The organism is Citrobacter sp. wls829, assembly GCF_005280825.1.
Classification (GTDB): domain Bacteria; phylum Pseudomonadota; class Gammaproteobacteria; order Enterobacterales; family Enterobacteriaceae; genus Citrobacter; species Citrobacter gillenii.
Genome location: NZ_SZWP01000100.1, coordinates 57672 through 115342, shown reverse-complemented (window position 1 = coordinate 115342; position 57671 = coordinate 57672). Strand labels below are relative to the sequence as shown.

Here is a 57671-nt window from a genome sequence, read left to right as displayed (position 1 = left end):
AAAATTAGGGCGGTAGTCTAAGGCCTGCATGGCATTAAAGACTTTCTGGCGCGTGCTTTCTTTGACTTGACCCGTTCCGTTCAGCACACGCGAAACGGTCGCTTTTGATACGCCAGCATGACGAGAAACATCCAACATCGTTGTCATGACGCTATCCTGATTAATCCTTTGACGAAGAATTCCCTGATTCTGTCAGCGTCGAAACGGAATGTCGACGGACCAGCGTAGGGTTGAATACATGCGTTATTTCCGGTGCCGGAAGGTTGTCGGCCAACGCCAGCGCCAGTTCGGCGGCCTGGGTTGCCATCGTTACTATTGGGTAGCGTACCGTCGTCAGCCGTGGACGCACGTAGCGGGAAACCAGCACATCATCAAAACCGATCAGTGATATTTCGCCCGGTACATCGATGCCATTATCATTTAATACACCCATAGCACCTGCCGCCATTGAGTCGTTATAGCAGGCGACAGCGGTGAAGTTCTTGCCACGTCCCAGCAGTTCCGTCATCGCCTGTTCGCCGCCGCTTTCGTCCGGTTCACCGAAGGTCACCAGCCGTTCGTTGATCGGGATGTTGCTTTCTGCCAGCGCATCGTAATAGCCCTGCAGACGATCTTCTGCATCAGAAATACTGTGGTTAGAACACAGGTAGCCGATGCGCGTATGGCCCTGCTGGATGAGGTGGCGGGTTGCCAGCCATGCGCCGTAACGGTCATCAAGCGCAACGCAGCGCTGTTCGAAGCCAGGCAGGATGCGATTGATAAGCACCATGCCGGGGATTTGTTTCATTAATGACGCCAGCTCCGCGTCCGGGATAATTTTTGCGTGAACCACCAGAGCCGCGCAGCGGTGGCGAATAAGTTGCTCAATCGCCTGACGTTCTTTCTGCTCGTTATGGTAGCCGTTACCAATCAGTAAAAAATTACCCGTGTTATAGGCCACCTGCTCGACAGCTTTAACCATTGCCCCGAAGAATGGATCGGACACATCACCCACCACCAGACCGACGGTCTCGGTGGATTGCTGTGCCAGCGCACGCGCGTTGGCATTAGGGTGGTAGTTGAGTGATTCCATTGCACTCATCACAGCCAGGCGGGAGGCTTCGCTGGCTTTAGGGGAATGATTGATCACGCGAGAAACGGTGGCGACTGATACACCAGCGAGTTGGGCTACGTCCTTTATAGTCGCCATGATAGTACCTGTTGTGGGTAAACGCTTACATTCCGTCAGTGTTACGGAAAATGGCTGGTTGTTCAAGCAGATTGCCCATCAGGACTGCGCAAATGTGAGCGCACACGAGCGAAGTAAGACAGAAAGAGAGAATGAAAATCTTTGCTTACACTTTGCGATGACCTGTTGCGATTGTTCGCTGGCGAGGAGAAAGACAGGATTGCTAGAGTTGGGATCCCAGAGGTATTGATAGGTGAAATCAGCTTTCGGGTTGATCACAAGATTTACACCAACCTGCGCAGATGCGCAGGTTTTTTTTTTGCCTTTACGCGCATCTGTAACAGTAAGCGATAATTTACACAACTGGTTGCACTTGGGTTCATTCCTTTGCGTTTTCGGACTGGCGTATCGGCCCGGTGGCGACCACAATCAAGATCCCAGAGGTATTGATTGGTGAGATTATTCGGTACGCATTTCGTACCTGTCTCTTGCACCAACCTGCGCGGATGCGCAGGTTTTTTTTCGCCTCTTTTTTCGGATTCCATTTACCTGTCGCGCCTCCCCCACAACTCGTATAATCTGCCACCATTCATCTTTAGATAATTGATGGTACAGGGAGTTGAAATGCTATTAGGGTTTTTTCGCAATGTGTTTCGCGTGCTTTTCCGCGTTCGCCTTACGGGCGATGTCAGTGCACTACGGGGAGAGCGCGTCTTAATCACTCCCAATCATGTCTCTTTTATCGACGGTATGCTGCTGGCGCTGTTTTTGCCGATTCGCCCGGTCTTTGCGGTTTATACCTCGATCAGCCAGCAATGGTACATGCGCTGGCTCACCCCGCTGATTGATTTCGTGCCGCTAGACCCCACTAAACCGATGTCAATTAAGCATCTGGTTCGCCTAGTTGAGCAGGGACGTCCGGTGGTTATTTTCCCGGAAGGCCGTATTTCGACCACCGGCTCATTGATGAAAATTTATGACGGTGCCGGATTTGTCGCGGCGAAATCGGGCGCGACGGTGGTGCCAGTGCGCATTGAGGGCGCTGAGCTGAGCTACTTTAGCCGCCTGAAAGGTTTAGTTAAACGACGTTTCTTCCCACGCATTCAGCTACATATCCTGCCGCCTACGCAGTTACCGATGCCAGAAGCGCCGCGCGCGCGCGATCGCCGCAAGATGGCCGGTGAAATGCTGCACCAGATTATGATGGAAGCGCGCATGGCCGTACGACCGCGTGAAACGTTGTATGAGTCTCTGCTGGCGGCGAAGTACCGCTTTGGCGCAGGAAAAAACTGCATTGAAGACGTTAACTTTACCCCGGACAGCTATCGCAAACTGTTGACTAAAACGCTGTTTGTTGCCCGTATTCTGGAAAAATACAGCGTAGAAGGTGAGAAGATTGGTCTGATGCTCCCCAATGCGGGGATTAGCGCCGCTGTGATTTTTGGCGCTATTGCCCGTCGACGTATTCCGGCCATGATGAACTACACGGCGGGCGTAAAAGGGCTGACCAGCGCCATTACCGCCTCCGAAATCAAAACGATTTTTACCTCCCGTCAGTTTCTCGACAAAGGCAAACTCTGGCATCTGCCGGAACAGCTTACCCAGGTGCGCTGGGTGTACCTGGAAGATTTAAAAGCCGATGTTACCTTTAACGATAAAGTGTGGATTTTCTCTCATCTGCTGATGCCGCACCTGGCTCAGGTGAAGCAGCAGCCTGAAGAAGCTGCGGTGATCCTCTTTACCTCCGGCTCTGAGGGCCATCCGAAAGGTGTGGTGCACAGCCACAAAAGCATTCTGGCGAACGTCGAGCAAATTAAAACCATTGCCGACTTCACCGCCGACGATCGCTTTATGTCGGCGCTGCCGTTGTTCCACTCTTTTGGCCTGACGGTGGGGCTGTTTACGCCGCTCCTGACCGGTGCCGAAGTCTTTCTCTATCCCAGCCCGCTGCATTATCGCATTGTGCCGGAGCTGGTGTACGACCGAAACTGCACCGTGCTGTTTGGCACCTCGACGTTCCTCGGCAACTACGCGCGCTTTGCCCATCCTTATGATTTCCACCGCCTGCGCTACGTGGTAGCGGGGGCTGAAAAGCTGCAGGACACCACAAAGCAACTGTGGCAGGAGAAGTTTGGGTTGCGTGTGCTTGAAGGTTATGGCGTGACGGAATGTGCGCCGGTGGTGTCGATTAACGTGCCGATGGCGGCAAAATCAGGCACGGTAGGGCGTATTCTGCCCGGTATGGATGCCCGACTGCTGGCGGTTCCTGGCATTGAAGACGGCGGACGTTTGCAGTTGAAAGGTCCGAACATTATGAGCGGCTATTTGCGCGTTGAAAAACCGGGTGTGCTGGAAGTGCCGACGGCAGAAAACGCACAGGGTGAGGTTGAGCGCGGCTGGTATGACACCGGTGATATTGTGCGTTTTGACGAGAACGGCTTCGTGCAGATTCAGGGGCGCGCCAAGCGCTTTGCGAAAATTGCTGGTGAGATGGTATCGCTGGAAATGGTGGAGCAGCTGGCGCTGGCGGTCTCTGCTGACAAAATGCACGCCACGGCTATCAAGAGTGATGCCAGCAAAGGTGAGGCGCTGGTGTTGTTCACCACTGACAGCGAGCTGACGCGTGAAAAACTGCTGCAGCATGCGCGGGCCCACGGCATCCCTGAGCTCGCCGTGCCGCGTGATATTCGCCACCTGAAACAACTCCCTCTCCTCGGCAGCGGTAAGCCGGACTTTGTAACGCTGAAAAGCTGGGTTGATGAACCGGAACAACAACATGCGTGAGTCAGTACACACTAACACTTCAATCTGGTCCAAAGGGATGATGTCCGTTATCGCCGCGCAGTTTCTGTCGGCGTTTGGCGATAACGCACTGCTGTTTGCCACCCTGGCGTTGCTGAAAGAGCAATTCTATCCGGACTGGAGCCAGCCGATCCTGCAAATGGTGTTTGTGGGTGCTTACATTCTTTTTGCCCCTTTTGTCGGGCAGGTGGCGGACAGCTTTGCCAAAGGCAGAGTGATGATGTTCGCCAACGGTCTCAAACTGCTGGGGGCGGCAAGTATTTGCTTCGGTGTTAACCCTTTTCTGGGGTACACGCTAGTGGGAGTTGGCGCGGCGGCGTATTCACCGGCCAAGTATGGCATTCTCGGGGAACTGACCACCGGCGATAAACTGGTGAAAGCTAACGGTCTGATGGAAGCCTCAACCATCGCTGCTATTCTGCTGGGCTCGGTGGCTGGCGGTGTGCTGGCCGACTGGCATGTGATAGCCGCGCTCTCGGTTTGCGCGCTGGCCTATGCGGGTGCGGTGGTGGCTAACCTGTCTATCCCGAAACTGGCCGCTGCGCGTCCTGGTCAGTCGTGGCATCTGGGGAAAATGACGCGCAGCTTCTTCTGCGCGGCGTCTTCGCTGTGGCGCAACGGTGAAACGCGCTTCTCGTTGGTGGGAACCAGCCTGTTTTGGGGCGCGGGGGTGACGCTGCGTTTTCTGCTGGTACTGTGGGTGCCGGTAGCGTTGGGGATTACCGATAACGCCACACCGACCTATCTCAACGCGATGGTGGCAATTGGGATTGTTGTTGGCGCGGGTGCTGCGGCGAAGCTGGTCACGCTGGAGACAGTGTCTCGCTGTATGCCAGCGGGGATCCTGATTGGCGTCGGCGTACTGTTCTTATCTCTGCAGCATGCGCTGTTGCCGTCCTATGGGCTGCTGATGCTTATTGGTGTGCTGGGCGGTTTCTTTGTTGTGCCGCTGAATGCGCTCCTACAAGAGCGAGGCAAAAAAAGCGTCGGCGCGGGTAATGCCATCGCGGTGCAAAATCTGGGTGAAAACAGCGCCATGCTGCTGATGCTCGGTATTTACTCGCTGGCGGTGCTGGTGGGCATTCCGGCAGTTGCTATCGGAATTGGCTTTGGCGGGCTGTTCGCGCTGGCGATTACGGCGCTGTGGATCTGGCAACGTCGCCATTAGCCTGTTACGTGCTGTTGCCGGATGGCGGCGTTGCCTTATCCGGCCTACAGTACGGCTTGTTTTTGTAGGCCTGATAAGCGTAGCGCCATCAGGCACTACACGTTACGGTGCAGGATAGGTATAAACCTGATGCACCGCTTCAATCTCTGCCAGTACCTCTTCGCTTAACGTCAGATGCAAACTTTCGACATTGGTTTTTAGCTGCTCCATAGTTGTCGCCCCCAGTAGGGTGCTGGCGACAAACGGCTGGCGACGCACAAAGGCCAGTGCCATCTGCGCCGGGTCCAGGTTATGGCGTTTGGCGATATCTACGTAGGCGGCGACGGCTTTTTGCGTCTGTTCGCCGCTGTAGCGCGTGAAGCGACTAAACAGCGTATGGCGTGCGCCGGCAGGCTGCGCGCCGTTCAGGTACTTACCGGTTAATGTGCCAAAGCCCAGGCACGAGTAGGCCAGCAGTTCAATGCCTTCGTACTGGCTGACTTCCGCTAATCCCACTTCAAAGCTACGGTTCAGCAGGCTGTAGGGGTTCTGGATAGTGACAATGCGCGGCAGGTCGTGTTTGTCCGCCAGGTGTAAATAGCGCATGACGCCAAATGCGGTTTCGTTGGACACGCCGATATAGCGAATTTTCCCGGCGCGCTGAAATTCTGTTAGCGCTTCCAACGTTTCCAGCAGAGTGACTACCGGAGCGGAGTCTGTCCAGCTGTAGCCCAGCTTGCCAAAGCAGTTGGTTGGGCGCTGTGGCCAGTGAACCTGATACAGGTCCAGATAATCGGTTTGCAGGCGTTTGAGGCTGTCGTTCAGTGCCTGGCGAATGTTTTTACGATCCAGCGCCTGATTCGGGCGAATGCCGCTGTCATTATTACGCGACGGCCCGCTGACCTTCGAGGCGACGATCAGTTTTTCACGGCTGCCGTGTTTAGCGAGCCAGTTGCCGACGTAGGTTTCCGTGAGGCCCTGGGTTTCCGGGCGTGGCGGGACCGGATACATCTCGGCAACGTCGATTAAATTGATGCCTTGTGCTACGGCATAGTCAAGCTGTGCATGTGCGTCGGCTTCGCTGTTTTGTTCACCAAACGTCATTGTGCCCAGCCCCAGTGTACTGACTTCCAGCGAGCTGTGGGGTATACGGTGATATTGCATAGCCGTTTCCTTTTTATAATCACAACATAAGGATTATAAAAATGGCTGAGGGAAGGGAAAAAGGGAAGCAAAATTGTTAAGGCCAGCAGCGAGGCTGACCTCAACCATCAACGCTCAATGATTTGAGATACGTCGTCGCGGTTAATCTGCATCGCATTGCCTTGCTGGTCGTGATAGCTCACCAGACCGGTATCATCATCAATTTCGGGTTTACCGTCGGTCAGGATCATCCGACCATCTTTGGTCGCCATCACATAATCACTGCTGCATCCAGAAACGGCGAAAGCCAATCCTACCGCGGAAATTAAAACTGCCCATTTTTTCATCTATTTATCCTCACGTGGCCTGCGTCTGACACTAGTTTAGTAATAACGCGAAGTTATGCCGGGTGAAAGCAGTAAAATCTTAATCTGTGAGAAGAAAAGGTGATGTGGGTCGTCGCTCCCCTTGTGGGAGAGCGACTGATGGGGTCAGAGCGGGTTCTTTTTATTGCGCAACAGGTTCAGGGTCTCTACACCGATAGAGAAGAACATGGCGAAATAAATGTACCCTTTCGGCACATGCACATCGAAACTTTCCAGAATCAGCGTGAAGCCGACCAGGATCAGGAAAGAGAGTGCCAGCATTTTTACCGAGGGATGGCGATCCACAAATTCACCAATCGGGCGTGCCGCAAACATCATCACGCCGACGGCAATAACTACCGCCGCCATCATGATAAACAGATGATCGGACAAGCCTACTGCGGTGATGACGGAGTCCAGGCTGAAGATAATGTCTAACAACATGATCTGCACAATTGCCCCGAGGAACGAGGATACGCGCGTTTTCAGCCCTTCTTCTTCACCTTCTATAGACTCATGAATCTCCTTACTGGCTTTCCAGATCAGGAACAATCCACCAAGCAGAAGGATCAAGTCACGCGCTGAGATCGCCTCGCCAAACACTTCAAACAGCGGGTTGGTCAGACGCGTGACCCAGGCGATAGACGCCAGTAGTGCCAGACGCATGATCATCGCTGCCGCCAGCCCGATACGTCGGGCATGACTGCGTTGTGCGGTCGGGAGTTTAGCAACGACCAAAGAAAGGAAAATAATATTGTCGATCCCCAGAACGATCTCCAGCAGCGTCAGCGTACCGAGCGCCAGCCAGGCGTTAGGATCGGTTATCCATGCAAATAACATCGAACAAAGTCCTGCCAAAAAAAAGAAGCGCTAATTATAGGCGCGTAACGCGGCGGGCGAAAGGCCGGGCTGTGCCTATTACGTCTGGAATAAAAAATGACGCTCCAGCAGCGCGCGCGTGAAGTTCTTTTTTAGATAAAAACCGCGTGGCAGGGTCAGAATTGGCTCACCATTCGCGCCAATGGCTTCGGTTAGCGCTTTCGCATTGGCGGCTTTTGGGCGTAGCTGTAACACTTCCCCATGGCGGGCGGTGATGCGTTCGACGTGGCCCAGCACAATCATGTCCATCAATTCTTCCCAGTCCAGGCGTAATTGCCGGTCTTCTTCTTCATTCGGACTCCATAACAGCGGGGATCCTACGCGACGTTGGGCTAACGGGATGCTGCGTTCCCCTTCCACCGGCACCCACAGCACACGTTTAAGTTTATGGCGGACATGGCTGGTTTCCCATGTTACGCCGGTATTGCCGGTTAATGGTGCTACGCAAACGAAGGTGGTTTCCAGCGGTCTGCCAAGACTGTCCACAGGGATCGTTTTCAGCTCTACGCCTAGCGCCGCAAAATCCTGCTCCGGCTTGCTGCCCGCGCTGGCGCCGAGCCAAATCTCCAGCAGTACGCCGATCCAGCCTTTGTCCCGTTTCAAATCGTTGGGGGTTACAATCCCCGCCATTGCCGCCAGCTCCCCTAACGTGTAGCCCGAAAGCCGCCGTGCCTGGGCAAGCAGCAGGGCTTCGGATTCAGGGGGAGAAAGCAGTGGCTGGAGTTCTGACATTGAGTTAACCCTTAGGCGAAAAAATGAGCAATGATTTTATACCGAGTGGACAGAGTTTATCTTTTTCCACAAGCTTTACTCAATTATCTGATTTATATTGATTTTTAAATTTCATAATCAAGAGTTGCGCAACAACCGATGAGGTTTTCCAATTCTGGTCACTGACAATGAACAGGATCTTACACCATGTTATCCACAGAAAGATGGGATAACTGTGAAAAACCCCCACTACTGTTTCAATTTACAGCCTTGACGTGCGACGAAAATCGAATTTTCACACAAATTGTGCCTAACTTATTGGCACAATCTGTGGATAAAACCAACGCTGGTTGATCTTTCATCAGCTCGAGGATCGTATGCGTGATGTACATCACATTTCTGTGTGTTAGGTGACAGTATTTGCTTTTAACTCAATGAATATAGACGACTAATTTTTATATGTGACAAAGGTCATATTCAGACTGTTCCGGGTTTTCCCATAGTAATTCCGTACTTCTTCACAACTATATCCACAGAAAAGGTGAATAAAATCGCCTAACTCAGCCTACCTCTGTTTATAACTCAGTCCTTTGCTGTGAGTTATTCAATTGTTATTAGAGTCTCGTGTGCTTAACACAGTGGTTTACCGCCTCTCAGGAGTGTGAAACAATCGTTTATATATAAGGTTTATGTTGAGGTAGTCCGGTGATTGATGACGATGGCTACCGCCCGAATGTAGGAATAGTAATTTGTAACCGCCAGGGGCAGGTCATGTGGGCCCGGCGATTTGGTCAGCACTCCTGGCAATTCCCGCAAGGTGGGATAAACGCGGGAGAGACAGCAGAGCAGGCGATGTACCGGGAACTGTTTGAAGAAGTGGGCCTCAGTCGTAAAGATGTGCGGATCCTGGCTTCTACTCGTAACTGGTTGCGTTACAAGTTACCGAAACGTTTGGTGCGTTGGGACACGAAGCCGGTTTGTATCGGCCAGAAACAAAAATGGTTCCTTCTGCAATTGGTAAGCAGCGATGCTGAGATCAATATGCAAACCAGCAGCACGCCCGAGTTCGATGGCTGGCGTTGGGTGAGTTACTGGTATCCGGTTCGACAGGTAGTGTCATTTAAACGCGATGTCTATCGCAGGGTGATGAAAGAATTCGCAAGTGTTGTGATGGCGCTTCAGGAGAGTACCCCAAAGCCGCAAAGCGCACCTGCGTACAGACGTAAAAGAGGTTAAGCTACGCAAATTATGCTCACCCGCCTGCGCGAAATAGTCGAAAAGGTGGCCAGTGCTCCGCGTCTTAATGAGGCGCTGAATATTCTGGTTACCGACATCTGTCTTGCGATGGATACAGAGGTCTGTTCGGTTTATCTGGCCGATCACGACCGACGTTGTTATTACCTGATGGCGACCCGGGGACTCAAAAAACCACGCGGTCGCACCGTTGCGCTTGCGTTTGATGAAGGTATCGTTGGCCTGGTTGGCAGGCTGGCGGAACCGATTAACCTCGCCGATGCGCAAAAACACCCCAGCTTCAAATACATCCCTTCAGTAAAAGAAGAGCGATTCCGCGCCTTCTTAGGCGTGCCGATCATTCAGCGCCGCCAGCTATTGGGTGTGCTGGTGGTCCAGCAGCGTGAACTGCGCCAGTACGATGAAAGCGAAGAGTCATTCCTGGTGACGCTCGCCACGCAAATGGCCGCCATTCTTTCTCAGTCGCAGCTCACCGCGTTGTTTGGTCAATACCGGCAAACGCGCATTCGTGCGTTGCCTGCCGCACCCGGCGTGGCGATTGCCGAAGGCTGGCAGGATGCCACGCTGCCGCTGATGGAGCAGGTGTATCAGGCGTCAACGCTGGATCCGGTACTAGAACGCGAACGACTGACTGAGGCGCTGGAAGAAGCCGCCAATGAATTCCGCCGCTACAGTAAGCGCTTTACGGCGGGAGCACAAAAAGAGACGGCGGCGATCTTCGATCTTTACTCGCACCTGCTTTCCGACACCCGTCTGCGCCGCGAGCTGTTTGCAGAAGTGGACAACGGTTCGGTGGCGGAGTGGGCGGTTAAAACGATTATCGAGAAGTTCGCTGAACAGTTTGCCGCCCTCAGTGATAACTATCTCAAAGAGCGGGCCGGGGATTTACGTGCGCTCGGCCAGCGTCTGCTGTTCCATCTTGACGATTCGATTCAGGGGCCAAATGCCTGGCCGGAACGTTTCGTGTTGGTGGCAGATGAGCTTTCCGCGACCACGCTGGCAGAGCTTCCGCAGGACCGACTAGTTGGTGTGGTGGTCAGAGACGGCGCTGCCAACTCCCATGCGGCAATTATGGTGCGCGCGCTGGGTATTCCGACTGTGATGGGGGCCGACATCCAGCCGTCGGTACTCCACCGCCGTACGCTGGTGGTGGACGGTTATCGCGGCGAGCTGCTGGTTGATCCTGAACCGGTTTTGATTCAGGAATATCAGCGACTTATCAGTGAAGAGATTGAACTCAGTCGCCTGGCAGAAGATGACGTTAACCAGCCAGCCCAGTTGAAAAGCGGCGAGCGCGTTAAGGTGATGCTCAACGCCGGGCTGAGTCCGGAACACGAGCAAAAACTGGGAAGCCGGATCGACGGCATCGGGCTGTATCGCACCGAAATTCCGTTCATGCTACAAAGCGGATTTCCGTCAGAAGAAGAACAGGTTGCCCAGTATCAGGGCATGCTGCAAATGTTTAACGACAAGCCGGTGACTCTGCGTACGCTGGACGTCGGGGCTGATAAGCAACTGCCTTACATGCCCATCAGTGAAGAGAATCCGTGCCTTGGCTGGCGCGGGATCCGCATTACGCTCGATCAGCCGGAGATCTTTTTGATCCAGGTCCGCGCAATGCTGCGAGCCAACGCGGCAACCGGCAACCTGAGTATTTTGCTGCCGATGGTCACCAGTATTGATGAAGTCGACGAAGCGCGGCGCTTGATTGAGCGCGCCGGGCGCGAAGTGGAAGAGATGATCGGCTACGCGATCCCGAAACCGCGTATCGGCATCATGCTGGAAGTCCCGTCGATGGTCTTTATGCTGCCGCATCTGGCGAACAGGGTCGATTTTATCTCGGTGGGTACCAACGATCTGACCCAATATATTCTGGCAGTCGATCGTAACAATACGCGGGTCGCCAGCATTTATGACAGCCTACATCCTGGGATGTTACGTGCGTTGGCGATGATTGCCCAGGAAGCCGAGAGAAGCGGCATCGATTTACGCCTGTGCGGCGAAATGGCGGGTGACCCAATGTGTGTGACCATTTTAATCGGTCTGGGTTTTCGCCACTTATCAATGAACGGTCGTTCTGTGGCACGAGTTAAATATCTGCTGCGCCACATCGATTTTGATGAAGCGAAAACGCTGGCACAGCGCAGCCTGGAAGCGCAACTGGCGACGGAAGTGCGCCATCAGGTGGCGGCATTTATGGAACGCCGCGGTATGGGCGGTTTGATTCGCGGGGGGCTGTAAGTCTGAATTGTCGGCCTGATCATCACGGTTTCATCTGGCATCCCTGTTGGTGTCTGGCTTACCTATACAGATCTTTTACATCTTCCCGGCATGCGTGGTGATCCCCTTGTGCTATCATTCGCACCTTCGGAGCGCCTGTATCATACAGGCGCGCTTATCAATTGCTGTCTGACTTCAGCGAAATAACAAGAACTTGTGGTGACAGATGACCAGTAGCTATCTGCATTTTCCGGAATTCGATCCGGTCATTTTCTCAATTGGACCCGTCGCACTTCACTGGTACGGCATGATGTATTTGGTGGGGTTTATTTTCGCGATGTGGCTGGCGACGCGCCGCGCTAATCGCCCAGGAAGTGGCTGGACCAAAAACGAAGTTGAAAACTTACTCTATGCAGGCTTCCTCGGGGTGTTCCTCGGTGGGCGTATCGGTTACGTACTGTTCTACAACTTCCCGCTGTTCCTTGATAATCCGCTGTATCTGTTCCGCGTCTGGGATGGCGGAATGTCATTCCACGGTGGTCTCATCGGTGTGATCCTGGTGATGATTATCTTCGCCAAACGCACCAAGCGTTCGTTCTTCCAGGTCTCTGACTTCATTGCTCCTTTGATTCCGTTTGGTCTGGGTGCGGGCCGACTGGGCAACTTTATCAACGGCGAACTGTGGGGACGCGTTGACCCGAACTTCTCATATAGCATGTTGTTCCCGGGCTCGCGTACCGAAGACATCTTACTGCTGCAAACCAACCCGCAGTGGCAATCTATTTTCGATACCTACGGTTCGCTGCCTCGTCACGCGTCTCAGCTTTATGAGATGGCGTTGGAAGGCGTGGTGCTGTTTATCATTCTTAACCTGTTCATTCGTAAACCGCGTCCGATGGGCTCGGTCTCCGGTCTGTTCCTGATTGGCTACGGCGCGTTTCGTATCATCGTTGAATTTTTCCGCCAGCCGGATCAGCAGTTTACCGGCGAATGGGTACAGTACATCAGCATGGGGCAGATCCTGTCTATCCCGATGATTGTCGCCGGTATCATTATGATGGTTTGGGCGTACCGCCGCAGCCCACAGCAACACGCTTCCTGAGGAATCATGAAACAGTATTTAGAACTGATGCAAAAAGTGCTGGATGAAGGCACACAGAAAAACGACCGTACCGGAACCGGAACGCTTTCCATTTTTGGTCATCAGATGCGTTTTAATCTGCAGGAAGGATTCCCGCTGGTTACCACTAAACGCTGCCATTTGCGCTCTATCATTCATGAACTGCTGTGGTTTTTGCAGGGCGACACTAACGTGGCCTACCTGCACGAAAACAACGTTTCTATCTGGGATGAGTGGGCAGATGAAAACGGCAATCTGGGCCCGGTTTATGGTAAACAGTGGCGCGCGTGGCCAACGCCAGATGGCCGCCATATTGATCAGATCACTACGGTGCTTAACCAGCTGAAGAATGATCCGGACTCTCGCCGTATTATCGTTTCTGCGTGGAACGTAGGCGAACTGGATAAGATGGCGCTGGCGCCGTGCCATGCGTTCTTCCAGTTCTATGTGGCAGACGGCAAGCTCTCCTGTCAGCTGTATCAGCGTTCGTGCGATGTGTTCCTCGGCCTGCCGTTTAACATTGCCAGCTATGCTTTGCTGGTCCATATGATGGCGCAGCAGTGCAACCTTGAAGTCGGTGATTTTGTCTGGACCGGCGGCGATACGCACCTGTACAGCAACCACATGGAGCAAACGCACCTGCAGCTCAGCCGCGAACCGCGTGCCTTGCCGAAGCTGGTCATCAAGCGTAAGCCTGACTCTATCTTCGACTATCGTTTCGATGATTTCGAGATTGAAGGTTACGATCCGCACCCTGGTATTAAAGCGCCGGTTGCTATCTAATCGACCGCTACCCTGCCACGACCGACGCCCTCGCGCGTCGGTTTTTTTTGCCCTGATTTCAGTTTTTCGACGCTGATTCCTGAAATTTTGCAATGCGCTGAAACGAAGCAAATATTCCCCGAAGCTCGCCGAATACCCCGAATTCCCCACTCGTGATTATTTTCCTTATCGCCATACTGGCGGCATGAAAAAACAACAGGGCTATACGCTAATTGAAACGCTGGTGGCAATGCTCATCATCATCACGCTCAGCGCGTCAGGGCTATATGGCTGGCAACGCTGGCAGCAACAGCAACGATTGTGGCAAACCGTCGTTCAGGTGCAGGACTACCTGCTGCAACTGCGCGAGGATGCCAACTGGCATAACCGTGACCATGTCATCGGCGTTATCAGAGAGGGAACGTCATGGTGTCTGGTCAGCTCTGCTGCGGCTCAAAATACCTGTAAGCCCGCTTCTGCGTTGGTGTTAATCCCGCGCTGGGATGATGTTGAGATGGCAGACATCACGCCATCGCTGGCCTTTTTTGGCCTGCGCAACACCGCATGGGCTGGACATATTGGCCTAAAAAATGCCGCGGGTGAACGGTGGGTGGTGATATCGAACTGGGGGCGAATTCGGCTTTGTGAGCGTGATGAGGCAGATGTATGTCGGTAAACGAACGCGGTTTTTCATTGCTGGAGGTGCTGATCGCAATGGCTATCAGCAGCGTTTTGCTACTGGGGGCTGCGCGCTTTTTACCGGCGCTTCAGCACGATATATTGCTCAACACGCGCCAGTTAGCCCTTGAAGATGAACTCTGGCAGCGAGCCTATACGGTGGCTAAACATCTCCAGCGGGCAGGGTACTGTCACGGAAACTGTAGCGGTGAAGGGCTGGTGATATCGGGACACGGTGATTGCGTAATTGCGCGTTGGGACGCTAACGGTAACGGCATTTGGGAGACAACCCCAGCTAAAGACGCGGACCAGATAGGTTTTCGTTTACAAGACCAGGTGCTGGAAACCTTGCGTGGTGCGACATCCTGCGATGGAAAGGGCTGGGATAAAATGACCGATCCTGACACTGTTCTGATTGAGACATTTCAGGTTGAACGCCAGAACATCAGCGGATTTGCGCCCATCCTGACCTTGCGTCTGCGCGGAGCCAGCAAAAGTGCGCCACAAAAGGTTATTGAAGCGCGCTATAGCGTGACGGGGTTTAACCTGTGAACCGGGAACGCGGCGTATCGTCCCTGGCGATGGTGCTTTTGCTTCTGCTGCTCGGCGGTCTGCTGCTCCAGGGGCTTAGCCAACAGGAAGCCAGTTTTGCTTCGCGCGTTGCTACGGAAAGTCAGGCTTTGCAGCACCAGGCTGTGGTGCAATCCGCCATGGAATGGGGACGTATGCAGTCCTGGCAACGGCAACCGGCCGTGCAATGCCGGCGTGATTCAACCGCGAATGCAGCCGTTTGTCTGCGATGGTATGGCGAGGATAACGTGTTGCTTATTACCGACTATGAAGGGATGTCACTATGGCGGCAGGGCGAGGTTATCGATGGCAATATTGTATTTTCCGCACATGGCTGGAGCGATTTCTGCCCGCTAAGAGAGGCTACTCTGTGCCTGCTACCCTGAACCGGCAACGCGGTTTTAGCCTGCCAGAAGTGATGCTGGCAATGGTACTTATGGTCATGATTGTGACCGCATTGTCGGGGTATCAAAGGGTATTAATGAACAGTTTCCTCATCAGAAGTCAGTACCAGCAGCTGTGGCGTCATGCGTGGATGCAAACCCAAATGACGGCATTTCCGTCGCCGTTAAACTGGCAGGTAAACCGAATGCAGACAACGCGGGCGGGATGTGTCAGCATCAACGTCAAACTTTCTTCACCCTTGGGCAGGCAAGGTCAAATGACGCGTCTGCACTGCCCAAACAGTCAGTAGTCAGGAGCCGCTATGTTAAGGGTCTACCACTCCAATCGTCTGGATGTGCTGGAAGCGTTAATGGAATATATCGTTGAGCGCGACCGGCTCATCGATCCCTTTGAACCTGAAATGATCCTGGTTCAAAGTACCGGCATGGCGCAATGGCTACAAATGACCCTGGCACAGAAGTTCGGCATTGCCGCCAATATTGACTTCCCGCTACCTGCGAGTTTTATCTGGGATATGTTTGTGCGGGTACTGCCGGATATCCCAAAAGAAAGTGCGTTCAGCAAGCAGAGTATGAGCTGGAAGCTGATGACGCTGCTGCCGCAGTTGTTGGATGACGAGGCGTTCACGTTGCTGCGCCAGTATCTGACAGACGATACCGACAAGCGTAAGCTGTTTCAGCTCTCCTCACGTGCCGCTGACCTGTTTGACCAGTACTTAGTCTACCGCCCTGACTGGTTGACGCAGTGGGAGTCGGGGAAACAGGTTGAAGGATTGGGGGAGTCTCAGGCCTGGCAGGCACCGTTGTGGAAAGCGTTGGTGGAATACACCGCAGAGTTGGGGCAAGAGCGCTGGCACCGCGCCAATTTATATCAGCGATTTATTCAGACCCTGGAAAATGCCTCAAGCTGTCCGCAGGGGCTGCCCGCTCGCGTCTTTATTTGCGGCATTTCCGCACTGCCGCCCGTGTATCTTCAGGCCCTGCAGGCGCTGGGGAAGCATATTGAAATTCATCTGCTGTTTACCAATCCATGTCGTTACTACTGGGGTGATATTAAAGACCCCGCGTATCTGGCAAAGCTGCTGGCACGTCAGCGTCGGCATAGCTTTGAAGAACGTCATCTGCCGCTGTTTCGTGATAGCCAGAATGCTGAAGAGTTGTTTAACAGCGACGGCGAACAGGATGTCAGTAACCCGCTGCTGGCCTCGTGGGGCAAACTGGGGCGGGACTATATTTACCTGCTTTCCGAACTGGAAAACAGCCAGGAGCTGGATGCGTTTGTGGATATCACGCCTGACAATCTTCTGCATAACATTCAGTCGGATATCCTTGAACTGGAAAGCCGGGCCGTGGCGGGCGTTAATCTGGAGGAGTATTCGCGCAGCGATAATAAGCGCTTACTTGAGCCGAATGACACCAGCGTAACGTTTCATGTCTGCCACAGCCCACAGCGTGAGGTGGAAATTCTTCATGACCGCCTGCTGGCGATGCTGGCGGCGGACCCAACGCTGACGCCGCGCGATATCATCGTCATGGTGGCGGATATCGACAGCTACAGCCCCTTTATTCAGGCTGTTTTTGGCAGCGCGCCGGCCGATCGCTATTTACCGTATGCCATTTCTGACCGTCGTGCGCGCCAGTCTCATCCGGTTTTACAGGCGTTTATTAGCCTGCTGTCTCTGCCGGACAGCCGCTTTGTCTCCGAGGATGTGCTGGCGTTACTCGATGTTCCCGTGCTGGCGGCGCGCTTCAACATCAACGAAGAAGGGCTGCGCTATCTCCGCTTATGGGTGAATGAGTCAGGCATTCGCTGGGGCATTGACGATGACAACGTGCGTGAACTGGCACTGCCGCCGACAGGCCAACACACCTGGCAATTTGGTTTGACGCGAATGCTGTTGGGCTATGCGATGGAAAGTGCGCAGGGGGAGTGGCAATCCGTACTGCCGTATGATGAGTCCAGCGGTTTGATCGCCGAACTGGTGGGGCATCTGGCTTCGCTGTTGATGAAACTGAATCTCTGGCGTCGGGGTCTGGCGCAGGAACGTCCGCTGGAAGAGTGGTTGCCTGTTTGCAACGACATGCTTAATGATTTCTTCCTGCCGGATGTGGATACCGAAGCGGCAATGACGCTGATTAAAGATCAGTGGCAGGCCATTATCGCTGAAGGTCTGGGGGCTCAATACGGCGAGGCCGTGCCGCTTTCGCTGTTACGGGATGAGCTGGCACAACGGCTCGATCAGGAACGCATTAGCCAGCGCTTCCTCGCAGGTCCGGTCAATATCTGTACCCTGATGCCGATGCGATCGATTCCTTTCAAAGTAGTGTGTCTGCTGGGCATGAACGACGGCGTTTATCCGCGCCAGCTTGCGCCTCTGGGTTTTGATCTGATGAGCCAAAAGCCGATGCGTGGTGACCGAAGCCGCCGCGATGATGACCGCTATCTGTTTCTGGAAGCCCTGATTTCGGCGCAGCAAACGCTCTACATCAGCTACATTGGTCGTTCAATCCAGGACAACAGCGAACGCTTTCCGTCGGTGCTGGTACAAGAGTTGCTGGACTATATTGGGCAAAGCCACTATTTGCCGGGTGATGAAGCGCTCACCTGTGATGAAAGCGAGGCCCGGGTAAAAGCGCACATAACCCGTTTGCATACCCGCATGCCTTTTGACGCACAAAACTATCTGCCGGGAGAGCAGCAAAGTTATGCCCGGGAGTGGCTGCCCGCGGCGAGCCTGACAGGCAAAGCACACACTGATTTTGTGCAACCACTGCCATATGTCATGCCTGAAATCCTGACACTAGAGACGCTGCAGAGATTTTGGGCACACCCGGTGCGGGCTTTTTTCCAGATGCGGCTACAGGTGAACTTCCGCTCTGAAGAGAGTGATATACAGGAGACGGAACCCTTTATCCTTGAAGGATTAACCCGCTATCAGCTTAATCAGCAGCTGCTTAACACGCTGGTTGAACAGCATGATGCGGAGCGTTTGTTCCGTCACTTCCGTGCGGCAGGCTCGCTGCCTTACGGGGCATTTGGCGAAATCCTGTGGGATGCCCAGCGCCAGGAAATGCAGTCGCTGGCCGAGCGTATTATCGCTTGTCGCCAGCCGGGTCAGAGTATGGAGATCGATCTCAACTGCAACGGCGTGCAAATCACCGGGTGGCTACCGCAGGTTCAGCAGGACGGTTTGTTGCGCTGGCGCCCATCTTTGTTAAGCGTTTCTCAGGGCGTGCAACTTTGGCTGGAACATCTTGTCTATTGTGCCAGTGGTGGAGCGGGTGAGAGCCGGCTGTTCCTGCGTAAAGATGCAGAGTGGCGTTTTCCTCCACTGGATGCCGAGCAGGCAATGCGCTACCTGGCGCAGCTTGTTGACGGGTATCGCGAGGGCATGTCATCGCCGTTGCTGGTGCTACCGGAAAGCGGTGGGGCATGGATAAAAACCTGTTATGACGCCGCAAATGATGCCATGTTAGAGGATGACGACACGCGGCAAAAAGCGCGTAGTAAGTTTTTGCAGGCCTATGAAGGCAACATGATGGTACGCGGTGAGGGTGACGATATCTGGTATCAACGCCTGTGGCGTCAGCTGGAGCCGGATACGCTGGAGGCCATCGTGGCGCAGTCTCAGCGCTTTTTGTTACCGTTATTTCGCTTTAATCAGTCATGATGATTGTATAAAAATTGCGCAATTCGATGGCTTCCTCTATGATGCGCTTTCTGTCACGGACTGATTCTTACACATAAGATGCTGACTCGTTCAGCACAAAGTCTTGCCCTGTTCAGACCCCGCCTTTCTGCGTGGTTTGCTGTGAACAGGTGAATACGTTAATGATGAGGTTTGTGAATGCCCCGCAGCACCTGGTTTTGCGCAATACTGTTGTTCGTCGCCCTTTGGGCGCCCGTAAGTCAGGCAGATACCGGTTGGCAGCCCTTAGCTGAAACCATCCGTAAAAGCGATAAAGATACCCGCCAGTATCAGGCCGTGCGCCTGGACAACGGCATGGTCGTGTTGCTGGTATCCGATCCCCAGGCTGTGAAATCCCTTTCCGCACTGGTGGTGCCCGTTGGGTCTCTGGAAGATCCCGACGATCATCAGGGGCTGGCGCATTACCTCGAACACATGTGCCTGATGGGCTCAAAAAAATACCCGCAGCCGGATAGCTTAGCGGAATTCCTTAAAATGCACGGCGGCAGCCACAATGCCAGCACGGCGCCTTATCGCACGGCTTTCTATCTTGAAGTTGAAAACGACGCGCTGCTCGGGGCGGTGGATCGTCTGGCGGACGCCATTGCCGAACCGTTGCTGGATAAAAAATATGCCGATCGCGAGCGTAATGCCGTTAACTCTGAGCTGACGCTGGCGCGTACCCGTGACGGTATGCGTATGGCGCAGGTGAGTGCCGAGACCATCAACCCGGCGCACCCGGGCTCGCGCTTCTCCGGCGGTAACCTGCAAACGCTGAGCGACAAGCCGGGTAATCCGGTGCTGCAGGCTTTACAGACGTTTCATGAAAAGTACTACTCGGCAAACGTGATGAAGGCGGTAATTTACAGCAATAAACCGCTGCCAGAACTGGCGCGGATAGCCGCTGATACCTTCGGACGGGTGCCAAACAAAAATATCGAAAAGCCGGAAATCACCGTCCCGGTAGTTACCGACGCGCAAAAGGGCATCATAATCCACTATGTCCCGGCGATGCCGCGTAAAGTGCTGCGCATTGAGTTTCGTATTGATAACAATAGCGCACAGTTTCGCAGTAAAACCGATGAGCTGGTGACGTACCTGATTGGCAACCGCAGCCCAGGTACCTTGTCTGACTGGCTGCAAAAGCAGGGATTAGTGGAAGGCATCCGTGCGGACTCTGACCCGGTGGTCAACGGTAACAGCGGTGTATTAGCCATTTCCGCGACCTTAACCGACAAAGGCCTGGCGAATCGCGATGAAGTGGTCGCGGCCATCTTTAGCTATCTCAACCTGTTACGCGATAAAGGCGTCGATAAACGTTATTTCGACGAACTGGCGCACGTGCTGGATCTCGACTTCCGCTATCCGTCCATCACCCGTGATATGGACTATGTGGAATGGCTGGCAGATACCATGATCCGCGTTCCGGTAGAACATACGCTGGATGCGGTAAATATTGCCGACCAGTACGATGCGAAAGCCGTGCAGCAGCGTCTGGCGATGATGACGCCGCAGAACGCGCGTATTTGGTACATCAGTCCAAAAGAGCCGCACAACAAAACCGCATACTTTGTTGATGCGCCTTATCAGGTCGATAAAATAAGCGATAAAACCTTCGCTGACTGGCAGCAAAAAGCGCAGGGCATTGCGCTGTCTTTGCCGGAGTTAAACCCCTATATTCCTGACGATTTCACGCTGATTAAAGCGGATAAAAAATATGCGCGTCCGGATCTGATCGTCGATGAGCCGGATTTACGCGTGGTCTATGCGCCGAGCCAGTATTTTGCCACTGAGCCGAAGGCCGATGTCAGCGTGATCCTGCGTAACCCGAAGGCGATGGACAGTGCCAAAAACCAGGTGTTATTCGCGCTTAACGATTACCTGGCAGGCATTGCGCTTGACCAGTTGAGTAATCAGGCTGCGGTGGGCGGTATTGGCTTCTCGACCAATGCCAACAACGGTTTGATGCTCAACGCTAACGGTTATACGCAACGTTTACCGCAGCTTTTTCAGGCGCTGCTGAGCGGCTATTTCAGCTATACCTCTACGGAGGAACAACTGGAACAGGCGAAATCCTGGTACGCGCAGATGATGGATTCTGCGGAAAAAGGCAAAGCCTACGACCAGGCGATTATGCCGGTACAGATGCTTTCTCAGGTGCCGTACTTCTCGCGTGATGAGCGCCGTAAGCTGCTGCCTTCTATTACCTTAAATGAGGTGATGACCTACCGCGACACGTTAAAAGCCGGGGCGCGACCTGAATTCCTCGTGATTGGTAATATGAGCGAGGCGCAGGCGAAGACCATGGCGCGGGACATCCAGAAACAGCTGGGTGCTAACGGCTCGGAGTGGTGTCGTAACAAAGATGTGGTGGTGGACAAAAAGCAGTCCGTTATCTTTGAAAAAGCGGGCAGCAGCACAGACTCCGCGCTGGCGGCGGTATTTGTCCCCACCGGCTACGATGAATACACCAGCTCTGCCTACAGCGCCATGTTAGGACAGATTGTGCAGCCGTGGTTCTACAATCAGCTGCGTACCGAAGAGCAGTTGGGATACGCCGTATTTGCCTTCCCGATGAGCGTAGGCCGTCAGTGGGGGATGGGCTTCCTGCTGCAAAGCAGTGACAAGCAGCCGTCTTATTTGTGGGACCGCTACAAAGCATTTTTCCCCACGGCGGAAGCGAAGCTGCGGGCGATGAAAGCCGATGAGTTCGCGCAAATTCAGCAGGCTATCATTGCGCAAATGCTGCAGGCGCCGCAAACGTTAGGGGCAGAAGCTTCGCAGTTAAGCAAAGATTTCGATCGGGGTAATATGCGCTTCGATTCACGTGATAAAATCGTGGCTCAGATTAAACTGCTGACGCCGCAAAAGCTTGCCGATTTCTTCCATCAGGCGGTGGTTGAGCCGCAAGGCATGGCGATACTGTCACAGGTTTCCGGCAGTCAGAACGGGAAAGCAGACTATGTGCACCCGGAAGGCTGGAAAGTGTGGCAGACCGTCAGCGCGTTGCAGCAAACCTTACCCCTGATGAGTGAAAAGAATGAATGATGCCGCTGAGTCCCTTGATCCTCTCCGCTTGCCCCTGACGGGCGAGCGTTTGATTGAAGCCTCCGCAGGCACCGGTAAAACCTTTACCATCGCCGCCCTGTATTTACGTTTACTGCTTGGACTGGGCGGCTCTGCCGCCTTTCCCCGTCCGCTGACCGTCGAAGAGCTATTAGTGGTCACCTTTACGGAGGCGGCCACTGAAGAACTGCGTGGACGTATTCGTAGCAACATCCATGAACTGCGCATTGCTTGCCTGCGTGAAACCACCGAAAACCCGCTGTACGTCCGTCTGTTAGATGAAATTGCCGATAAAAAGCAGGCCGCGCAGTGGCTGCTGCTGGCTGAACGACAGATGGATGAAGCGGCGGTGTTTACCATCCACGGTTTTTGTCAGCGCATGCTCAGTCTCAATGCCTTTGAGTCCGGCATGTTGTTTGAACAACAGCTGATTGAAGATGAATCACTGCTGCGTTATCAGGCCTGCGCGGACTTTTGGCGTCGGCATTGCTACCCGCTGTCTCGCGATATTGCGCAGGTGGTTTTTGAAACGTGGAAAGGGCCGCAGGCGCTGTTGAGGGATATCGATCGCTACTTGCAAGGGGAAGCGCCGGTCATTAAAGCACCGCCGTCAGCAGATGAAACGCTGGCATCCCGACACGAAAAAATCCTCGCACGCATCAACCAAATCAAGCAGCAATGGTGCGATTCGGTTGATGAGCTGGACGGATTGCTGGAAGCCTCGGGGATCGACAGACGTAAATTTAACCGGGGTAATCAGGGCAAGTGGATTGAGAAGATAAGCGCCTGGGCGCAGGAAGAAACGCAAAGTTATCAGTTGCCGGATGCCCTGGAAAAATTCTCCCAGCGTTTTCTGGAAGAACGTACCAAAGCGGGCGGCATCACGCCACAGCATCCGCTCTTTGTTGCCATTGATGAACTGCTCGCTGAGCCGCTGACCATTCGCGATTTGGTGATCACACGGGCACTGGCGGAGATCCGCGAAACGGTGGCTGCAGAAAAACGTCGACGCGGTGAGCTGGGTTTTGACGATATGCTCAGTCGTCTCGATGCGGCGCTGCGCAGTGAAAGCGGCGACGCACTGGCGACAGCCATCCGCAGTCGTTTTCCGGTGGCAATGATTGATGAATTCCAGGACACCGATCCGCAGCAATATCGCATTTTCCGCCGTATCTGGCAGCATCAGCCGGATACGGCCCTGCTGCTGATTGGCGACCCGAAACAGGCGATTTACGCGTTTCGCGGCGCGGATATTTTTACCTATATGAAGGCGCGCAGCGAAGTGAGCGCGCACTACACGCTCGACACCAACTGGCGCTCGGCGCCTGGCATGGTTAATGGTGTGAATACGCTGTTTAGCCAGATGACCGACGCCTTTATGTTCCGCGAAATCCCCTTTAGTCCGGTGAAATCCGCCGAAAAAAATCAGTCGTTGCGGTTTGTCCTGAACGGTGAAACACAGCCAGCGATCAACATGTGGTTGATGGACGGGGAAAGTTGCGGTGTCGGTGACTATCAGAATTACATGGCCCGGGTTTGCGCGACGCAAATTCGTGACTGGCTGAAAGCCGGACACGCGGGCAAGGCGCTTCTGACGAGCGCTAAAACATCACGACCGGTACGTGCGTCGGATATCAGCGTGCTGGTGCGCAGTCGCCAGGAGGCAGCGCTCATCCGCGATGCGCTGACGCAACTGGCGATCCCGTCGGTCTATCTTTCCAACCGTGACAGCGTCTTTGAAACCCTCGAAGCGCAGGAACTGCTGTGGGTATTGCAGGCGGTGATGACGCCGGAGCGTGAAAATACGCTGCGTAGCGCACTGGCAACGTCGATGATGGGGCTGAATGCGCAGGATATCGAAACGCTCAATAATGATGAGCATGCCTGGGATGCGGTAGTCGAGGAGTTTGACGGCTACCGTCAGCTCTGGCACAAGCGCGGCGTGATGCCGATGCTTCGCGCGCTGATGTCGGCGCGTCAGATTGCGGAAAACCTGCTGGCAACGGCGGGAGGCGAGCGTCGCCTGACTGATATTTTACACATCAGCGAGCTGTTACAGGAAGCCGGTTCGCAGTTGGAAAGCGAGCATGCGCTGGTGCGCTGGTTATCCCAGCATATTCTTGAGCCGGACAGCAATGCATCCAGCCAGCAGCTCAGGCTGGAAAGCGATAAGCACCTGGTCAAAATCGTCACTATTCACAAATCGAAAGGGCTGGAATACCCGCTGGTCTGGCTGCCTTTCATCACTCATTTTCGCGTGCAGGATCAGGCGTTCTATCACGATCGCCGTTCGTTTGAAGCGGTGCTGGATCTCAGCCAGGCTGATGAGAGCATCGAGCTGGCTGAGGTTGAACGTCTGGCGGAAGACCTGCGTCTGCTCTACGTCGCGCTGACCCGTTCGGTATGGCACTGCAGCCTTGGCGTTGCACCGCTGGTACGCCGCCGGGGAGATAAAAAAGGTGACACCGATGTGCATCAAAGCGCGCTGGGCCGTCTGTTGCAAAAAGGCGAGCCGATGGACGCTGCCGGACTGCGCGCCGCCATTGATGCACTTTGTAGTGACGATATTGCCTGTCGGGTCCCTGATGAACCGGACACCGAACGCTGGCTTTCTGCTGAAGAAAGCCGCGAGCCGTTGAGCGCGCGGACGCTGCCGCGCCTGCCAGGCGATAACTGGCGCGTTACCAGTTATTCCGGCCTGCAACAGCGCGGGCACGGTATCGCGCAGGATCTGATCCCCCGGCTGGACGTTGATGCGGCGGGCGTCGGTGAAGCGATTGTGGAATCCGGACTCACGCCGCACCAGTTCCCGCGTGGGGCGTCACCGGGCACATTTTTGCATAGCCTGTTTGAAGCGCTTGATTTTACCCAGCCGGTGGACCCGCTTTGGGTGCAGGAGCAACTCGCGCTTGGCGGGTATGATGCACATTGGGCGCCGGTTCTGACCCCGTGGCTGGAGGCCATTTTGCATGCGCCGCTCAACGAAACTGGCGTGAGCCTGAGCGCACTTTCAGCGCATGAAAAACAGGTGGAGATGGAGTTTTATCTGCCGATTTCGCAGCCGCTGATTGCCAGCCAACTGGATGCGTTGATCCGCCAGTATGACCCGCTCTCGGCGGGCTGTCCTCCGCTGGACTTTATGCAGGTACGCGGCATGCTGAAAGGGTTTATCGACCTGGTGTTCCGTCATCAGGGGCGTTATTACCTGCTCGACTACAAGTCTAACTGGCTGGGTGAAGACAGTACGGCGTACACCCAGCAGGCGATGGTCGCTGCTATGCAGGCACATCGCTATGATCTGCAATATCAGCTTTATACCCTGGCACTGCACCGCTATTTACGTCATCGCATTGCAGACTACGACTATGAACGTCATTTTGGCGGTGTCATCTACCTCTTCCTGCGCGGCGTTGACAGCGAACAACCGCAGCAGGGGATTTACGCGACCCGACCTGACGCAGAATTGGTTGCCTTGATGGACGAGATGTTTGCCGGTGCGACACTGGAGGAGACGTTATGACAATCCAAACGCGATTACTGGAGGCGGTAGAGCAAAAGCAGCTCCGGGCGCTGGATGCCCAGTTTGCGCTGGCGGTTGCCGGTAACGATAACCCTGCGGTCACGCTGGCAGCGGCGCTACTCAGTCGTGAAGCGGGTGAGGGACACGTCTGTTTACCGCTTTCCCGTTTATCCTTAAGCGAAGACGCCCATCCTCTGCTGAGCGCATGGCTAGGCGAAGCAGGTGAGCCAGCAGACTGGACTGAATGCCTGCTGGCCTCCGTGGCGGTGAGTCGTGGCGAGCGTCCTACTCCGCTGGTGCTGTACGGCGATCGCCTGTACCTGAACCGGATGTGGAATAACGAACGTACGGTCGCCCGTTTTTTCAGTGAAGTTAACCAGGCCATCGACGTCGATGAGTTGCGGCTGGCCCAGACGCTGGAGACGCTTTTTCCGCGAACAGAAGAGGGCGTTAACTGGCAAAAAGTGGCGGCGGCCGTGGCGCTGACTCGCCGTATATCGGTGATCTCCGGCGGACCGGGCACCGGTAAAACCACCACGGTTGCGAGGCTGCTGGCGGCATTGATTCAGATGACCGACGGCGAGCGCTGTCGTATTCGCCTGGCGGCACCGACGGGAAAAGCGGCGGCGCGTCTGACCGCGTCGCTGGGCGCGGCACTGCGTGAGCTGCCGCTGACCGATGAGCAAAAGAAACGCATTCCGGATGATGCCAGTACGTTGCATCGGCTGTTGGGTGCGCAGCCCGGCAGCCAGCGCCTGCGCCATCATGCGGGCAACCCCCTGCATCTTGATGTGTTGGTGGTGGATGAAGCCTCGATGATTGATTTGCCCATGATGTCACGCCTGATTGATGCGCTACCGCCGCACGGGCGGGTGATTTTTCTTGGCGATCGCGACCAGTTGGCGTCCGTTGAGGCGGGCGCGGTGCTGGGGGATATCTGTGCCTTTGTGAATGCCGGGTTTACCCCCGAACGAGCAAAACAGCTGAGTCGGCTGACCGGCAGCACCATTCCGGCGGGCGTGGGCACCCAGGCCGCCTCTTTGCGGGACAGCCTCTGTCTGCTGCAAAAAAGCTACCGTTTCGGCAGTGATTCCGGTATCGGCCAGCTGGCGTCGGCGATTAATCGCGGTGATAAAGCCGCGCTGAAAACGGTATTCCAGCAGGGATTTAGCGATATTGAAAAACGTACCCTGCGCAGCGGGGAAGACTATGTCGCTATGCTTGAAGAGGCGTTAGCCGGATATGGCCGCTACCTGACGTTGTTGCGCGAAGGCGCAGAGCCGGGGGCTGTCATTCAGGCATTTAATGAATATCAACTGCTGTGCGCCCTGCGAGAAGGGCCATTCGGCGTAAGCGGACTGAATGAACGCCTTGAACAGGTGATGGTACAAAAACGTAAAATCCAGCGTTCCGCGCATACCCGCTGGTACGAGGGGCGACCGGTAATGATTGCGCGTAATGACAGTTCGCTGGGGCTGTTTAACGGAGATATCGGTATTGCGCTCGATCGTGGGCTGGGGCTGCGGGTATGGTTCGCTTTGCCGGATGGGTCCATCAAGTCGGTGCAGCCCAGCCGTTTGCCGGAACATGAAACCACCTGGGCGATGACGGTGCACAAATCGCAAGGGTCTGAATTTGATCATGCGGCGTTGATTTTGCCCAGCCAGCACTCACCCGTTGTCACCCGCGAACTGGTATATACCGCCATTACCCGCGCGCGCCGCCGCCTGTCGTTGTACGCCGATGAGCGGATATTAACTGCGGCTGTTGCTATTCGCACGGAACGTCGCAGCGGGCTGTCTGCGCTGTTTAATGACGGCATTACAGAGTAGGTTTTGTTGGCCGGATAAGGCATTTATGCCACATCCGGCAACGACCACTATCCCAAATCTGCCATCAGCACTTTTGACCGCCGCTGATAGTTGTACATCTCTTTCTTGCTTTCCGGTAGCAGGTCGATATCCACCGGGGTAAAGCCGCGCTCCTGAAACCAGTGAATGCTGCGCGTGGTCAACACGAACAGCTTGCTGAGCCCCATTTGTCGGGCTTGCACGGCGATCCGCTCCAGCAAAACCTCGCCACGCGATGAACTACGATAGTCCGGATGCACCGCTACGCAGGCCATTTCGCCAATTCGTTCTTCCGGGAAAGGGTACAGCGCGGCACAGGCGATGGTCAGGTTATCGCGCTGAATAATGGTGAACTTGTCGATCTCCATTTCCAGTTGTTCGCGCGAGCGGCGAACCAGAATACCTTGCTGCTCTAGCGGGCGGATCAGCTCCAGGATCCCGCCGATATCATTGATGGTTGCGCGACGGATCTGCTCGGCACTCTCCATCACGATTTGCGTCCCAATCCCGTCACGTGAGAACAGTTCTTGCAACAGCGTGCCGTCTTCCTGATAGCTAATCAGGTGGCAGCGGCGTACCCCGCTACGACAGGCTTTGACTGCACCCCGCAGGAAGCGCACGGTACCGGAGCTGTAGTCACCGATTGCTTCCTGGGCTTCAACGCGTGCCTGGGCCTCGTTGGGGAACAGTTCGGACACAATATCGCCATCATCGTTAATGACCCCTTGCGAGGAGCAAAAGCCGATCATCTTTTCTGCCTTCAGTTTGATGGCTAACTGAGTGGCGACCTCTTCAGACGTCAAGTTAAAGCTCTCGCCGGTCACAGAAACGGCGACAGGTCCCATCAGAACAATGGCGCCGCTGTCCAGTTGGCGGTGAATCGCCTCTTCATCAATACGACGAATGCGCCCGCTGTGGCAGTAATCGACGCCGTCATCCACGCCCAACGGCTGGGAGATAATAAAATTCCCGCTGACCACGTTGATGTGCGCACCCTGCAAGGGCGTATTGTTCAGGCTCATCGACAGGCGTGCAGTAATATCAAGCTGGAGCAGACCAGCTGCCTGTTTGACCAGCTCCAGCGTTTTGGCGTCGGTCACGCGCGTATTCTTGTGATACACCGGCTCATGATGATGCGCAGCAAGATTGGCATCAATCTGTGGCCGTGCGCCATACACCACAACCAGGCGAATGCCGAGGCTATGAAGGAGTCCAATATCATTGACGATACTGGAAAAATTTTCATGCTCGATGGCTTCGCCGCCCAGCATAATGACAAACGTTTTTCCCCGATGGGTATTGATATAGGGAACAGAATGGCGGAATCCCTGTACCAGCTCGGTTCTACGCTCCTTCACCACGGCACACCTCTATTGCATGATTATTCGTAATTTGTGTATTTTTATTCTGTTTTCACGTTGTGCGCAAGCGTAATTTTTATTCCTGCTAAAGATTTTTCCCAGTAATGCCGTGAATATAAAAAGAATGTTTACCCTTTTGTAGATGACAGATTATGCGTCATTCGTTAAAGTTTCCGGTCAATTCGGACGTACCTCTACTAAAGATTTCTTTTGCTCGGGAGAAGCATGTCGGGATCCAATTCAGCAATCAGTCGCCGCCGTTTACTGAAAGGTGCGGGTGCTATGTGGCTTTTGAGCGTCAGTCAGGTCGGTTTGGCTGCCGTGAGTCAGGTCGTTGCGGTGCGCGTATGGCCAGCCTCCAGCTATACCCGCGTCACGGTAGAATCCAATCGTCTGCTGAAATACAAACAGTTTGCCCTGAGTAATCCTGAGCGTGTGGTGGTAGATATTGAAGGCGTCAATTTGAACTCGGTGCTTAAGGGGATTGGGACGCAGATCCGCCCGGACGATCCGTACATCAAGTCGGCAAGAGTCGGGCAGTTTGACCCGCAGACCGTGCGTATGGTGTTTGAGCTGAAGCAAAATGTGAAGCCACAGCTTTTTGCGCTGGCACCGGTAGCGGGCTTTAAAGAACGACTGGTGATGGATCTCTATCCGGCCAATGCCCAGGATGTACAGGATCCTCTGCTGGCGTTGCTTGAAGATTACAACAAGGGCGATCTGGATAAGCAGGTGCCGCCTGCGCAAAGTGGTCCACAGCCGGGTAAAGCGGGGCGCGATCGTCCGATTGTCATTATGCTCGATCCCGGTCACGGCGGAGAAGACTCCGGTGCCGTGGGGAAATACAAGACGCGCGAAAAAGACGTGGTGCTACAAATTGCCCGCCGTCTGCGCGCGCTGATTGAGAAAGAAGGCAACATGAAGGTCTTTATGACGCGAAATGAAGATATCTTCATTCCGCTGAAGGTGCGCGTGGCTAAAGCTCAGAAACAGCGTGCCGATCTGTTTGTCTCTATTCACGCCGATGCGTTTACCAGCCGACAGCCCAGCGGTTCGTCGGTGTTCGCACTCTCCACCAAAGGCGCGACCAGTACGGCCGCAAAATTTTTGGCGCAAACCCAGAACGCCTCGGATCTTATTGGTGGCGTCAGCAAGAGTGGTGACCGCTACGTCGACCACACTATGTTTGATATGGTGCAGTCACTGACTATCGCCGACAGCCTGAAGTTTGGTAAAGCGGTACTGAATAAACTCGGTAAGGTGAATAATCTGCATAAGAACCAGGTTGAACAGGCCGGGTTTGCGGTACTGAAGGCCCCTGATATTCCGTCTATCCTCGTGGAAACGGCATTTATCAGTAACGTTGAAGAAGAGCGTAAGCTCAAAACAGCGACGTTCCAGCAGGAAGTGGCGGAGTCGATTCTGGCAGGGATCAAAGCGTATTTTGCCGATGGGGCGACGCTGGCAAGAAGGGGATAACAAAAAAGCGCTGAAAAGCGCTTTTTTTACGGGCCGTAGAAACAAAAAAACACCCGTCAGGGTGCTTAATGTATTGGTTGCGGGGGCCGGATTTGAACCGACGACCTTCGGGTTATGAGCCCGACGAGCTACCAGGCTGCTCCACCCCGCGTCACCGTACTGCTTTCTATTTTATCAAATTTGATTGGTTGCGGGGGCCGGATTTGAACCGACGACCTTCGGGTTATGAGCCCGACGAGCTACCAGGCTGCTCCACCCCGCGTCCGTCTTTTTGCTTTGTATTTCAAACCACATCGGCGTTGGCTTTCCTCGTTCACCTCAGTCACTTACTGGAGTAAGCTCCTAAGGATTCACTGCGTTGCCGCCTTGCTGTGATTCGAACTACTTCGCAAAAATCTTACATCAAATTTTAATTGGTTGCGGGGGCCAGATTTGAACTGACGACCTTCGGGTTATGAGCCCGACGAGCTACCAGGCTGCTCCACCCCGCGTCCGTGGATGCGCACTATACTCTGCTAACGATTTCATGCAACCTTTTTTTACGTGGATCACTGTTTTAGGATGAAAATGAACAAAAACAACGCATTTCGGTCTATTTTTTGTTCAAAATTTGCCTTGAGGTATGTATTCGCATTTCATTAGGTTCAGGGGTTTGTTATCTTCATCTCGCATTCAGGCAACTTAAGACGAGAACAATGAAAGGACGTTGGGCAAAATATCTTCTGGCGGGGGCGGTAGTCGTGATGCTCGCCGCGTGTTCCTCTAAACCCACCGATCGTGGGCAGCAGTATAAAGACGGGAAATTGACCCAGCCTTTCTCACTGGTGAATCAGCCCGATGCGGTTGGCGCACCGATCAATGCCGGTGATTTTGCCGAGCAGGTAAATCAGATCCGCAGTTCCTCACCGCGTTTATATGGCAATCAGAGCAACGTCTACAACGCTATCCAGGAATGGTTACGCGCGGGCGGTGATACGCGCAGTATGCGCCAGTTCGGTATTGATGCCTGGCAAATGGAAGGGGCGGATAACTATGGTAACGTTCAGTTCACCGGCTACTACACGCCGGTCATCCAGGCGCGCCATACGCGTCAGGGGGAATTTCAGTACCCTATCTACCGCATGCCGCCAAAACGCGGACGCTTACCAACGCGTGCTGAAATCTACGCCGGGGCGCTGAGTGACAACTATATTCTGGCCTACAGCAACTCCCTGATGGATAACTTCATTATGGATGTGCAGGGTAGCGGCTATATCGACTTCGGCGATGGCAGCCCGCTTAACTTCTTTAGCTATGCCGGGAAAAACGGTCATGCCTACCGCAGTATTGGTAAAGTACTGATCGACCGTGGCGAAGTGAAGAAAGAAGATATGTCGATGCAGGCGATCCGCCACTGGGGCGAAACACACAGCGAAGCCGAAGTACGTGAGCTGCTGGAGCAAAACCCGTCGTTCGTCTTCTTTAAACCACAATCTTATGCTCCGGTTAAAGGTGCCAGCGCAGTGCCGCTGATTGGCCGCGCATCGGTTGCTTCCGATCGCAGCATTATTCCAGCCGGTACGACGTTACTGGCAGAAGTCCCGCTGCTGGATAATAACGGCAAATTTACCGGTCAGTATGAACTGCGCTTGATGGTGGCACTGGATGTCGGTGGCGCTATCAAAGGCCAGCACTTTGATATCTACCAGGGTATCGGTGCCGATGCCGGACATCGCGCAGGTTGGTATAATCACTATGGTCGCGTCTGGGTGCTGAAGTCATCCGGCAGCGCGGGTAACGTATTTAGCGGCTAGTTGCCTGGCGGCTAGCCTTATCAGGCCTACAAATTAGCGCGTAGGCCGGATAAGCGAAGCGCCATCCGGCTATGAAACGACACTCAGGGCGGCATTGTCCGCTCTTTTTGTTTTCTATATCTGAGGTTCTATGTCAGTGGTAATAAGCGACGCCTGGCGTCAGCGTTTTGGTGGCACCGCGCGTCTGTATGGTGAAAATGCCCTGCAATTGTTTGCCGGGGCGCATGTTTGCGTGGTCGGGATTGGTGGCGTGGGCTCGTGGGCGGCGGAAGCACTGGCGCGTACTGGTATTGGCTCGATTACGCTCATCGATATGGATGATGTGTGCGTCACCAATACTAACCGTCAGATCCATGCCCTGCGAGATACCGTCGGCCAGGCGAAAGCTGAGGTGATGGCCGAGCGGATACGCCAGATTAACCCAGAGTGTCGGGTTAATGTTGTTGACGATTTTGTCACGCCAGATAATGTTGCTGAGTATATGAACGCGGGCTTTTCGTATGTCATTGACGCTATCGACAGCGTGCGCCCGAAAGCGGCGCTGATTGCTTACTGTCGACGCAATAAAATTCCGCTGGTCACCACCGGTGGCGCGGGGGGGCAGATCGACCCCACGCAGATTCAGGTCGTTGATCTGGCAAAAACCATTCAGGATCCGCTGGCGGCGAAGTTACGTGAGCGGCTAAAAAGCGATTTTGGCGTGGTGAAGAACAGTAAAGGCAAGCTGGGTGTGGACTGCGTGTTCTCGACCGAAGCGCTGGTGTACCCGCAGGCTGACGGCTCCGTGTGTGCTATGAAGGCGACGGCTGAAGGGCCGAAACGTATGGATTGTGCATCCGGATTTGGCGCGGCCACCATGGTGACCGCAACCTTTGGCTTTGTTGCCGTGTCTCACGCACTGAAGAAGATGATGGCGAAAGCCGCACGTCAACCCTGATTGTGTCGGATGGCGCTACACTTATCCGACCTACGGTTTGTGTGGCGTTGTCGGCCGGATAAGACGCATCAGCGTTGCCATCCGGCATCCTGAACTGCCCCAATGAGCGCATTCAACCCTTGGCTGCGCGAGGCGCTAAGCTGCGCGCGTAAACCCAATTCATCAAAGAACGCCATTGGCGAATGCGTCTGTAACTCGGCGGCGGTTTTGCCCTCGACGGCGGTGAGTAAAACCGCCAGCAGACCGCGCACGATACGTCCTTCGCTGTCGCCAAAAAAATGCAGGGTGCCATTATCCTGCAGGGTATACCCCAGCCAGACGCGGTTTTCGCATCCGGCAATTTCTTTGGCCTGTGCCTTCAGCGCATCCGACAGAGCCGGAAGCTGCTTACCGAGCAGGATCAACTGACGGTATTTATCTTCCCATTGGTTGAGTGGGAGAAAGGTATTGCGTAATGTCTCTTCGGTTACGGTTGTGCCAAACGGGTGTCCGGCGAGCAGAGGAGTTGTCATTAATCCACCAATATTTCCAGCGCGCGGTCAACGGCTGTGACCAACGCATCCACATCACTTTGGCTATTATAAGGTGCAAATGAGGCGCGCAGGGTGCCTGAAACGCCAAGTTCTGCTAACAGCGGCTGTGCGCAGTGCTGTCCTGCACGCAACGCAATGCCATATTCGGCCAGCAGCGTGACCATATCGCTGTGGTGCACCCCGGCGAAGTCAAAGGCTAACAAGCTGGAATCCTGACAGCGGAAGGAGCGGAATCCAGGCCGTTTTGCCAACGCATCTTCCGCCAGCGTCGCCAGGCCACGGCTCCAGCTCTCGGCCTGAACAATGTCGATATCCGCCAGCCATTCCAGCGCCGCGCTCAGGCCGATGACTCCGGCCACGTTAGGCGTACCCGCTTCCAGCTTCCACGGTGCTGCCTGAGTGGTGAACCCCTCAAAGCTGACCTCGCTAATCATCTTACCACCGCCGAGCCAGGGTGACATGGCGTCCAGTAGCTCAGGCTTACCGTACAGTGCGCCAATGCCGGTTGGGCCATACAGCTTGTGGCCCGAGAAGGCATAGAAATCAATATCTAACTGCTGAACGTCGGCGGGAAAATGCACCACACCCTGGGCGCCGTCTACCATCACCACCATTCCTGCCGCGTGGGCAAGTGTAATCGCGCGCGCTAAATCCGGGCAGCCGCCGGTGACGTTAGACATCTGTCCCAGCGCCAGTATGCGACTGCGCGGGGTGATGAGCTCGGGCAAACGCTCAACATCAGGAAGTAACTGCGCGTTGAGCGGCAGTCTGACGACCCTGGCCCCGGTTTGCTGGGCGACCATCAGCCAGGGAACGAGGTTGGCGTGATGTTCTGCCACGCTAACGATGATCTCATCACCCGGCTGCAAGCGTGGGCGCGCGTAGCTTTGCGCCACCATATTGATGGCCTCTGTCGTGCCGCGGGTCCAGACGATGGTTTTGTCATCCGGCGCGTTGATCAGTCGGGCGACTTTTTCCCGTGCTGCCTCATAGCGAGCGGTCAGGCGCTGGGCTTCGGCAAACTGGCTGCGATGGACGTTCCCGGCGCTCAGGCTATAAAACTGATGCGTAGCTTCAATAACCGTCTGCGGCTTGAGCGCCGTGGCGGCACTGTCGAGATAGACGCCAGCATCATTGAGTGCGGGAAACTGTGCGCGAAACTGCGCGGGGTTAAAAGCGTTCATGGGATTCCTCAGTTCAATACCCCGATCGTGGCGCAAAAAGGGCGCTGGCACAAGGGTAACCCTAAGCATCGGAATCCTCTGGATATCCTGGTGAAATCAGACCAGTGTCTTATGCTAGATAATGTTGGGCGAAGATTTTTGCCTGTTATGAAATTCGTTTTATCTAGCATAAATCGCTTTAAGGAGAAGAATATGAAAAAGACTGCCGCCATTATCTCTGCCTGTATGCTGACTTTTGCCCTGAGCGCCTGTTCTGGTTCGAACTATGTTATGCACACCAACGATGGTCGGACAATCGTGTCTGATGGTAAGCCAAAGACCGATGATGAAACGGGAATGATTTCGTACAAGGACGCTAACGGCAACAAACAGCAGATTAACCGTACTGACGTGAAAGAGATGGTAGAACTGGAGAACTAGCCGCTCGGCCATCGATAAAACGCAGACAAAAAAAAGCACCGCAAATTGGCGGTGCTACATTAATCACTATGGACAGACAGGGTAAATGTACAGGAAGTGAAAAAGGGTAGCTTTGCTACCATGGTCTGAATCGCAGACCAATTGCAAACACAACAACACAACATCACAACCGTAAGCCAAAAGCCCACCAGAACACGCATTCCGATAAAACTTTTCGTTCCGGCTTCAGGAAGTGCCGCCACTATAGGTATTTGCTGGTAGAACCTCAACGGACAATTTATAATGGCTCAGATTAAAAAAACTAATAGGTTACAGCCTGTTAGATAACTGTTAAATTCATTTAACATCAAAGCCTAAAAGTCATGTCAAAACGATTACCACCCTTAAATGCGTTACGTGTTTTTGATGCCGCGGCGCGTCATTTGAGCTTTACTCGCGCAGCAGAAGAGCTTTTTGTGACGCAGGCCGCAGTAAGTCACCAAATCAAGTCACTCGAGGATTTCCTAGGGCTGAAGCTGTTCCGTCGACGCAATCGATCTCTTCTGTTGACGGAAGAAGGCCAAAGCTACTTTCTCGACATCAAAGAGATTTTTTCGCAATTAACCGATGCGACGCGTAAACTTCAGGCACGCAGTGCAAAAGGTGCGCTTACCGTCAGTTTATTGCCTAGTTTTGCCATTCAATGGCTGGTGCCCAGACTCTCTAGCTTTAACTCAGCTTATCCGGGAATCGACGTCAGGATCCAGGCGGTTGACCGTCAGGAAGATAAACTGGCTGACGATGTTGACGTGGCGATTTTTTATGGTCGCGGCAACTGGCCTGGCCTGCGCGTAGAAAAATTGTACGCAGAATATCTGTTGCCGGTCTGCTCTCCTTTATTGCTCACCGGCGATAAACCGCTGAAGACGCCAGAGGATCTGGCAAAGCACACGTTATTGCATGATGCTTCTCGCCGCGACTGGCAGGCCTATACGCGCCAGCTTGGGTTGAATCATATTAACGTTCAGCAGGGACCTATCTTCAGCCATAGCGCCATGGTGCTACAGGCTGCCATCCATGGACAGGGTGTTGCGCTGGCCAATAACGTGATGTCGCAATCAGAAATTGAAGCGGGCCGTCTGGTTTGCCCGTTTAATGATGTGTTGGTCAGCAAAAACGCGTTTTATCTGGTTTGTCATGACAGTCAGGCAGAACTGGGTAAAATAGCCGCCTTCCGTCAGTGGATTCTGGCGAAAGCGGCCACTGAACAAGAAAAATTCCGCTTTCGTTACGAACAATAATTTACGTAGGGTATTAACATGACCAGCCGTTTTATGCTGATTTTTGCCGCCATAAGTGGCTTTATCTTTGTTGCTCTGGGCGCGTTTGGGGCTCACGTGCTAAGCAAAACGCTTGGCGTTGTTGAAATGGGTTGGATCCAGACCGGTCTTGAGTATCAGGCGTTTCATACGCTGGCTATTTTTGGTCTGGCCGTCGCCATGCAGCGACGTATCAGCATTTGGTTTTACTGGAGTAGCGTGTTCATGGCATTGGGCACCGTGCTGTTTAGCGGTAGCCTGTATTGCCTCGCGCTCTCTCATTTACGCCTGTGGGCGTTTGTTACCCCGGTCGGTGGTTTCAGCTTCCTGGTAGGTTGGGCGCTGATGTTAGTGGGTGCTATTCGATTGAAACGTAAGGGCGTTAGCCATGAATAAGGTTGTATTGTTGTGTCGCCCGGGTTTTGAGAAAGAGTGCGCCGCAGAAATTACGGATAAAGCAACACGCCGGGAAGTGTTCGGCTTTGCCCGCGTGAAAGACAATGAGGGGTACGTGACTTTTGAGTGCTATCAGCAGGGGGATGCTGAAAAGCTCGTAAAAGAGTTGCCGTTTAGCTCGCTGATTTTTGCTCGCCAGATGTTTGTTGTCGGCGAGTTGCTGCAATATTTACCGCCGGAAGACCGCATTACGCCGATTGTTGGCATGTTGCAGGGCGTGGTGGAGAAGGGTGGCGATCTGCGTGTCGAAGTGGCCGACACTAACGAAAGCAAAGAACTGGTGAAGTTTTGCCGCAAATTTACCGTACCGCTACGTGCGGCGCTGCGCGAAGCGGGCGTGCTGGCAAAGTATGAGACACCAAAGCGCCCGGTTGTCCACGTGTTCTTTATTGCGCCGGGCTGTTGTTACACCGGTTATTCCTGGCCTGACAACAACTCGCCGTTTTACATGGGGATCCCACGTCTGAAGTTCCCGGCCGATGCGCCGAGTCGCTCAACGCTGAAGCTGGAAGAAGCGCTGCATGTCTTTATTCCGGCCGATGAGTGGGATGAGCGTCTGGCAAACGGCATGTATGCGGTGGATTTAGGCGCATGTCCTGGCGGCTGGACCTATCAGCTGGTCAAACGCAACATGTGGGTTTACTCCGTGGACAATGGTCCGATGGCGCAAAGCCTGATGGATACCGGACAGGTTACCTGGCTGCGTGAAGACGGATTTAAGTACCGTCCGAATCGTAGCAACATTTCGTGGATGGTTTGCGATATGGTGGAGAAGCCGGCGAAAGTTGCCGCGCTGATGGCGCAGTGGCTGGTCAATGGCTGGTGTCGTGAGACGATTTTCAATCTCAAACTGCCGATGAAAAAACGCTACGAAGAAGTGTCGCAAAACCTGGCATATATTCAGGAGCAGTTGGATGAACACAACATCAATGCACAAATTCAGGCGCGTCAGCTGTACCATGACCGCGAAGAAGTGACTGTGCACGTGCGCCGTCTGTGGGCGGCTGTTGGTGGTCGTCGCGACGAGCGATAAGACGCCCGGGCCGGATGACGCATACGTTTATCCGGCCTGGATTACCGCACCGTCTGTCTGCTGTTCACCCGAAATAATATGCGTGACCTCTTCCAGATGCCCGATCCGGGCCTCGCCAGAACGATCTAACTTACTTTTATCGAAAAGCAGCAATGACTGTGATGCACGCTTGAGCAGAATAGATTTGAACTCCGCGTTGCGGCTGTTGGAATCCCAAAGCGTGCCGCTGCTATCGATCCCGGCACAGGAAAAAATAAACAGGTCGATGTCGAGGGATTTCAACTGAGAAATGAGCGACGGATTCACGTAGCAACCGTCCTTACGCTCCAGCCTACCGCCTGAGCAGATGAGCTGAATATGTTTACGTTTGGCCAGTTCCTGGCAAATGGGCTGACTGTTGGTAAATACCTGGATGTTGATATCCGGCAACTGTCGGGCCAGATACCAGCAGGTCGAGCTGGCGTCCAGGGCTATCACCATGCCTTCTTCTATCCATGTCAGCGCTTCCCGTGCGGCATCGGCTTTATGCGCATGATGGCTGTTACGTCGAATGTGAAACGGGTCGCCGCTGTTTTGATTTTCCCGCTGAATGACCCTGGCGCATCCGTGGCTGCGCAGGACTTTGCCCTGGGTTTGTAGTTCGCTGAGATCGCGGCGGATAGTCTCTTTACTGACGTTCAGCTGCAAAGCCAAAACTTCAGTGGTCAGGTTTTGATGGTGAATGAGCAAGTCTACTATCGCCTGCTGGCGCGCCGCTTTCATGGTCCGATCCTCATCGTTGGATGAATGCCCGCCTCTGACGGGCACCCCGATCAGAGATTACGGTGTTACGCCTTTTTTCAAAAGAATATTTCCGTACTTTGCCCGCTCGCCGGTGATAACGACAGCAAACGCCTTTTGCGCCCGCTCGTAGAATGCATAGCGATCAATGCGCGTGATACCCGGGCCGCTCGCCGGCAAAGCGAGCGCATCGCGATAACGCTCTTCGACGCTTGGGTCGAGTGAATCCCCTTCAACGGGCGCCATCATCACCAGCGGCGGAGCGTAACTGTCCAGTTCAAACAACGGAATAATCGCCTGTAGCAGGGCGTCGACCTGCAGGCCGTCGGCGCGGATCACCTGTGGCCCCATGCTGTGCGCGGGGAAATGAGCATCGGAAAAGATGATTTCATCGCCGTGACCCATTTCAGCCAGCACTTTCAGCAGGTCGGGGGAAATTAAAGGCGAAATCGTTTTTAGCATGTCACTCAACTCCTGTGAGTTCGGGTTCAGTTTGCGGATAGAAATAACGATACTGGTAGTGCACCTGGGCGCGAGCCTGCTCCGGTGAGGTAAATTCCCCAATGCCCGACCAGGCAAACATCGCCGCCCCGGCGACGGTGGTTTCGGCGTCATCCAGCACTTTGATCGGGATACCCAGAACGTTGGCTTTAATCTGATTCCACAGCGCGTTACGACTTCCCCCGCCAACCAGCAGCAGCTCTGTCGCCTGGAAGTGACCGATGGTCTCCAGTGTCTGTAGATTTTGCTGCAGCCGGTGGGTGAGCCCCTCCAGTGCCGCACGGTATAAATGTCCCCGTGTGCTGTTGAGCGTGACGCCCTGCCAACCCGCGTTCGCGCCGGTGAGCAGATCGCACTGCATTTTTACCCCATCAGCCCCAGCCGGAATGGCGTTGGCTTCATCGATGAGCGTTTGCCACGGCGTATCGGCAGTCCACAGCAGCTTGCGTACCCATTCGAGGACGCCGGAAGCCAACCATTGCATACCGGGATTGTACAGCCCTGCGTGGCTGTCCAGCTCGCAGGTGGAGCCGGAATACTGGCTCAGCAGTGGGGTATTCACCTGCGCGCTGCGCACCATCAAAATTTCCCATGTGCCGGAGGAGAGCACCGGTTCGTCCGGCTGTGCGCCCGCGCCAAAGAGAGCGAACTGTGTATCATGTCCGGCGGAAATGACCGGAATGCCCGTCGGCAGCCCGAGCAATGTTGCCGTGGCGCTTTGCAACGTCCCAATATGCTCGCCTGCTTCGACGAGGCGGGGAAACAGTCGGCGTGGAATGCCGGCTGCCTGCAAAATGTCGGGGCTGAACTCTCGCTGATGGATATTCAGCAGCTGGCTGGTGCCCGCCATGGTGATATCCGTCGTGAATTCACCGGTTAAGCGATGATTAAGAAGCGAGGAGATAAATAGCCAGGCGTGCGCCCGTTCCAGTAATTGCGGATGGTTTTCTTTGAGCCACACCAGTTTATACAGGGTGTTAAAGCTGAAGGCGCCGACGCCGGAGATGTCCTGCAACTGCTGTGGTGTCATCAGGCGGCTGATATTGGCCATCACGGCGGCGGTGCGTGGGCATTTCCAGCTGATTACCGGATAAAGCAGTTCGCCATTCTCATCAACCAGCGCGCCGTCTACGCCAAACGTGGTGACGGTAATCCCGCGGATTTGGCGGGTAGACAGTTCAGGTGACAGGCGGTGGCAGCAGTCGGCAAAGCGTTGCAGAATGGCATCCAGGGACCACTGATGCCAGGTGCTGTTTTCTGAGGCGATATCACTGGCGTTCGGTGTGGAGGCACGGGCAACGATGTTTCCCTGACGGTCAACGGCAATGGCCCGCACGTTGGTCGCGCCACAGTCGAGGACCAGTATAACGTCTTGTTTCATAGCCACTCCAAATGTTGCCGGATGGCGCTGCGCTTATCCGGCCTACACATTTTACAGTTGTAGGCCCGGTAAGCTTGCGCCACCGGGCAGAGTCGCATTAACGTTTATACAGCGGGCCATAGTTCTGGCAGGCGCGATAATCCTGGCCTTCGCTGTCCATACCGTGCGCAGCCCAGGCTGAAGGACGATAGATTTTCTCTTCTTCCACGTTGTGCATACACACCGGAATACGCAGCATGGCGGCAAGGGTAATAAAGTCTGCGCCAACGTGACCAATGGTCAGCACACCGTGGTTCGCACCCCAGTTCGCCATCACCGAGTAAACGTCGCTGAACGGACCTTTACCGGTTAAGCGCGGAGCAAACCAGGTCGTTGGCCAGGTGGAGTTGGTGCGGGCATCGAGCTGGTCGTGCATGTCTTTCGGCAATTCCACGCTCCAGCCTTCGGCTATCTGCAGCACCGGCCCCAGACCTTTGATGATATTGATACGGGTCATGGTGAACGGCACGCCGCCTTCGGTCAGGAAGCGAGAGGAGTAGCCGCCGCCGCGGAAGTATTCATGAATAGCTGGGCACCATTCGGTTGCCGCCAGGCAATCATCCACCTCTTGCTGGGAGATTTCCCAGTGCGGTTTCATGGTCGGTTTGCCATCGCTGTCACGCTGTTTGCAGGAGCCGTCCAGCGCCGCAGATCCGGAGTTGATCAGGTGGATAATACCGTGCTCGGCAAGGCCGGTCAGCGGCTGGCCGGTGACGCGTTGCACCGCTTCCGGCGACCAGTAGGTGCGAACATCGGCAAAGACCTGCGCGGTACCGGTAAGCTGGCGGCCGAACAGCATTGCCACACCGTTCAGACTGTCGTTTTCGGTGGCAACCACATACGGCTCGCGCACGCCGTTCCAGTCAAATGAGCTGTTCAGCAGGGCTTCGGCGGTGTCGCCGTTCGGGTATTGATCGGTCCAGTGACGCTGGCCCTGGAAGCCCGCGGCAATGGCGTTGAAGCCCAGCGACTCTTCGACCAGGCCTTTTTCAGCCAGCGTCTTGTTACCCTGCATCATGTCGCGAATACACATTGCCATCAGCAGGCTTTCTTTCAGCACGGCGCGGCTTTGCTCTTCATTGCGTTTGTACTGCTGGGCATTCTGATCTTCGCCATAGCGGAAGTTTTTGTCCGCCCACGCCAGCGCAATCTCCAGCTCGGTTTCGTCATAGATTTTTTGGTCAATACGACGACGCAGTTCGGTCATATCAACCGGCTGAACCTTCATGCCCAGCCAGGATTCAAAGAAGTTATGATCGACGATGGATCCTGCGATCCCCATTGAAACGCCGCCCACGGACAGATAGCTTTTGCCTTTCATACTGGCAACGGCCAGGCCTGCACGGCTAAAGCGCAGCAGTTTTTCTTCAACATCGGCGGGAATGGTGGTGTCACCCGCATCCTGCACGTCATGGCCGTAAATCGAGAAAGCAGGCAGACCTTTTTGGTTATGCGCAGCCAGCGCCGCAGCCAGATAAACAGCGCCAGGACGTTCCGTTCCGTTGAAGCCCCAGATGGCTTTTGGACGCATTGGGTCCATGTCGATGGTTTCGCTGCCGTAGCACCAGCATGGTGTCACGGTGATCGTCACGCCGACATTTTGGCTACTGAATTTTTCTTCGCAGGCGGCGGATTCAGCCATCCCGGCAATGCAGGTGTCTGCAATTACGCACTCAATCTGTGCGCCACAGGCGTGACGAAGTTTCTCGCTGATAAGCGCAGCAGTGGCTTTCGCCATATTCATGGTTTGTTCTTCGAGCGACTCGCGTACACCCATACGACGCCCATCAATCACCGGACGAATACCGATTTTCGGTAAACTCATTTTGTTCATTCGAGGTTCCTCATCTCACTTTATGCCGTGCTGCAAAAGCGGATGGAGGACACCACTGTCGCAGTTGGCTGAATTTTTTATTTTTGCTAACTCGAGTTAGCTTAGGTATCAGCGAGTTTTTTGCACAACTTTTTTGTTGCGGAACTGTGAGAGGCCTCACGAGAAGTGGTTAAAATTCGATCTGCGTCAAATAAATAAATGTACGTATTTAAGTTAATTTTCTTTTTAATTAATGAGATACAATAAATTGTCTGTCCAGTGTCACAGTTTTAAACCAAATGATTTGGTTATTTTTTGCAGCTAAAATAGCTTTAAAAGGCAATCGCTAACTCGAGTTAGCAAAAATCATAAAACGTATCTACGCTTTTAAGAAGTATTCGCATTAACGGTGACGATGGCTCCCTGGTAACGCTGTTTTCGCCTGATTTACCGACTGTAGTTTCTGTATATTGAGGAAAGCAGCAATGTCCGAAACATTTTTACAGATGAGTCATATTACGAAACGTTTTCCCGGCGTATTAGCGTTGAGTAATGTGGATTTTGCGTTACGCAAAGGGGAAGTTCATGCGCTGCTTGGCGAAAATGGCGCGGGGAAGTCCACCTTGATGAAAATTTTATCCGGCGTTTATCAACCGGATGAAGGCAATATTATTTTTGAAGATCAAGCTGTTTCATTCGCGAATCCGTTAAGTGCACAAAAAGCCGGGATCACGATTATTCACCAGGAATTTAATTTATTCCCAGAGTTAACGGTTGAAGACAATATCTTTATTGGCAGGGAATTTTGCAAAAATAACCGCTGGCGTCTTGACGAGAAACAACAGCGCCAGGCAGCTATCGATATTTTGCAAAAATTGAACCTGAATATTGCGCCAGATACGCTGGTTGCCGATCTTACCGTCGCTCAACAACAAATGGTTGAGATTGCCAAAGCTATATCGGTGAATGCCAAAATTCTGATTATGGATGAACCGACGGCGGCGCTGACGGAAACGGAGATCGACAGTTTATTTCAGGTTACCCGTTTGCTGAAAGAGCAGGGTACCGGCATTGTCTATATCTCGCACCGTCTGGAAGAGCTGGCGTTAATTGCCGACCGCGCGACCGTGATGCGAGACGGTCAGTTTATTGCCACCGTCGATTATGATGCTGTAAAAATCAGCGACTTAATTGCCATGATGGTTGGGCGTGACCTCGGGAATATCTATCCGCGTCGTGAACCTTTGTCTCAGCACAAACCGGTGCTGGAAGTGAGCGGCCTGACGCGCAAAGGGGTACTGAACAACATCGATTTCACCCTGCATCAGGGGGAGATTTTAGGTTTTGCTGGTCTGATGGGCGCAGGGCGTACCGAACTGGCGCGTGCCATTTTCGGCGCAGATCCCATCGATAGCGGTACCATTACGCTAAACGGTAAGGTCACCGTGGTTAAAGATATCCCTGACGCAATCAAACAGGGGATCAGCTATTTAACAGAGGACAGAAAAAAAGAAGGACTGGCATTAGGGCTGTCGGTTGAGCGCAATATTATGCTGGGGAATTACCCGGAGTATTCCGATCGCTACGGCAATGTTGATAGCAAGCGCTGTCAGCAAACCAGCCAGGAGCAGGTGAAAGCCCTGCGAATTAAAACGCCACACCTTGAGCAGGCCGCATTAAATTTAAGTGGTGGTAATCAGCAGAAAATCATTATTGCCAGATGGGTGTGTAAAGACACCGATATTCTCATCTTTGATGAGCCTACGCGTGGCATTGACGTGGGGGCCAAACTTGAAATTTATGAATTGATGAATCGACTGGTGGCAAAAGGGAAATCAATCATCATGATTTCTTCTGAATTACCGGAAGTGCTGGGTATGTGCGATCGCATTTTAGTGATGCGTAGTGGTCGTATTACCGGTGAGTTAGCTTCTGATGACGCCACACAAGAAAAAATCATGCAATACGCGACGTTAGAGGATTAATTTATGACTATCTCTGTAACCTCTTCAGACAGCAATAATAAAAAAATTAAAATTAACAAAGAACTTTTAATGCGCCTCGCGCCGCTTTTCAGTTTGATTATTCTGGTGATATTTTTCAGTTTTGGATCGCCATTTTTCTTTAATACTGAAAATATTATGACCATTGCCCTGCAAACCTCGGTCATTGGCATCATGGCGATTGGCGTTACCTTCGTCATTATCACCTCCGGGATCGACCTTTCTCTTGGTTCCGTGGTGGCGTTTTCAGGCGTTGCGGTCGGTATCTGCGCCACGCTGGGGTTGCCTCTGCCGATTTGCATTCTGGCAGGCGTGTTAGCCGGTGGGCTGTGCGGTTATATCAACGGGCTGTTGGTCACCAAAATGACCATCCCGCCCTTTATTGCCACGCTGGGCCTGATGATGTCCGTCAGGGGCATCAACATGGTGATGACCGACGGCCGCGCGATTTACTTTGCTGATTACCCTGGCTTCAAAATGCTGGCACAGGGCCGCCTGTTCGACGTGCTGCCTTATCCGGTCTTTTACCTGGTGGTGGTGGCGCTGATCGCTGCGTACATCCTGAAGAAAACGGTGATTGGTCGCTATGTTTATGCTGTGGGCAGCAATGAAGTTGCAGCACACCTGTCCGGAATTAAAGTCCAGCGCGTCAAAATCTTCGTCTACGCCTTCTGCGGTCTGCTGACCGGGATTGCCGGGGTCATTCTTGCTTCGCGTCTGAACTCAGGTCAGCCAACGGTTGGTGTGGGTTATGAGCTGGAAGCGATTGCCGCAGTGGTGATTGGTGGTACGAGCCTGATGGGCGGGATTGGCACCATCGGCGGCACGATTATCGGCGCATTCATCATGAGCGTGTTGAAAAATGGCCTCAACCTGATGGGCGTCTCCCAGTTCTGGCAGATGGTGGCAATGGGTGTGGTGGTTATCGCGGCGGTTTATCTCGACACATTACGCAAAAAAATTCGTTGATTTACGCTCCCGGAAGTTGCGGGGCATCATAACCCTGACGTTTAGGGTGACTCACTCAGAACGGAGTACAACAATGAAAACCAGGCATTTTGTCTATGCGTTATCCCTGCTGGCCTGCATGACTTCCAGCGCGTTGGCTAAAGATATGAACCTCCCTGTGGTCAGTAAAGGTTTCCAGCATGAATTCTGGCAAACCGTAAAAATGGGGACCGAAGCGGCAGCGAAAGAGTTGGGTGATAAAACCAGCTATGTAGGGCCGGCGGATGAAACACAAATTGCTGAGCAGATTCAGTTGGTTGAAAACGCAATGGCGCAAAAGCCTAACGGACTGCTGCTGGCGGCGTTAGATGCCAATGCCCTCGCACCGCTGGTGGAAACGGCCAATTCACGGGGGATTAAGGTTGTGACCTTTGACTCTGGCGTGAATTCCGACATTCCGGTCAGCTTTGTGGCAACCAATAACCGTAAAGCCGGCGCAGAAGCCGCCGATGCGCTCGCCGCTGAAGTGGGCAGCAAAGGGAAGGTCGGTATTATTGCGCACGTGGCCGGTACCTCTTCTGCAATCGAGCGTTCAGAAGGGTTTATTGCCCGCATGAAGGAAAAATATCCGGATATCAAGGTGCTGCCAGTTCAGTACAGCGACGGGGATCCGCAAAAAGCGATGGATAAAACCATCGATATGATTCAGGCCAACCCGGATATTGCCGGGATCTATGGCACTAACGAAGGTTCAACGCTGGGTGTAGCGAACGCCATTGATAGTCAAAACCTAAAGGGCAAAGTGAAGGTGATTGGCTTTGACAGCACCGAAGCGATTATTGCCTTCCTGAAATCCGGCGTTATCCAGGGCTTTGTGGTGCAGGATGCTTACCAGATTGGCTATCAGGGGATCAAAACGCTGAATGCCGCCGTGTCGGGTCAGGCTGTTCCAAAAGAGATTGATATCCCGGTTAGATTCGTGAATGCGAAGAACATTGATACACCGGAAATCGACAAATTATTACATCCATTCGGTAAAAAATAAGACCGCTGGGGCGACACGTTCGCCCCATTTTTAGCCAGTGTCAGGGAGTTACTATGAGCAGTGGATATTTCCTCGGTGTGGATGTCGGTTCCGCCAGCGTCAGGGCCGGTGTCTTTGATGCCAACGGTACGCGACTGGCCTTTGCGACATTACCTATCTCGCAGTTTCGACCCGGTCCGCAGCGGGTAGAGCAATCATCCGCTGAAATCTGGCAGCAGGTGTGTCATGCGGTGAAAGATGCGGTGTCGTCAGCGGGGGTTCCCGTCGAGGAGATTCGTTCACTGGGATTCGATGCCACTTGCTCTCTGGTTGCTCTCGATGAACAAGGACAAGGGTTGGCGGTTTCACCCGGTGAATCGCCAGACCATAACATCATTATGTGGATGGATCATCGCGCGGCAGACGAGACCAAACGCATTAACGCCACGCAGGATCCCGCCCTGCGCTATGTTGGCGGCGAAGTCAGCGTCGAAATGGAATTGCCTAAAGTGCTGTGGCTGAAGAATCATTTTCCTGCGACGTGGCAGCGCGCGCATCGATTCTACGATCTGGCGGACTTCCTGGTCTGGAAAGCGACCGACAGCGATGTAGCGGGTCTGTGCACCCTGACCTGTAAATGGAACTATCTGGCGCACGAACAACGTTTTAGTCATTCGTTGCTCGATGCCGTTGAATTAACAGATTTACTCAGCAAAATCCCGTCGCGTATTTTACCGCCGGGGGCCGCCGTTGGTACGCTCAGCCCTGAAGCGGCGCAGGCGTTGGGACTGACCACACATGTTGTGGTTGCCAGCGGGATGATTGATGCGCATGCAGGCGGTGTGGCGCTGGCCGGTGCTCAGCCTGTGGGAACGCTGGCGTTGATCAGCGGCACGTCAAACTGCCATATGCTGTGCAGCGAAGAGGAAATTCATACACCGGGCGTATGGGGACCATACTGGTCCGCGATGCTACCCGGCTACTGGCTGACCGAAGGCGGGCAAAGTGCCGCCGGGGCGTTAGTCGACTGGACGCTTCAGGAGTCAGGAGCCAGTGCGGACCTGTATCGTAAGGCCGAAGCGCGGGGTTGCCATCCGATAGTATTGGTCAATGAATGGGTGGCTGCACTGGAGGAAAATGAAGCGGAACCAGGGCGCAACTTACATGTGTTGGCCGATCATCATGGCAACCGCTCACCGCGTGCGCGACCGGATGCTCGCGGCAGCGTATGTGGCTTGACCCTTGAACGTGGCGAGCGGCAGGTTGCCCGCTTGTATCTGGCAACATTACAGGCGATTGCCTGCGGTACGCGGCATATTATGGAAGTGATGCGCGAAAATGGGCACACCATTACACGACTGACGCTGTGCGGAGGAGCAACGCACAATCCGCTGTGGCTACGTGAGTATGCGGATGCGACCGGATGCGATATCCATTTAATGCAGGAAGAAGATGCGGTGACGCTGGGTGCGGCGATTACCGGTGCGGTTGCCTGCGGGGCGTGGGCAAATTTCCCGGCGGCTTGTCAGGCGATGGTGACGCCCGGTGAGGTTATCAAGACAAACCCTAAGCGTCAGGACTTTTATGCCCGCAAATATCAGGTGCATCTGACTATGTGGGGGCAGCAGCAGGTGCTTAACCAACTGATGCTGTAAGACAAATGTTTAAAATACTTTTATGATTGTGAATTGACGTTTTGGATGTGAACTGGGGCATATAATGGCTAAAACAGTAGAACAGATAGCCAGCGATCTGAATTTATCGGTGACAACCGTGCGACTGGTGTTGAATGGGAAAGCTGAGCAATATCGTATCAGCGTTAAAACCCAAACGCGCATTAATGAATATGTTGAGCGTTATGGTTATGTCATCAACCATTCAGCGCGCAGCCTTAAACTGAATAAAACGGATACGCTGGGGCTGATTGTGCCCAATATTTCCAACGTCTTTTTTGCTACGCTCGCTGAAAAACTTGAGCAACGCTGTCGTCGTTCTGGATATCAGTTAACGATTAGCTGTACTTATGATGATGTTGATTACGAGAATAAATTAACCAAAGCGTTAATTGCCCGTAATGTTGACGGACTTTTTATTGTCCCGTCAACGCTCGAAAACCAGCAGCATCATTTACGCCAGGTTAGAAAACCGATGGTGTTACTTGACCGTGATTTTAAGTACACCGATAACGCGCTGGTAGAAAGTCATAATAGTTTAGGGGGCGAAAAGCTAACGCAAAGTTTGTTCGATGCGGGAAAATCGCCAATCTGGTTTTTGGTGGGCGATACCGGGTTGCCCAGTATTGGTGACCGTTTGCAGGGTTATCTTAACGCATTGATTAACAATGGCATTTACCATCATGATTGGGTGCGTGAAGGTCCGGATAACACGCCAGATGGTGGCTACCGGTTAATGGAAAAACTGATTGCTGAGCAGGGATGTCCTCAGGCATTTATCGCCTCGTCATTACCTGTGCTGGAAGGCGCCATCGTCGCTATTCGCAATCGTTTTGGCGTTATTCCACCTGATATTAATATCGGCACATTCGATGAACATCCGATGCTGGGATTCCTCGCCAATAATGTCTGGTCAATGCAGCAGGATGAAAACGTCTGGGCGGAAAAAGCCTTCGACATGATGATGAGTGCGATTGAAGACCAGCCGATTAAAGAAACGGTAAAAGTACCGATGAAGCTCATTAAGCGTGTAAGACAAAAATAATACTTTTTTAATAATAAATCAGCTAACTGAACCTGAATAAAAATTCAGTGGCTGCTCATATCTGAAACCTGACCCGTCTTACTCTGCGGCTGTATTTTTCGCAATCAAGACGAGGGGAAACTGTACCCGGAGAATTATGATGGAAAGAATGCGTTTGTCGCGAGAAATCATTGAAACCTGCCTTGAAATGACCAGCCTGGGGCTGAATCAGGGAACGGCGGGAAATGTGAGTGCACGTTATGAAAATGGAATGCTGATCACGCCCAGCGGAATTCCTTACGAAAGACTCACGGAAAATATGATCGTGTATGTAGACAACGACGGTAATTATGATAAAGGACAATTACCATCCAGCGAATGGCGTTTTCACCTTGCAGCCTATCAGACGCGGCCAGAGGCTAATGCGGTTGTCCATAATCATGCGATCCATTGCACCGCGGTATCGATTCTCAACCGTCCTATCCCGGCTATCCATTACATGATTGCTGCTGCCGGTGGAAATTCCATTCCGTGTGCGCCGTATGCGACGTTTGGTACACGTGAACTGTCAGAGCACGTGATCGTGGCGCTGAAAGACCGCAAAGCAACGCTGTTGCAGCATCATGGGCTGATTGCCTGCGAGGCGAACCTGGAAAAAGCACTGTGGCTGGCGCATGAAGTGGAAGTTCTGGCCCGCCTTTATCTGAGCACATTAGCGATCGTCGATCCTGTTCCGGTGCTGGATGATGAAGAGATTGCCATCGTGCTGGAGAAATTCAAATCCTACGGATTACGAATTGAAGAGTAATTTCGCAAAGCGAAAAGGAGAAATACGATGGCGAACAGAATGATTCTGAATGAAACGGCATGGTTTGGCCGGGGAGCTGTTGGGGCGTTAACCGATGAAGTTATTCGTCGGGGATATCGTAAGGCGCTGATTGTGACCGATGCCAACCTGGTACAGTGCGGTGTGGTCGAGAAGGTAACATCGCGGATGGATGCGGCGGGGCTGGCGTGGGAGATTTACTCCGGCGTTATCCCCAATCCCACCATTGCAGTGGTACAGGAAGGGCTGGGTGTCTTTGAGCAAAGTGGCGCAGACTATCTGATTGCCATTGGCGGTGGCTCCCCGCAGGATACCTGTAAAGCGATTGGTATTATCTACAATAACCCTGAGTTTGCCGATGTGCGCAGCCTTGAAGGCTTATCGCCCACGCGTAAGCCAAGCGTACCGGTGATGGCTATCCCGACGACGGCAGGGACGGCGGCAGAAGTGACCATTAACTACGTGATCACCGATGAGGAAAACCGGCGCAAGTTTGTCTGCGTCGATCCGCATGATATTCCGCAGGTGGCATTTATCGATGCCGATATGATGGACGGTATGCCCGCGGCGTTAAAGGCGGCTACCGGCGTTGATGCGCTGACCCATGCCATTGAAGGTTACATCACCCGTGCGGCCTGGGCGTTGACGGATGCGCTGCACATCAAAGCCATTGAGATCATTGCCGGGGCGCTGCGTGGATCCGTTGCCGGTGACAGCAAGGCCGGTGAAGCCATGGCGCTGGGCCAGTATGTTGCTGGAATGGGCTTTTCCAACGTTGGCCTGGGGCTGGTTCATGGTATGGCACACCCGCTGGGTGCGTTTTATAACACGCCGCACGGCGTCGCCAACGCCATTCTGCTCCCGCATGTGATGCAGTACAACGCCGACTATAGCGGGGACAAATTCCGCGATATCGCCCGGGCAATGGGCGTGAAGGTGGAAGCATTGACGTTGGACGAGGCGCGTAAAGCCGCCGTGGATGCGGTGTTTGAGCTTAACCGTGATGTGGGCATTCCGCTGCACTTACGTGATGTTGGCGTGCGTAAAGAGGATATCCCGGCGCTGGCGCAGGCAGCATTCGATGACGTATGCACCGGTGGTAATCCGCGTGAAGCGAGCCTCGGCGATATCGTTGAGCTGTACCACACCGCCTGGTAATTGTGCTGGATGACGGTGTGAACGCCTTATCTGGCCTACAGGATTGCACGAAATGTAGGCCGGATAAGCGCAGCGCCATCCGGCAACAAAACTACCGCGCCAGACGTAACTGCTGTAGGTTCCCGTCGATATGTAAGTCCGTTTGCAACCGGGCAATATCGCGGCATAGAAATGCCATTTCTTTGTGCGCCTCGAGCTTCTTGCGCCACTTTTCCGGCACGTCATCAAGCCGGGCGTATATCCCTTCCAGATGCTGAAACTGCACGAGCAGTTGGGTCGCACTTTTTGGGCCAATACCGGCGACACCAGGTACTTTTGAACTGCTTATTCCTGCTAGCCCCCAGTAATCCGGCAGTTGCTGAGGCTGTACGCCAAACTCTTTTTCGATGAACGGCGCATCCAGCCAGCGCTTCTGGAAATAGTCGCGAATACGCAGGGCAGGAGATAGCAACTGGCAGTAACCTTTATCGGTTGAGACGATGGTGGCCTGATGCCCGGCCTGGGTGACTTTCACCGCCAGCGTTGCGGCTAGATCGTCGGCCTCATTACCGCTGGAAACCCAGCAGCAGACGCCGCGCTGTTCAAAGGCCGCGCGTAAGGCGGGCATTTCTTGATGGAGTTCGTCGGGCATCGGTGGGCGACCAGCTTTATAGTCGGGCAGCCGTTGGTGACGCCAGCCGCTGTTACGCGCTTCGTCATCAAACACCGCCACGGCGTGCGTAGGCTGGCTGTGCACGAGCAATAAATCGAGCGCGTGCTGGCAGGTCTCCACGCAGGGCGATCCCTGAACAGCGTGAATACGGCGGATGAGGTTCAGTGCATCGACAATGAGCAGATGGACGGCCACGGTGTTCTCCCTTACGAATCAGCCTGTAGGGTAACATTCACGGCGAGTGGAGGCGAAGATCTGAAACAACATTTTGCCGTATGGCGGCTGACGCCTTATCCGGCCTACAAATGACTACGGCACTGTAGGACGGATAAGCTTGCGCCATCCGGCAATGGGTTGGGACTTAATCGCAGGTGACAACTTTCATCGCCAGGCCGCCACGAGAGGTTTCGCGGTACTTGGCATTCATGTCTTTACCGGTCTCGTACATGGTCTCGATCACTTTATCGAGGCACACGCGCGGCTCGCTGGTACGGCGTAGCGCCATACGTGCGGCGTTAACCGCTTTGACTGAGGCAATAGCGTTACGCTCGATACATGGGACCTGAACCTGGCCCGCAACCGGATCGCATGTCAGCCCCAGGTTGTGTTCCATACCGATTTCTGCCGCGATGCACACCTGCGTAGGGCTACCGCCCAGCAGTTCCGCCAGACCCGCTGCCGCCATTGAGCAGGCCACACCAACTTCACCCTGGCAACCCACTTCGGCACCCGAGATAGAGGCGTTCATCTTGTACAGGGAACCAATCGCACTCGCGACCAGCATGTAGCGTGCCAGCGAGTTAGCGTTCACTTCGCGGATAAACTTGTCGTAGTAAGCCAGTACCGCAGGAACGATCCCACACGCACCGTTGGTCGGGGCGGTAACCACACGTCCACCGGCCGCATTCTCTTCGTTCACCGCCAGCGCGAACATGTTAATCCAGTCCACGACCGCCATTGGGTCGGTGGTGGTTTTGTCACTGCTGACCAGCATGCGACGCAGCGCTGCGGCACGACGTGGCACGCGCAGTTTACCCGGCAAGACGCCTTCGGTGGTGATACCGCGTTCAATCCCGCTACGCATCACTTCCCAGACGTTAGCAAAGTGCTGTTCCAGCTCTTCTTTGCTGTGCAGGGCCAGTTCGTTTTGCATCATCAGACCAGAAAGCGACAGGCCGGTTTCCTGGCAATGTCGTTGCAGATCGGCGGCGGATTTGTACGGATAGGGCACGTTTACCGGCGAGCTGTTCGGCAGGCCGAAATGTTCTTCATCAACGATGAAACCACCGCCAATGGAATAGTAAGTCTGGCTGTAGAGGACTTTTTCGCCGGCCAGGGCGGTAATGCGCATGCCGTTTTCGTGCAGGGACAGATTGTCCGCATGGAAATTCATGCACTTATCGACCGGGAACTCCACTTCATGCTGACCGTCTGCCAGCAGCAAACGTCCGTGAGTATTCACATCCTGGATAAAGGACGGGATGGCATCGATGTCTACGGTGTCAGGCAGATTACCCGCCAGGCCCATAATAATCGCGATGTCAGTGTGATGGCCTTTCCCCGTCAGAGACAGAGAGCCGTAAACATCAACCACGACGCGGGTTACGTCAGTGAGTATTCCGCGAGCAATCAGGTCATCCGTGAATTGTTTGCCTGCTTTCATTGGACCCACAGTGTGGGAGCTGGAAGGACCAATGCCGATTTTGAAGATATCGAATACGCTAATCATGAGGCGTCCATCCCGTAGGCGGCGCAGGGGATTAACTAAACAGCGAGTAGAAAATAGCGGAGATGGCAATCAGACCCATAATCACAACGAAGACGTTGCTGATATGGCCGCTGTACTTACGCATGGCCGGGACTTTCTGAATCGCATACATCGGCATCAGGAACAGAATCATCGCGATGATTGGGCCACCCAGGGTTTCAATCATACCGAGGATGCTCGGGTTCAGCGTTGCCACGATCCAGGTGGTAACCAGCATGAACAGTGCAGTGAGTTTGTTCAGCTTGTTGACTTCGATGGATTTGCCTTTACCACGCAGGTGCTTAATCACCATACCGTTGAAGCCTTCACGTGCGCCCAGGTAGTGGCCGAGGAAGGATTTGGTGATAGCGATCATCGCGATAATCGGTGCCATCCAGGCAATGATCGGTGCGTTAAAGTGGTTCGCCAGGTAAGACAGGATGGAGATGTTCTGCTCTTTTGCCGCAGCCAGATCCGCCGGGGTCAGGCTAAACACGCAGCTGAAGACGAAGAACATAACGGTCAGCACCATCATGATGTGAGCGAATGCCAGAATCTTGGAGCATTTCTTCTCTGCTTCATCACCGTACTCTTCACGCTTCGCAACGGCGAAGGAGGAGATGATCGGTGAGTGGTTGAAGGAGAATACCATTACCGGAATTGCCAGCCACAGGGTCAACAACAGGCCATTGCCAGTGGTTGCTGCAGAGTCAAAGGACAGGGTTTCCAGAACCGCACCGCTCCACTGAGGGATCAGGTACAGCGCCAGCAGCATCAGCGCTGCAACGAACGGGAATACCAGGATGCTCATCGCCTTCACGATCATCTGCTCACCGAAGCGCACGATGGTCATCATACCGATAATCAGGATCAGCGACAGGATGGCACGCGGCGGAGGCGTAATTGCCAACTGGTGGGTCAGGAAGCTCTCGACGGTATTGGTAATCGCTACGCTATAAACCAACAGAATTGGGTAGATAGCGAAGAAATAGAGCAGCGTAATCAGTTTACCTGCGCCAACACCAAAGTGTTCTTCTACCACTTCGGTGATGTCTTCACCCGGATTTTTACCGGATAACACAAAACGGGTCAGACCACGGTGTGCAAAGTAGGTCATTGGGAAGGCAAGAATAGCCATGATGATCAGCGGGATCAGACCGCCAACACCGGCGTTAATTGGCAGGAACAAGACACCCGCGCCAATTGCCGTACCGTAAAGGCCCAGCATCCACATGGTGTCAGTCTTGCGCCATGCGCTGCGGGTCTGGCCCGTAACGATAGTGCTGGTTTGCGTGTTTTCCATCTATTTCTCCTGGAGGAAGCTTAAAAAGTCAGGTTTGGGTTCAATCCACTGAAAAAAGACCCGACTGTAAAACGAATTCCGATTAGCGATTTTTTATATAATTTTTCGCCGTAATAATTTTCGGGCGGAAAGATACATTTAAGTTATGAATGTATCAGTGATCGGGATCCCAAATGCAATAATCCACTTTTTATGTGGATAAATTTGGACCATTAATCTATTAAAAAATAACCAAAGCGGATTTACGGGCGCGAAGGCTAGCATTAACGACATATGACGTGAAAGAGGACGCGAGAAGATACGAGTGTTGCGCTGTAAAAACTGTCATTTTCAGTGGATTCTTGCAACTAATGATAATTTATGACGATAAGTCACGGTCGAATTTGAAAGGTAAACGTTTGCGTATTGAGGGTTTTCTGACGAAACATTATTGATGTTTATGTTAGGAGTTGAGCTATGTGACTGGTATCACTAAAAAAGCCGGCTGGCTGCGAGGCCAAAACCGGCTTGGATATGGACAAATCTGTCACCGTGGTAGCCGCAGCTACCGGGCGTTAAACATCAGGCGCAGATTTCGTAGCAAGGAATGTAGGCCGAACCCGGCAACTTCATGCGGTGCTGTGCGACAAAGCCCTGCAGCAGGTCATCCATACGGCGCATCATCTCTCGGTCACCGTGGATCTTGTACGGTCCAAACTCTTCAATAGCGTGAATACCGACTTCCTTGACGTTACCCGCGACGATGCCGGAAAACGCGCGACGCAGGTCTGCAGCCAGTACTTCAACCGGTTGATCGGGGTACAGCTTCAGGTTCGCCATGTTTTCATGGGACGGTTCAAACGGCATCTGCAAATCAGGTGAAATGCGAATCGACCAGTTAAAGCTGTAGGCATCACCGGTGTCGCGGCGATTCTCTTTCACCAGCGGCATCGCTTTTTTCATCAGGCGAGCCACTTCTGAAGCATCGTCAATGATAATGCGGTAGTGGCGACGCGCGTCTTCACCCAGCGTGTGTACGATAAATTCATCCAGCACGCGGAAGTAGTCCGCACTCTCTTTTGGTCCCGTCAGGATCAGTGGCAGAACCTGATCTTTGTTCGCCGGGTTCATCAAGATCCCTAACAGGTACAGCAGCTCTTCCGCCGTTCCTACGCCGCCAGGGAAAATGATAATGCCGTGGGCAATACGGACAAATGCTTCCAGACGTTTTTCAATGTCCGGCATGATGATCAGTTCGTTGACCAGCGGGTTAGGCGGTTCGGCGGCAATGATTGACGGTTCAGTCATGCCGATAAAACGGCTGTCTTTGTAACGCTGCTGGGCGTGGCCCACCGCCGCGCCTTTCATGGGGGCTTCCATCGCACCAGGACCGCAGCCGGTACAGATGTTCAGCTCACGCAGGCCCAACTGGGTACCGACGCGACGAGCATACAGGTACTCATTTTCGTTGATGGAGTGACCGCCCCAGCAGACGACCATGTTCGGTGCTTCATCGACGTGCAGTGCCCGGGCGTTACGCAAGATGGAGAAGACGAGGTTGGTAATGTGAACCGAGCTTTCGAGATCCAGACGTTGAAAACGACCAGCGTTATGGATCTGGCCGTTAACGAAAAGAATGTCGCGCAGGACGGCAAACAGGTTGGCCTGCAGCGCACGAATAATGCGTCCATCAACAAACGCGTCTTCAGGCGGGTTAATCAGTTCCAGCTTAACGCCACGTTCACGGCGCAGCACGTTAATGTCGAAACTTTCAAAACGAGACAGCAGCTCTTTGCTGTTGTCGGTCAAACTGCCGGAGTTCAGGACGGCAAGCGAACAGTTACGAAACAGTTGATACAGGTCGCTGCTGGCCGTGCGTTTAAGCATATCGACTTCCAGCTGCGACAACATGTCCATTGAGCCAAGCGGGCTAATATGTGTAATCAAGTAAACTCCTTATGGGACGCAACACGTAATTCCCTGTTGATTACAATAGCTCTGGCTTATGACCTTTCACAACCTTGCGCGCGGAATCCGGCACGCAAAATTGAGAAATAAAGTTACTGACGCACCAGTCTGCCGACGGCAGGGACAAAATCGGTGTTGGTTCGCCATGGATTAATGTCCAGACCGCCGCGTCGCGTGTAGCGGGCGTAGACGCTCAGCTTTTCCGGCTGGCAGAAGCGCAGAATGTCATTGAAAATGCGCTCCACGCACTGTTCATGGAATTCATTATGATGGCGGAAGGACACCAGATAACGCAGCAGCTGCTCCCTGTCGATTTTTCGTCCACGATACTGAATTTGTATAGAACCCCAGTCGGGCTGGTGGGTGATCAAACAGTTAGATTTCAGCAGATGGCTGACTAGCGTTTCTTCCACTGCTTTCTCGCCGCTTGTGGCGTTCTCCAGATAATCTGTGGTGAACTGGTAGTTATCGATGACAATATCCTGGTCATCGATGCAGGTGCCATTGAAATGAGCAATCGGCTGCCCTTCCAGCTCGTCGATACGGTACAGCGCCACGTGAACATCGCCTTCGGCGCAGGCGCGCAAATCGTGTTCCAGCGTTTGGCGAACGGCATCCCATGAATCAAAGCGGGTCTGGTTAAAACTGTTCAGATACAGCTTAAAGCTTTTTGATTCAATCAGATTCACGCTGGTGTAGTCTAATTCGACATGTCCGACGGCAACCTGCGGTAAGCCATTGGCATTTAGCCATGACAGTTCATACAGCGTCCAGATATCGGCGCCATGAAAAGGAAGACTATCGGCCTTTAAATCCAGCGGGTCGCGGTTCAGGCTACGCGGAACGCCCTGCAACAAACTGGCATCGTAATTGTCCCGGTAATCTGTTGATTTACCGAGGGTCAGGCCGTCAAGCGCCTGATGGTTTTCATAAGAAGACATGTTTCACCGTCATAAACCAGATACACTATGCGTCAAGTGTATCCTGGCTTTTGTGAAGAGAGAAATCAG

General features: G+C 53.7%; 47 protein-coding genes and 3 tRNA genes (2 of these 50 cut by a window edge). 29 read left to right on the top strand and 21 right to left on the bottom strand.

The window, feature by feature from the left end; all coding sequences use genetic code 11:
* Together FDW88_RS19400 and galR are read right to left on the bottom strand one after the other, a co-directional pair.
* Positions 1-147: the 5' portion of a LacI family DNA-binding transcriptional regulator gene (locus tag FDW88_RS19400; protein ID WP_096755840.1), read on the bottom strand. It extends 864 nt beyond the left edge of the window; 147 of the gene's 1011 nt are visible here — the first part of the coding sequence; its start codon is at positions 145-147; its stop codon lies off the left edge, out of view.
* Between the two features lie 13 nt (positions 148-160).
* Positions 161-1189, bottom strand: a complete 1029-nt coding sequence (gene galR / locus FDW88_RS19395; protein WP_137363188.1) for an HTH-type transcriptional regulator GalR — start codon at positions 1187-1189, stop codon at positions 161-163.
* Positions 1190-1792: 603 nt separating this feature from the next.
* Between galR and aas the strand changes: the two genes are divergently transcribed.
* The gene (gene aas / locus FDW88_RS19385; RefSeq protein WP_137363187.1) at positions 1793-3952 is read left to right on the top strand and encodes a bifunctional acyl-ACP--phospholipid O-acyltransferase/long-chain-fatty-acid--ACP ligase; all 2160 of its coding nucleotides are present in this window, start codon (positions 1793-1795) and stop codon (positions 3950-3952) included.
* Complete coding sequence (gene lplT / locus FDW88_RS19380; RefSeq protein WP_096755844.1) at positions 3945-5138, top strand: lysophospholipid transporter LplT; 1194 nt, start codon at positions 3945-3947, stop codon at positions 5136-5138. Before aas ends, lplT begins: the two co-directional genes overlap by 8 nt.
* 102 nt (positions 5139-5240) lie before the next feature.
* Here the strand turns inward: lplT and FDW88_RS19375 are convergent, their stop codons facing one another.
* The 4 genes from FDW88_RS19375 to mutH all read right to left on the bottom strand — a co-directional run bounded on the left by FDW88_RS19375 (position 5241) and on the right by mutH (position 8236).
* Positions 5241-6281, bottom strand: coding sequence for an NADP(H)-dependent aldo-keto reductase (locus FDW88_RS19375; RefSeq protein WP_096755845.1), 1041 nt, complete (start codon positions 6279-6281; stop codon positions 5241-5243).
* 107 nt (positions 6282-6388) lie between these two features.
* Positions 6389-6607 carry a lipoprotein YgdR gene (gene ygdR / locus FDW88_RS19370; RefSeq protein WP_000758660.1) on the bottom strand — a complete coding sequence of 73 codons (219 nt, stop codon included), beginning with the start codon at positions 6605-6607 and terminating at the stop codon, positions 6389-6391.
* 144 nt (positions 6608-6751) lie between these two features.
* Entirely contained in the window at positions 6752-7465 is a 714-nt protein-coding gene (locus FDW88_RS19365; protein WP_096755846.1) for a TerC family protein, read from the bottom strand.
* A 78-nt stretch (positions 7466-7543) separates the two neighbouring features.
* A complete protein-coding gene (gene mutH / locus FDW88_RS19360) occupies positions 7544-8236 on the bottom strand; it encodes a DNA mismatch repair endonuclease MutH (RefSeq protein ID WP_135911462.1) in 693 nt (230 codons plus the stop codon).
* Positions 8237-8920: 684 nt separating this feature from the next.
* Here mutH and rppH point away from each other — a divergent pair.
* From rppH to recD, 12 genes are all read left to right on the top strand, one after another.
* Complete coding sequence (gene rppH, locus FDW88_RS19355; protein ID WP_003825602.1) at positions 8921-9451, top strand: RNA pyrophosphohydrolase; 531 nt, start codon at positions 8921-8923, stop codon at positions 9449-9451.
* Positions 9452-9463: 12 nt separating this feature from the next.
* Positions 9464-11710 (top strand): phosphoenolpyruvate--protein phosphotransferase, encoded by a 2247-nt coding sequence (gene ptsP / locus FDW88_RS19350; protein ID WP_137363186.1) that lies wholly within the window; start codon positions 9464-9466, stop codon positions 11708-11710.
* A gap of 205 nt (positions 11711-11915) precedes the next feature.
* On the top strand, positions 11916-12791 hold the full coding sequence (gene lgt / locus FDW88_RS19345; RefSeq protein ID WP_115257571.1) for a prolipoprotein diacylglyceryl transferase: 876 nt from the start codon (positions 11916-11918) through the stop codon (positions 12789-12791).
* Positions 12792-12797: 6 nt separating this feature from the next.
* Positions 12798-13592, top strand: coding sequence for a thymidylate synthase (thyA, locus tag FDW88_RS19340; RefSeq protein WP_096755850.1), 795 nt, complete (start codon positions 12798-12800; stop codon positions 13590-13592).
* 184 nt (positions 13593-13776) lie between these two features.
* The gene (locus tag FDW88_RS19335; RefSeq protein ID WP_137363185.1) at positions 13777-14247 is read left to right on the top strand and encodes a prepilin peptidase-dependent protein; all 471 of its coding nucleotides are present in this window, start codon (positions 13777-13779) and stop codon (positions 14245-14247) included.
* Positions 14238-14801, top strand: a complete 564-nt coding sequence (locus tag FDW88_RS19330) for a prepilin peptidase-dependent protein (protein WP_117343822.1) — start codon at positions 14238-14240, stop codon at positions 14799-14801. The genes FDW88_RS19335 and FDW88_RS19330 overlap by 10 nt, the downstream gene beginning before the upstream one ends.
* The gene (locus tag FDW88_RS19325) at positions 14798-15205 is read left to right on the top strand and encodes a DUF2509 family protein (RefSeq protein WP_137363184.1); all 408 of its coding nucleotides are present in this window, start codon (positions 14798-14800) and stop codon (positions 15203-15205) included. The genes FDW88_RS19330 and FDW88_RS19325 overlap by 4 nt, the downstream gene beginning before the upstream one ends.
* A complete protein-coding gene (locus FDW88_RS19320; protein ID WP_096755854.1) occupies positions 15190-15513 on the top strand; it encodes a prepilin-type N-terminal cleavage/methylation domain-containing protein in 324 nt (107 codons plus the stop codon). The genes FDW88_RS19325 and FDW88_RS19320 overlap by 16 nt, the downstream gene beginning before the upstream one ends.
* A 12-nt stretch (positions 15514-15525) precedes the next feature.
* On the top strand, positions 15526-18894 hold the full coding sequence (gene recC / locus FDW88_RS19315; RefSeq protein WP_137363183.1) for an exodeoxyribonuclease V subunit gamma: 3369 nt from the start codon (positions 15526-15528) through the stop codon (positions 18892-18894).
* A gap of 177 nt (positions 18895-19071) precedes the next feature.
* The gene (gene ptrA, locus FDW88_RS19310) at positions 19072-21960 is read left to right on the top strand and encodes a pitrilysin (RefSeq protein ID WP_137363182.1); all 2889 of its coding nucleotides are present in this window, start codon (positions 19072-19074) and stop codon (positions 21958-21960) included.
* Complete coding sequence (gene recB, locus FDW88_RS19305) at positions 21953-25498, top strand: exodeoxyribonuclease V subunit beta (protein WP_137363181.1); 3546 nt, start codon at positions 21953-21955, stop codon at positions 25496-25498. The genes ptrA and recB overlap by 8 nt, the downstream gene beginning before the upstream one ends.
* A complete protein-coding gene (recD, locus tag FDW88_RS19300) occupies positions 25495-27330 on the top strand; it encodes an exodeoxyribonuclease V subunit alpha (protein ID WP_137363180.1) in 1836 nt (611 codons plus the stop codon). Before recB ends, recD begins: the two co-directional genes overlap by 4 nt.
* 47 nt (positions 27331-27377) lie before the next feature.
* Here the strand turns inward: recD and argA are convergent, their stop codons facing one another.
* Positions 27378-28709: an amino-acid N-acetyltransferase gene (gene argA / locus FDW88_RS19295; protein ID WP_096755859.1), complete on the bottom strand. Its 1332-nt coding sequence runs from the start codon at positions 28707-28709 to the stop codon at positions 27378-27380.
* A gap of 225 nt (positions 28710-28934) precedes the next feature.
* Here argA and amiC point away from each other — a divergent pair, with 225 nt between their 5' ends.
* The gene (gene amiC / locus FDW88_RS19290) at positions 28935-30188 is read left to right on the top strand and encodes an N-acetylmuramoyl-L-alanine amidase AmiC (protein WP_096755860.1); all 1254 of its coding nucleotides are present in this window, start codon (positions 28935-28937) and stop codon (positions 30186-30188) included.
* A gap of 74 nt (positions 30189-30262) precedes the next feature.
* On the opposite strand, the gene FDW88_RS19285 is transcribed toward amiC, so the two are convergent.
* From FDW88_RS19285 to FDW88_RS19275, 3 genes are all read right to left on the bottom strand, one after another.
* Positions 30263-30339: transfer RNA gene (locus FDW88_RS19285), tRNA-Met, on the bottom strand.
* A gap of 34 nt (positions 30340-30373) precedes the next feature.
* Positions 30374-30450, bottom strand: a tRNA-Met gene (locus FDW88_RS19280).
* A 152-nt stretch (positions 30451-30602) separates the two neighbouring features.
* Positions 30603-30679: transfer RNA gene (locus tag FDW88_RS19275), tRNA-Met, on the bottom strand.
* Between the two features lie 204 nt (positions 30680-30883).
* On the opposite strand from FDW88_RS19275, the gene mltA reads away from it, so the two are divergent.
* Positions 30884-31981, top strand: coding sequence for a murein transglycosylase A (gene mltA / locus FDW88_RS19270; protein WP_096755869.1), 1098 nt, complete (start codon positions 30884-30886; stop codon positions 31979-31981).
* A gap of 130 nt (positions 31982-32111) precedes the next feature.
* Positions 32112-32918 carry a tRNA cyclic N6-threonylcarbamoyladenosine(37) synthase TcdA gene (gene tcdA, locus FDW88_RS19265; RefSeq protein WP_135911469.1) on the top strand — a complete coding sequence of 269 codons (807 nt, stop codon included), beginning with the start codon at positions 32112-32114 and terminating at the stop codon, positions 32916-32918.
* 68 nt (positions 32919-32986) lie between these two features.
* On the opposite strand, the gene csdE is transcribed toward tcdA, so the two are convergent.
* Together csdE and csdA are read right to left on the bottom strand one after the other, a co-directional pair.
* Positions 32987-33430, bottom strand: coding sequence for a cysteine desulfurase sulfur acceptor subunit CsdE (csdE, locus tag FDW88_RS19260; RefSeq protein WP_137363179.1), 444 nt, complete (start codon positions 33428-33430; stop codon positions 32987-32989).
* Positions 33430-34635, bottom strand: a complete 1206-nt coding sequence (csdA, locus tag FDW88_RS19255) for a cysteine desulfurase CsdA (protein ID WP_117343125.1) — start codon at positions 34633-34635, stop codon at positions 33430-33432. Before csdA ends, csdE begins: the two co-directional genes overlap by 1 nt.
* A gap of 192 nt (positions 34636-34827) precedes the next feature.
* On the opposite strand from csdA, the gene FDW88_RS19250 reads away from it, so the two are divergent.
* From FDW88_RS19250 to rlmM, 4 genes are all read left to right on the top strand, one after another.
* Positions 34828-35055 (top strand): YgdI/YgdR family lipoprotein, encoded by a 228-nt coding sequence (locus tag FDW88_RS19250; RefSeq protein WP_096755873.1) that lies wholly within the window; start codon positions 34828-34830, stop codon positions 35053-35055.
* A 362-nt stretch (positions 35056-35417) separates the two neighbouring features.
* Positions 35418-36335, top strand: coding sequence for a glycine cleavage system transcriptional regulator GcvA (gene gcvA, locus FDW88_RS19245; RefSeq protein ID WP_096755874.1), 918 nt, complete (start codon positions 35418-35420; stop codon positions 36333-36335).
* Positions 36336-36353: 18 nt separating this feature from the next.
* On the top strand, positions 36354-36749 hold the full coding sequence (locus FDW88_RS19240; protein ID WP_096755875.1) for a DUF423 domain-containing protein: 396 nt from the start codon (positions 36354-36356) through the stop codon (positions 36747-36749).
* Positions 36742-37842, top strand: coding sequence for a 23S rRNA (cytidine(2498)-2'-O)-methyltransferase RlmM (gene rlmM, locus FDW88_RS19235; RefSeq protein ID WP_137363178.1), 1101 nt, complete (start codon positions 36742-36744; stop codon positions 37840-37842). Before FDW88_RS19240 ends, rlmM begins: the two co-directional genes overlap by 8 nt.
* 27 nt (positions 37843-37869) lie before the next feature.
* Here the strand turns inward: rlmM and fucR are convergent, their stop codons facing one another.
* From fucR to fucI, 4 genes are all read right to left on the bottom strand, one after another.
* Positions 37870-38604: an L-fucose operon activator gene (fucR, locus tag FDW88_RS19230; protein ID WP_096755877.1), complete on the bottom strand. Its 735-nt coding sequence runs from the start codon at positions 38602-38604 to the stop codon at positions 37870-37872.
* A gap of 57 nt (positions 38605-38661) precedes the next feature.
* Positions 38662-39084 carry an L-fucose mutarotase gene (fucU, locus tag FDW88_RS19225; RefSeq protein ID WP_137363177.1) on the bottom strand — a complete coding sequence of 141 codons (423 nt, stop codon included), beginning with the start codon at positions 39082-39084 and terminating at the stop codon, positions 38662-38664.
* A 1-nt stretch (position 39085) separates the two neighbouring features.
* Positions 39086-40504, bottom strand: a complete 1419-nt coding sequence (gene fucK / locus FDW88_RS19220) for an L-fuculokinase (RefSeq protein WP_137363176.1) — start codon at positions 40502-40504, stop codon at positions 39086-39088.
* A 97-nt stretch (positions 40505-40601) separates the two neighbouring features.
* Entirely contained in the window at positions 40602-42377 is a 1776-nt protein-coding gene (gene fucI / locus FDW88_RS19215; protein WP_137363175.1) for an L-fucose isomerase, read from the bottom strand.
* A 464-nt stretch (positions 42378-42841) separates the two neighbouring features.
* On the opposite strand from fucI, the gene FDW88_RS19210 reads away from it, so the two are divergent.
* From FDW88_RS19210 to fucO, 7 genes are all read left to right on the top strand, one after another.
* Positions 42842-44341, top strand: a complete 1500-nt coding sequence (locus FDW88_RS19210; RefSeq protein ID WP_115257586.1) for a sugar ABC transporter ATP-binding protein — start codon at positions 42842-42844, stop codon at positions 44339-44341.
* A 3-nt stretch (positions 44342-44344) separates the two neighbouring features.
* Positions 44345-45328, top strand: a complete 984-nt coding sequence (locus FDW88_RS19205) for an ABC transporter permease (protein WP_096755882.1) — start codon at positions 44345-44347, stop codon at positions 45326-45328.
* Positions 45329-45401: 73 nt separating this feature from the next.
* On the top strand, positions 45402-46352 hold the full coding sequence (locus tag FDW88_RS19200) for an ABC transporter substrate-binding protein (RefSeq protein WP_137363174.1): 951 nt from the start codon (positions 45402-45404) through the stop codon (positions 46350-46352).
* 53 nt (positions 46353-46405) lie between these two features.
* Positions 46406-47986 (top strand): FGGY-family carbohydrate kinase, encoded by a 1581-nt coding sequence (locus FDW88_RS19195; protein WP_137363173.1) that lies wholly within the window; start codon positions 46406-46408, stop codon positions 47984-47986.
* 64 nt (positions 47987-48050) lie between these two features.
* Positions 48051-49049, top strand: a complete 999-nt coding sequence (locus tag FDW88_RS19190; RefSeq protein WP_137363172.1) for a LacI family DNA-binding transcriptional regulator — start codon at positions 48051-48053, stop codon at positions 49047-49049.
* Positions 49050-49188: 139 nt separating this feature from the next.
* A complete protein-coding gene (gene fucA, locus FDW88_RS19185) occupies positions 49189-49836 on the top strand; it encodes an L-fuculose-phosphate aldolase (RefSeq protein ID WP_096755886.1) in 648 nt (215 codons plus the stop codon).
* Positions 49837-49863: 27 nt separating this feature from the next.
* Positions 49864-51012: a lactaldehyde reductase gene (gene fucO, locus FDW88_RS19180; RefSeq protein WP_137363171.1), complete on the top strand. Its 1149-nt coding sequence runs from the start codon at positions 49864-49866 to the stop codon at positions 51010-51012.
* A 91-nt stretch (positions 51013-51103) separates the two neighbouring features.
* On the opposite strand, the gene xni is transcribed toward fucO, so the two are convergent.
* The 5 genes from xni to queF form a co-directional block, all read right to left on the bottom strand.
* Complete coding sequence (xni, locus tag FDW88_RS19175; protein WP_117343131.1) at positions 51104-51859, bottom strand: flap endonuclease Xni; 756 nt, start codon at positions 51857-51859, stop codon at positions 51104-51106.
* A gap of 166 nt (positions 51860-52025) precedes the next feature.
* A complete protein-coding gene (locus FDW88_RS19170; protein WP_096755889.1) occupies positions 52026-53393 on the bottom strand; it encodes an L-serine ammonia-lyase in 1368 nt (455 codons plus the stop codon).
* A 31-nt stretch (positions 53394-53424) separates the two neighbouring features.
* Positions 53425-54714, bottom strand: a complete 1290-nt coding sequence (locus FDW88_RS19165) for an HAAAP family serine/threonine permease (protein WP_096755890.1) — start codon at positions 54712-54714, stop codon at positions 53425-53427.
* Between the two features lie 561 nt (positions 54715-55275).
* Positions 55276-56640 carry a nucleotide 5'-monophosphate nucleosidase PpnN gene (gene ppnN / locus FDW88_RS19160; RefSeq protein ID WP_096755891.1) on the bottom strand — a complete coding sequence of 455 codons (1365 nt, stop codon included), beginning with the start codon at positions 56638-56640 and terminating at the stop codon, positions 55276-55278.
* 113 nt (positions 56641-56753) lie between these two features.
* Positions 56754-57602, bottom strand: a complete 849-nt coding sequence (gene queF, locus FDW88_RS19155) for an NADPH-dependent 7-cyano-7-deazaguanine reductase QueF (RefSeq protein WP_137363170.1) — start codon at positions 57600-57602, stop codon at positions 56754-56756.
* Between the two features lie 68 nt (positions 57603-57670).
* On the opposite strand from queF, the gene syd reads away from it, so the two are divergent.
* Position 57671, top strand: a 1-nt sliver of a protein-coding gene (syd, locus tag FDW88_RS19150) for a SecY-interacting protein (protein WP_115257591.1). 545 nt of this gene lie beyond the right edge of the window; only 1 of the gene's 546 nt is visible here; the start codon is cut by the window's right edge — 1 of its three bases falls inside, at position 57671; its stop codon lies beyond the right edge, outside the window.

Coding starts and splice junctions, on each gene's coding strand:
- galR (WP_137363188.1), bottom strand. CDS start 1,189: ATGGCGACTATAAAGGACGTAGCCCAACTCGCTGGTGTATCAGTCGCC.
- aas (WP_137363187.1), top strand. CDS start 1,793: ATGCTATTAGGGTTTTTTCGCAATGTGTTTCGCGTGCTTTTCCGCGTT.
- lplT (WP_096755844.1), top strand. CDS start 3,945: ATGCGTGAGTCAGTACACACTAACACTTCAATCTGGTCCAAAGGGATG.
- FDW88_RS19375 (WP_096755845.1), bottom strand. CDS start 6,281: ATGCAATATCACCGTATACCCCACAGCTCGCTGGAAGTCAGTACACTG.
- ygdR (WP_000758660.1), bottom strand. CDS start 6,607: ATGAAAAAATGGGCAGTTTTAATTTCCGCGGTAGGATTGGCTTTCGCC.
- FDW88_RS19365 (WP_096755846.1), bottom strand. CDS start 7,465: ATGTTATTTGCATGGATAACCGATCCTAACGCCTGGCTGGCGCTCGGT.
- mutH (WP_135911462.1), bottom strand. CDS start 8,236: ATGTCAGAACTCCAGCCACTGCTTTCTCCCCCTGAATCCGAAGCCCTG.
- ptsP (WP_137363186.1), top strand. CDS start 9,464: ATGCTCACCCGCCTGCGCGAAATAGTCGAAAAGGTGGCCAGTGCTCCG.
- lgt (WP_115257571.1), top strand. CDS start 11,916: ATGACCAGTAGCTATCTGCATTTTCCGGAATTCGATCCGGTCATTTTC.
- thyA (WP_096755850.1), top strand. CDS start 12,798: ATGAAACAGTATTTAGAACTGATGCAAAAAGTGCTGGATGAAGGCACA.
- FDW88_RS19335 (WP_137363185.1), top strand. CDS start 13,777: ATGAAAAAACAACAGGGCTATACGCTAATTGAAACGCTGGTGGCAATG.
- FDW88_RS19330 (WP_117343822.1), top strand. CDS start 14,238: ATGTCGGTAAACGAACGCGGTTTTTCATTGCTGGAGGTGCTGATCGCA.
- recC (WP_137363183.1), top strand. CDS start 15,526: ATGTTAAGGGTCTACCACTCCAATCGTCTGGATGTGCTGGAAGCGTTA.
- ptrA (WP_137363182.1), top strand. CDS start 19,072: ATGCCCCGCAGCACCTGGTTTTGCGCAATACTGTTGTTCGTCGCCCTT.
- recB (WP_137363181.1), top strand. CDS start 21,953: ATGAATGATGCCGCTGAGTCCCTTGATCCTCTCCGCTTGCCCCTGACG.
- recD (WP_137363180.1), top strand. CDS start 25,495: ATGACAATCCAAACGCGATTACTGGAGGCGGTAGAGCAAAAGCAGCTC.
- amiC (WP_096755860.1), top strand. CDS start 28,935: ATGTCGGGATCCAATTCAGCAATCAGTCGCCGCCGTTTACTGAAAGGT.
- mltA (WP_096755869.1), top strand. CDS start 30,884: ATGAAAGGACGTTGGGCAAAATATCTTCTGGCGGGGGCGGTAGTCGTG.
- tcdA (WP_135911469.1), top strand. CDS start 32,112: ATGTCAGTGGTAATAAGCGACGCCTGGCGTCAGCGTTTTGGTGGCACC.
- csdE (WP_137363179.1), bottom strand. CDS start 33,430: ATGACAACTCCTCTGCTCGCCGGACACCCGTTTGGCACAACCGTAACC.
- csdA (WP_117343125.1), bottom strand. CDS start 34,635: ATGAACGCTTTTAACCCCGCGCAGTTTCGCGCACAGTTTCCCGCACTC.
- FDW88_RS19250 (WP_096755873.1), top strand. CDS start 34,828: ATGAAAAAGACTGCCGCCATTATCTCTGCCTGTATGCTGACTTTTGCC.
- gcvA (WP_096755874.1), top strand. CDS start 35,418: ATGTCAAAACGATTACCACCCTTAAATGCGTTACGTGTTTTTGATGCC.
- FDW88_RS19240 (WP_096755875.1), top strand. CDS start 36,354: ATGACCAGCCGTTTTATGCTGATTTTTGCCGCCATAAGTGGCTTTATC.
- rlmM (WP_137363178.1), top strand. CDS start 36,742: ATGAATAAGGTTGTATTGTTGTGTCGCCCGGGTTTTGAGAAAGAGTGC.
- fucR (WP_096755877.1), bottom strand. CDS start 38,604: ATGAAAGCGGCGCGCCAGCAGGCGATAGTAGACTTGCTCATTCACCAT.
- fucU (WP_137363177.1), bottom strand. CDS start 39,084: ATGCTAAAAACGATTTCGCCTTTAATTTCCCCCGACCTGCTGAAAGTG.
- fucK (WP_137363176.1), bottom strand. CDS start 40,504: ATGAAACAAGACGTTATACTGGTCCTCGACTGTGGCGCGACCAACGTG.
- fucI (WP_137363175.1), bottom strand. CDS start 42,377: ATGAACAAAATGAGTTTACCGAAAATCGGTATTCGTCCGGTGATTGAT.
- FDW88_RS19210 (WP_115257586.1), top strand. CDS start 42,842: ATGTCCGAAACATTTTTACAGATGAGTCATATTACGAAACGTTTTCCC.
- FDW88_RS19205 (WP_096755882.1), top strand. CDS start 44,345: ATGACTATCTCTGTAACCTCTTCAGACAGCAATAATAAAAAAATTAAA.
- FDW88_RS19200 (WP_137363174.1), top strand. CDS start 45,402: ATGAAAACCAGGCATTTTGTCTATGCGTTATCCCTGCTGGCCTGCATG.
- FDW88_RS19195 (WP_137363173.1), top strand. CDS start 46,406: ATGAGCAGTGGATATTTCCTCGGTGTGGATGTCGGTTCCGCCAGCGTC.
- FDW88_RS19190 (WP_137363172.1), top strand. CDS start 48,051: ATGGCTAAAACAGTAGAACAGATAGCCAGCGATCTGAATTTATCGGTG.
- fucA (WP_096755886.1), top strand. CDS start 49,189: ATGGAAAGAATGCGTTTGTCGCGAGAAATCATTGAAACCTGCCTTGAA.
- fucO (WP_137363171.1), top strand. CDS start 49,864: ATGGCGAACAGAATGATTCTGAATGAAACGGCATGGTTTGGCCGGGGA.
- FDW88_RS19170 (WP_096755889.1), bottom strand. CDS start 53,393: ATGATTAGCGTATTCGATATCTTCAAAATCGGCATTGGTCCTTCCAGC.
- FDW88_RS19165 (WP_096755890.1), bottom strand. CDS start 54,714: ATGGAAAACACGCAAACCAGCACTATCGTTACGGGCCAGACCCGCAGC.
- queF (WP_137363170.1), bottom strand. CDS start 57,602: ATGTCTTCTTATGAAAACCATCAGGCGCTTGACGGCCTGACCCTCGGT.